We start from the raw sequence: 56,756 nt of genomic DNA on the forward strand, positions 1-56,756 counted from the left end.
CGACACTAGCTGTGCCTGGTCGTCGCCGACCTGAACTCGACCAAGAGCCTGGGCTCGGTGATGGCGACCGGCGTGCTGGTCAGCTTCGCGGTGCTCATCACCCTGTATCCGGCCCTGCTGGTCCTGTGCTGGGCTCACCGCGACCGTCACCGCGCTGGCGGCGATCGCCGGTCCGGCCCGGCGGATCGCGGTGGCCATGGCCGCGTAGCGATCCTCCGCGCGGCGCAGCTCCTCCCGATAGCGGGCTGTGAGCAGCAGGGCGTAATCGGTGCCCGCACCGAAAACCAGGACGGTGAGCAGGAATTCGGTATCGCTGTTCACCGTGAGGCCTGCGTGCGCGGCCAGCACGTATATCAGGGCCTGCGCGACGGTCAGCGCGACGCCCACGCACAGCAGCGGCAGCAGCCACAACACCGGACTGCGGTAGGTGACCAGCAGGATGAGCACGACGATGGCCACCACCCAGAAGGCGATGGCGGCCCAGGCGATTCGGCGCAAGAGCTTCATCGCACAACCTCCGGTTCCGGTACCCGCGCGGCGGTGAAGGCCGCCACCGCGACGGCCGCGGCCACCGCGATCGGCGTCAGCGCGCCGACCACCTGATGCGGCCGCGCCGCCATCAGAAACGCCCCCGCCAGCGTGAAGGCGGGCGCACCCCACTGCACCGCCGCCAATGCCTATATCGCGCGCCCCTGCGGTCGATTTCCATTGCGCAGCAGTCGAAGCGTGACCGCGGCCGACACCGAGATGATGATCACCGAGACCACGCCCGCCGCCACCCACGGGCCACCCTCGAACCCCCGGCGCAGCAGCAGCCCACCCGTCATCCCGACGGCACCGCACATCGGCGGCACCACCGCGATCACCCGCCGCGACACGTGCGGCAACTCGGCGGCCGTCGAAAACCGCCGCAGCCGAGCCAATTCCGCGCATTCCACACCCAGCAGCACCGTCAACCCGAGGGCCAGCGTCACCTGCCCGGCCAGCAAGATGGACCCCACGACTACTCGCCCTCCACCGGCACGGCACGGGTCAGCTGATCGATCTCGGCGATCCGCTCGTCGGCGGCCAGGCGGCCCACCATGCAGATCTCGGTGGCGGTCGGCCCGGTGGAGCGAAGCGTGGCGTACAGCGTGTAGTGCGCCGCTATGGCGTCGCCCGACAGCAGGGCGCGATGCACCTTCACCCGCACCGCCTCGGCATTCTTGCGTGCCGGGCGCGCGTGGGTGACCAGCGCTTCGCGCGTCGAGCTCAGGCCGTCATTGCGGAAAGCGATATCGGGGGTGAACCAGCGGTCCACCACGACACCCGGATCGTCGGCACCGAAGGCCATTTCGTGTGGATAGACGGTCAGATACTCGTACAGGTCGGATTCATTTCGCATGCGGCCCACACTGCGGGCCGGCACTCACACCGGGCTCACATCCCGCTCATACGGACTGCCGCCAGGCACGCCTCGATCGCGGCCACCGCCTCGCTACGGGTGAGAACTCGGCCACGTTCGTGAGCGACAACGGCGTCGTCTCCGATCGCCGCCGCCAATTCCGCTCGCAGCGCCACGATGTCGGGATACCGGGCGTCGGCCGCACCCCGCAGTGCGTGCCCCGCCCCAGCGCCTCCGCCGCCGCGCCGGGCAGCCCGGCCGCCAGACAGGTCCGAGCCACCCCGACACTCACCTCGGCGGCCATCGGCATGTCCCTGATCGCCACCGCGGTCGCCCACGTGTCGGAGCAATGCACCACGGCCGCCCCGACCCGTCCCTCCGTGGCTCGTAACAACCCCATCCGCAGCCCGAACATGGCCCGATACGAACGATCCTCGTTCACTACCCGATTCAGATCGCGCTCCACCGCAGCCAGCACCCGCGCCGATTCGCCCAGCTCTCCCTCGAATCGAGCGATATCCGCTGCCAGCAACCGCGCCAGCACCGCATCCCCGGTCGCCAACTGCTCCCTCGGCAAGGTCTCCAGCTCCGTACGCGCCGCCCCCACCGCACCGGAATGCAGCCGGATCATGACCAGCCAAACCCGCAGCGTGACCGCATTACCCAACTCCTGTGCCGGTACCAGCGCCGCGAACACCGACTCCGAAGCCCCGGCGAAATCCCCGAGCGTGGCCTGGGCGAACGCCAGATAAGTCAACGCCGTAGACCACCCCCACCGCTCCCCGGCCTCCTCGAAACATCCCGCGGCCGCCCGCAAATCCCCGTCCAGCCCGGCCACCCCGGAATCGTTGGCGCGCAGGAACGACCTCACCAGCCAGAACATCCCCCGAGTCCAAGCGTCCCTGTGCCCCAACCGCGGTCGCACCACTTCGAGCCCGGCTTCGACCCGCTCTGCCGCCAATTCCATCAGCGCCCAGGCCAATTCGGCTGCCCCATCCAGGCCCGCCCCAGTAGCGTCAGCCGCGCCCACGCGGCTGGGCTCGCCGCCGCTTTCGCGAGTAGGGAATGCAGGGCGAAGGCGGGTGCCAGGGGCTCCGGCACCCGCCCGAGGAGATCCTCGGCGAACCGCGCCACCCCGTCGACGAGGTGCTCGCAATTGTCGAGGATCAGCAGGGCGGGCGCGGTCGGCAACGCCTCCGCCAGCGACGCCACCGGATCCGCCCCGGACGGCTCATGCGCACGCGACATCGCCACACCGAGCCCGGCGGCCACCGCCTGCGGCAGATCCGAGACGTCGGTCATCGCGGCCAATTCCGCCACCCCCACGCCACCCGGAAACCGCCCACCCAACTCGCCCCCGAGCGTGACGGCCAGCCGCGTCTTCCTGCCCCGCCCGGCCCCACCAGGGTCACCAGCCGAGCCCGCCCCAGCCGACCCGCCACCTCCCCCCGGTCCATCTCCCGCCCGACAAAACTCGTCAACGGAGCCCGCAACCGCCCCCTCGCCCCCACCTCGCCGCCCGTCGAATCTCGCTCCCGTCGCGCCCCCGGCGGCATCCGGCCGCGTTCTGCGTGCGAATCCAGTTGGGCCGCCACCGGATTGCCGTCCCCGCCCGGGTGCGGACGCGCTCCCGGGTGGCTGTCGTGTCCGGCCTGCGGATGCGGTGCAGGCAGAGTCTGCTCGGCGGCACGCTGCTCATTGGGCCGTGCGGGGATCTCGCCGCGGAGGAGTTTGAGGTGCAGGTCGAGGAGTTCGGGGCCGGGGTCGGTGCCGATCTCGGTGGCCAGCAGGGTTCGGTAGTGGTCGAAGGTGGCGAGGGCCGCCGTGGTCCGGCCCGCGTCGTGGAGGCCGCGAAGGTGCAGCAGTCGCAGGGGCTCGCGGAGAGGGGTGGCCGCGATCAGGTCCTCGAGTTCGGCGATCAGTAGGGAATCGCCGGGGCGCGTGGTCAATTCGGTGGTGAGAAGTGCCTCGGTCGCGGTGGTGCGCAGTTCGGTGAGTCGGGTGGTGGTCGCCGCCGCGAACGGCAGTTCGGCCACATCCGCGAGGGCCGGGCCGCGCCACAGGGAAAGTCCCTCGCGCAGTTGCCAGACCGCGCGGGCCGGGTACCGGTGCGCCGGTCGGCGCGCGACCGACGCGATCAATGCGCGGTGGACAGCAGGCGGGCTCGCTGACGGGCCTCGTCTTCCGGGCAGGTGGTGGCCAGCGCCCGGCGGCGATTGGTGCGGACGGCCGCGCTGAAGAGCTGATACTCGGCCGAGGGGACACAGATTTCGCGGTACGGGTGGCGCGGGGCGGCCCGGCGGTGCGGGCCGGGAATGACGACGCCGCGCCGCGCACCGGCCTCCTGCGCGCGCACCCACTTCTGCATGCTGCGGGAATCGATACTGGGCAGGTATTCCACCGCACGATCCCATTCCAGGCCCTCCACCTGCATAGGATCGGCGACCGCGGTCACGACAACGGCATATGCCGTACCGACGGTGTTGTCCGCCATTGGATCTACCCCCTGTCCATGCTCGAGATCTCCGGCGTTGCGCGGGGAATGTTCAGGATACGTCGAAAGATCTTGCACTACTGAGTCTTTCGCTGTACCCGCAGGTAGTTTGCGGGTACTCCGCAGTCCTCTCGGGCCGAACCGGGCAGGTGTGAGCGGAATTCCGGCCCGGGCGCGGGGGTTGTCCAGCGGGCTGGAAGTGGCACGAATCACCCGCTCGCCGGGCCCCGGAATACGCCCGCGACCCCGTATGTTCAGGTGGTTGCCATATCCACCAAAGGTGGAAGCGACCACAGGAGGACCCGTGCAGTTCGGACTATTCAGCGTCGGCGACGTCACCATGGACCCCACCACCGGCCGGACCCCGACCGAGGCCGAACGCATCCAGGCCATGGTCGCCATCGCCCGCAAGGCCGAGGAGGTCGGCCTCGACGTCTTCGCCACCGGTGAGCACCACAATCCGCCGTTCGTGCCGTCCTCGCCGACCACCATGCTCGGCTATATCGCGGCCAAGACCGACCGGCTGGCACTGTCCACCGCGACCACGCTCATCACCACCAACGACCCGGTGAAGATCGCCGAGGACTTCGCCATGCTGCAGCACCTGTCCGGCGGCCGGGTGGACCTCATGATGGGCCGCGGCAATACCGGACCCGTCTATCCGTGGTTCGGCAAGGACATTCGTGACGGCATCCCGCTCGCGGTGGAGAACTACCACCTGCTGCGGCGGCTGTGGCGCGAACGGAATGTGAACTGGGAGGGCAAGTTCCGCACCCCGCTGCAGGGCTACACCTCGACACCCGCACCGCTGGACGGCACCCCGCCGTTCGTGTGGCACGGTTCCATCCGCTCGCCCGAGATCGCCGAGCAGGCCGCCTATTACGGCGACGGGTTCTTCCACAACAATATTTTCTGGAACCCGGAGCACACCAGGCAGATGGTGACCCTGTACCGCCGCCGCTTCGAGCACTACGGGCACGGCGCGGCCGAACAGGCCATCGTCGGACTCGGCGGGCAGGTCTTCATGGCCGGGACCGAGGCCGAGGCCAAGCGAATCTTCCGGCCCTACTTCGACAATGCGCCCGTCTACGGTCACGGCCCGTCGCTGGAGGACTTCAGCGAAATGACCCCGCTCACCGTGGGCACGCCCGAGCAGGTCATCGAACGCACCCTGGGATTCGCCGACAATGTCGGTGACTACCAGCGCCAGCTGTTCCTCATGGACCACGCGGGCCTGCCGCTGGAGCTGGTGCTCGAGCAGGTCGAGATCCTCGGCCGCGAGGTTGTCCCGGTGCTGCGCAAGGAATTCGAGGCCCGCCGCCCCGCCGGGGTGCCCAGTGACCTGCCGACCCACGCGTCGCTGGTCGCCGCCGGTCCCGACGCCCCGCACCACCTGGTCGAGCCCGCCCGCGAGCGCGTGCTCGCCGAAGAGAATTGAGGACGGCCATGAGTCGCAAACTCGTCGTGCTGACCGCCGGGCTCTCGCAGCCCTCGTCCACCCGGCTGCTCGCCGACCAGCTCGCCGCCGCGGTCACCGCGGCGGTGGGCGGGCGCGGGGAGAGCCTCGAGGTCGAGGTGATCGAACTGCGGGAACTGGCAAGCGATCTCGCCACCACCATGACCACCGGGCTGCCCACCCCCGCCGTGGCCGCGGCCCGGCAGCGGGTTTCCGACGCCGACGGCATCATCGCGGTGACACCGGTTTTCACCGCGAGCTACAGCGGCCTGTTCAAGATGTTCGTCGACATCCTGGACACCGATGCGCTCAACGGTATGCCGGTCCTCATCGCCGCGACCGCGGGCACGGCCCGGCATTCCATGGTGCTCGACTTCGCCATGCGCCCGCTGTTCGCCTACCTGCGGGCGGTCGTGGTCCCTACGGGTGTCTTCGCGGCCACCGAGGACTTCGGCTCCACCGGCCTGACCGAGCGCGTGCATCGCGCGGCCGCGGAACTGGCCCAGCTGATGGTCGCCGAAGCCACCGGCGTGCAGGGCTTCCTGCAGGACGAGCCGGTCCGCCACCGCAGTTCCGGCAATGGCGTCGGCGCGGTCCGGCCGTTCAGCGAACTGCTCGCCGGGCACACCGGCGACGGCCGGTAGCCGAACAGCTGTAGCTATTCGGTAGCTGGATAGGATGATCGAATGGCCGAGGAAATTCTGCCCGCCATCCCGCTCGACTCCTGGCGGCCCACCAAGGAAACCCTGCACCGCTACGCCCAGATCATCGGCAAGGTCGCGCTGGCCAAGGGGATCAGGCGCAACCACTGGTGGCACATGACCTATCGGCTCACCGCCCGGGGCTGGACCACGGTCCCCCTGGGCAGTGCCACCGACGGCCCGGTCTTCACCTGCGAATTCGACTTCTTCGACCACGTGCTGCGGATCTCGAACGACCGCGGCACCCAGGAGGAGATACCGCTCGGGCAGTCGGTGGCCGTCTTCTACGTCGAGGTCATGAACGGGCTGCGCAATCTGGGCATCGACGTCGTCCTGGCCCACCCCACCCCCTTCGACCTGCCCGACCACGGTCGCCCCTTCGACGAGGACGAGGAACACCGCACCTACGATCCGGCCGCCGCCCAGCGCGCCTTCCGGGTGCAGAGCCAGGTCGGCCGCATCCTGGAGCAGTTCAGCGCCACCTACTCGGGCAAGACCTCGCCGGTCCAACTCTTCTGGCACACCTTCGATGTCGCGGTCCAGCGCTTCTCCGACCGAAAGATCGACATGCCCGACAGCGTGGATCTCGTGACCCGCGAGGCGTATTCCCGCGAGGTGATCAGCGCCGGGTTCTGGTTCGGCGACGACAAGGTCCCCGCGCCGACCTTCTACTCCTACACCGCGCCCGAACCCGCCGGACTCGCCGATCAACCGCTGCGGCCCGGGTCGGCGAAATGGGCGGTCTCGGGCGCGGGCCACAATGCCTACCTGGCCTATGACGACGTGCGCGCCACCGCCGACCCGGTCGGCACCGCGCTGGATTTCTTCCAATCCCAGTACGAGGCGGGCTCGCGGCTCGCGGGCTGGGACGCTGTCGGTCTGGCCTGCCACAATGGCATTACCGATCCCGTGTTGACCTCACCGCGCCTGGGGTGGCCGGAATAACCGCATGCCCCGAATCGTCTCTCCGGCATAGTGTGTCGTAGAGGAGACATGGGATGATCACCATGGGGAGAGGGCCCGCAAGGCTTTCGCGTGTGGAGAAGAGGGGTCCAGATGCGTGAGGAACGCATACCGAATCCGACGCTGACGGCGTATCGGGAAACCACCTTCACCGCCGGTCCGAACACCCGCGTCGGGCTGATGGGGGCGCTGGTCCTGGGCAGCGTCATCCTGGTGTGGGCGGCCGAACGCGCCTCCCGCGAGGGCGACGACCACGGCTGGTTCGTGGCGGTGTCGGTCGCCGGACTGTTCGTGGCGCGTGGCCTGTACCTGCGCCGGCCCATCACCCTGCCGCACCTGACCTTCGCGGCCATGACCCTGGTGGTCTCCAACTTCTCCTACCGGACCGAGCACCCGGTCGCCGGCTTCGTCTTCCTGGCCGCCAGCGGCGCTATCCTGGTGCTGCCGCAGGGCAGCAAGCCCCAGCCCGAACAGCTACCCCGGGTAGCCGAGCTGGTGCGGCGCAGCCATGGGGATCCCTTGGCCCCCTTCGCACTCCACTCGTCCAAGAGCTACTTCTTCAATGACGACGGCTCCGCGGCCATCGCCTACCGGGCCCGGCTCGGAATCGCCGTCGTCGCGGGCGATCCCATCGGCGACGCGGGGCGCTTCCCCGAATTGCTCACCGATTTCTCGCTTTTCGCGGGCAGCCACGGCTGGAAGATCGCGATCCTGGGCGCGAGCCCCCAGGTCACCCGGACCTGGCAGCGCCGGGCCGTGGATCACCGCGGGCTGCGGGCCATCGCCATCGGCCGCGACGTCGTCATCGACGTGGGCGGATTCGATCTGGTGGGCCGCAAATTCCGCAACCTGCGCCAGGCGGTGAGCCGCACCAAGAACTTCGGCGTGACCACCGAGATCGTGCCCGAGGTCGCGCTCACCGAACCCCAGCGCGAGACCCTGCTGGGCATCGTGGACGAGTGGGGGCAGGGGCGGCAGACCCGCGGCTTCTCCATGATCCTCGACCACCTGCTCGACGGGCGGCATCCCGGCATGCTGGTGGTCATGGCGCGCGACGCCGACGGGCGGGTCGTGGGATTCCAGCGCTACGGCGTCTCCGACAACGGCCGGGAACTGAGCCTGGACGTGCCGTGGCGGCGGCACGACGCGCCCAACGGCCTCGACGAGCGCATGATCGTCGACCTGGTGGATTACTCCCGTGGGCGCGGCATCAAGCGAATCTCACTGGCCTTCGCGGCTTTTCCGGAGATCTTCGCCGACAAGCAGCGGTCGCGGCCGATGCAGCTCGCGTATCGGGCCGTGCGGCTGGGCGATTCGCTGATCCGGCTGGAATCGCTGTATCGATTCCTACGGAAGTTCAACGCCTTCGGCGATCAGCGGTACGTCCTGCTGCGGTGGCGCGAGGTAGTGATCGTGGCGCTCGCACTGCTCACCCTGGAATTCGTCCCGCATCGCAAGCAGTACTGAGTCTTTCACTTCGAGCAGTACTGAGTCTTTCACTTCAAGAAGTCGACCAGGGCGGCTGAGAAGCCGGGTTCGGCGACGGCGGCGAGGTGATCGCCGGGGACCACCACGCACCGCGCATCGGGCAGGGCGGCGGCGAGACGTTCGGGTTCGGCCGCGAACGGGTCGGCGTCGCCGGCTAGCACCAGGGCCGGAATCGTGATGCCGCCGAGGTTTTCGATCGGGGCCTCGCTGATGCCCTGGGCGACGGTGGCGATGGCCTCGCGGTCCGCGCCCAGCGCGTCGGCCAGGATCCGGAACATGCGGGCCTGCGGAACGGCGTCGCTGAGGTTGCCGGTCATGGCGGTCACGATGTCCTCGGCATCGATGACGCGCCAGTCGATTCCGCCGCAGTCCACCACCCCGCACCCGATGCCGCCGATGGCCAGCCGCTCCACCCGCTCGTCGGCCGAGGCGACCAGCAGCGAGATGATCCCGCCCATCGAATAGCCGACCAGCGCAACCCGATCCAGCCCGAGCTCATCGAACAGCGCACGCAGATCGTCGGCCATGAACTGCCACGAATAGCGGCTCCGGTCGTGCGGCTTCTCCGACCGCCCGTGCCCGCGCGCATCCAGCGAGATGACGTGGTGCCCCGCCCGGCGCAGCGCGGCGACCACGCCGACGCTCATCCAATTGGCATTGGTATCGGCCACAATCCCGTGCTGGAGGACCACCGGCACGCCCTCGCCCTCCCAGACGGTGTAGTTGAGCTCCAGCCCGTCCCAGGTGGTGAACTTCGCCATACACCCGACCCTAGCGGCCCGGCCCCCTTCCGGGCCACGATCGCCGGGGAACCCGGCCCCGCCGACTTCGCCGGGCGACGGCAGGTCAGCCCATCCGGGCCATGACGGCGCGGGGGAGCAGCGGCATCACCAGACCCAGTACGCGCCAGGGCCATTCGGGCACCGACGCGCGCACGGCCTCGCGTTCGATGGCGGCCACCATGGAGCCGACGCCCTTGTCCAGCGGCACGACGAGCTTGGCGTCCCCGGCCTTGGCGGCCATATCGGTGGCGATGAAGCCCGGCTGCACCGTGGTCACCTTGATCGGGGTGCCGCGCAGCTCGATGGCCAGCCCCTCGCCCAGCGCCGTCACGCCCGCCTTGCTGGCGGCATAGGCCGTCTTCTTCCCGGGCAGCCCGCGCACGGCGCTCATGGAGGAGATGAGCACCAGGTGTCCCGCCTGCTGCTGCCGGAAGATGCTCATCGCCGCCTCGGCCTGGGCCAGCGCGCTCACGAAATTCGTGGTGGCCGTGGCCAGATTCGCATCCGCCCGCCCGGTGCCGATGCGGGCGCCCTTCCCGATCCCGGCATTGACGATGACCCGGTCCAGGCCGCCGAGCTCGGCGCGCAGTTTCTCGAAGACCTTCGGGACGGCCGCGTGGTCGTCCACGTCCAGGCCGCGGACCGCGATCGTAATTTCCGGGTGCGCGGCGAGCAGTTCGTCGCGCAGTTCCTCGAGGTTCGCCACGCGCCGCGCGCACAGGGCGAGATCGCGGCCGCGCCGGGCGAATTCGCGGGCCATGCCCGCGCCCAAGCCCGAGCTGGCACCGGTGATGAGAATCTTGCGCCTGGTCATGCCGTCACCCTAGCCGCGTCGGCGGAATTCCTTCGCGCGAGCAGGGTTATCCGAATGACCCGGTGTTCGGTCGGGCGGGCGCCAGGTGCCAGGCACCGCAGTTCTGGGTGGAGAACGCCACGTCGGTCGCCTTGATCTCCACGGTGACCGGCTTGGTGCGGACGAAGTCACTGGCGATGATGTAGTAGTTCGGGTCCGGATAGTCGGTGGGGGTCTGGACCTTCCACAGCCGCCGCCAGAAGCAGCCGCCGGTGGCCGGGTCGGGCGTCCCGTCGCCGATATAGGTGCCCGGCTCGATATCCACATTGACCAAGTAGGTGCCGTCGACCGTGATATCGGTGGCCAGTTCGGCGGCCGCGATTCCCGATGCCGTCATTGTCAGCGCGGAAGCGAAGGCTCCCGCGGCCACGAGCGCGCCTGCACGCACAGTTTGCCTCCCTGAGCAGCTCACTTGCGCCGCACGGTTCCCGGCGTGCGGCGTCGGGTGACCCCCGCGTCTCCCGGGGAGGGGTCTATCAGAAAATCCGGTCTGTTTTCGGGAAATCGGCCGGATTCGGGTAATTACACAATCGCGAGCGATGCCCTTGCGGGCTTCCCGACGATATTCAGGACATGGGAAGTCCTTGCCCGGTCATCGTGACCGAATGCGCCGCGCACTGCGCCCGGCTGTGCACCGACGCGGGCCTGGCGGCCGTGCTGGCCGCCGACCGTGGACTGCTGCACTGGCGGGCCATGAGCCGCCTCGGTGATCCGGGCCTGGCCGAGCACGCGGTACAGGAGACCCTGCTGCGCGGCTGGCGCGCCTGCGCCAGCTACGACCCCGGCCGGGGCAGCGTGCGCACCTGGCTGCTCACCATCGAACGCAACGTCCTCACCGACACCGCCCGCTTCCGGGCCGCCCGCCCCGGCGACACCAACTGGGACGAGATCGGGGAACAGGCCGAAAATCACAGTGCCCGCCCCGATTTCGTGGAAGATCTGACCGACGGGCTGTTGGTCGCCGACCTGCTGGCCCAGCTTCCGGCGGCCCAGCGCGACGCGGTCGTGCAGGTCATCCTGCGCGATCGCGCCTACCAGGACGTCGCCGCGGATCTGGGGATACCGGTCGGCACCGTGAAGACCCGCGTGCACTACGCGCTGCGTTCGCTGCGCCGTTTGCCCCTCAGCGCGTGAACCGGCGGAGCTTCCCGCACGTCACACAAGAGTGGCCGGCCCGAGACCGACCGGACGGCCCCCGAGCGAGGAGTTATCGATGACCGAAACCAATCCGGGCCCCGGCGGATTCGCCCTGGACCGCCGCACCGCCCTGGCCGCCACGGCGATTGCCGTCACCGCGATGACGGTGGCGGCCTGCAACGACGGCACGAGCGAGCCCGCCGCGGCCGCGTCCAACACCACCCAGGCCAAGGCCCCGGCCAAGCAGCAGGACGACGACGAACTGGCCTACACGAAGGATGTGCCGGTCGGTGGCGGCATCATCAAGGGCGACACCGTCATCACCCAGCCGGCCGCGGGCACCTACCAGGGCTTCTCGTCGACCTGTACGCATCTGGGCTGCAAGGTGAACGAGGTGACCGACGGGCTGATCAAGTGCCCGTGCCACGGCAGCAGCTACCACTTGGACGGGTCGGTGGCGGGTGGGCCCGCACCGCGCGCGCTGGATGCCAAGGCCATCAAGGTGGAGGGCGACAAGATCGTTTCGGCCTGATCCGGGGTCGAATGATTCGCGGCCGCCGCGCTGCCGTTCTCCTCGGGCGCGTCGGCCGTATTCGCGCGTCCGAGTGCGGGATAGTGACGCGGTGGTCGTTTGCCCATTGCCCTCGGCAACGCCCTGAGCAGTGGTTTTGGACGTCCGACCACGGGTAACGGTTCCATTACGAAGCTTGCCAGCGGGTAGCTGATGTTGCCAGAGTGCTGGTTGTGGTTTGAGTTAAGAGCTGAGTCTGGTGTTACTAGTGGGAAGGGAGGGGCGCTCCGCCCGAGCGCCGTCCGCTTATGAAACCGAGCATCACCAAGGCCGGAATCTGCACCGCCGTCACCGCGGCGGCCATCACCACCGTGGCCGGGATCGTCCCGGTCGCCGCCCTGGCCGCGCCCGCGCTGCCCGAGCTGCCCCAGAAACTCGCCGGGAAGACCGTCTTCCTGGACCCGGGCCATCAGGGCCCCAACCACACCCAAGACGTGAACAAGCAGGTCAGTGATGGCCGCGGCGGCACCAAGGCGTGCCAGACCACCGGCATGACCAGCCTGCACGGCGTCGCCGAACACACCATCAACTGGAATGTCGCGCAATTGGTCCGCACCTCGCTCGAGGGCCTGGGCGCGAAGGTGGTGATGAGCCGTCCCGACGACACCGGCTGGGGCGGCTGCGTCGACGACCGGGCCAAGGCCGCCAGCGCCTCGGGCGCCGATATCGCCCTGAGCATCCACGCCGACAGCGGCCCGGCCACCGGGCACGGCTTCCACTTCATCGTGCCGCAGCTGCCGGTGCCCGACGCCAAGGTCAACGAGGTGCAGTCCGGCGCCGGGCTGGCCGCGACCAAGGCGCTGCGAGATGCCTACGTGCAGAGCGGATATCAGCCCGCCACCTACAACGGTGCGGTCGAGGGATTGCAGACCCGCTCGGATATCGCCGGGCCCGCGCTGACCACGGTGCCCGACGTGTTCCTCGAGATGGGCAATGGCGCCAATGTCGAGGATGCCGTGCAACTGGAGAGCCCGGAAGGCCAGCTCAAGCACGCGGTCACCATTGTCACCGGGATCGCGTCCTACCTGCTGGGCGTGCCCGTGCCCGCCGAGGCCGAGCCGGCGTCCGAGCCAGGTGCGCAACCCGGACAACAGGTTCCGGCACAGCCCGCCCAGGTGCAGGTGCCGGCCGCGGTTCCGGGGCAGACGCCCGCGCAGCCGGGTCAGGCGCAGGCACAGCCCGGACCGGCTGCCGCTCAGGGCGAGGTGCCGCAGGCCGCGGTTCCGGCGCAGGCCCCGCTCGCGCCCCAGGCCCAGCCGCAGGCGCAGGTCCCCGCGCAGCAGGCGCAGACGCCCGCGCAGCCGGGGCAGACTCCGGCGCAACCCGCACAGGCACCCCAGATCCCGACTCCGGCGGAGGTGAATCCCGAACGCGCGGGTGAGTCTCCGGTCGAGGGCGGATTGCAGGTCTTCCAGCAGCTGGCCGATCAGTTCCTGAACTGGGAGCAGGCACAGCAGGGCGTGCCGCAGACCGCGCCGCAGGCCCCGCGCGCGGGGCAGCCCGCACCGCAGGCGCAGCCCGCGCCCGCGGGACAGCCGGGTGCGGCCGCGCAGCCGCAACCTGTTGCGCCGCAGGTCGTTCCGGCGCAGCACGGCAAGGAGCCGGGTGCGCCCGGCGCGGCGGTCAAGCCGATCGCGGATCAGCGGGCGCCGCAGCGCGCACCGGGTGCCCAGCCGCAGTCGCCGGGCGCGCAACCGCAATCACCCGGCACACCGGCCAGCCCGCAGACCCCGTCCCCGGCGAGCCCTGGCGCGCAGGCGAATCCGGGCGCGCAGTCACCGTCGGCCGACAAGGGCGCCAAGTCCGACGGGCTGGATGTCGACACCATGAGCACGCTGGTGCAGACGGCCATCAAGTTCTTCGGCCCGCTGGCCAAGATGCTCATGGGCACTACCGGCGTCGCTCCGGACCTGATCAACCTGGCCTACAGCGTGGTGTCGGTACTCAGCAGCAACATGCTGAAGACGACCACCACCAACTGAGTCGACGCCCCCGCCCCGTCATTCCGGCCGGAAAGCGCGCCGGGATGACGGGGTTTTCCGTATCGGACGACGGGTTTTCGCCGTCACTCGACACATCCGAACCGCACCTGTCACATCCGAACCGTTCGGCACCTTCTGCCCCGTATCCGGCGAACCGACCGAGCCGGGCAAACATTGCGCGACCCGAACATGCGCGGGCCCTTGCACTCTCGCCTGCCTGGACAGCATGGTTCTGGCGGCGGACCGGCGCACGTGCGGACAACCTCGTGTCCGGTGGTTGGCAAGCATCCGGCGCAGGAGTTGCATGAATTCGGGTCGGGTTCAGACGGCCGGCGACAACGCCAGGTCCGATGAGGACTCGTCGATCGAGGTGGATGATGGCGTTCGGTGTGGGTTTGTCAATCGGCACGGTCAATACGGTCTGCTCGACGGCGGCCGATCGATCGGGAAAATATCCCCCCGGCCGCAAGGGCCCCAACAGCCCGCCGGCGACCTGGCGCACCACCCTCACCTTCGACAGTTCCGGTACCGCGCGGGTGGGCCGAATTCCCCGGCACGGGCGGGTGATCACCGAATTCGCCGACCTCACCCAGCGCGGAGCGCCGGTCGCGCGGGTCGGGCACCGGGCGCTCTCGGCCGCGGATCTCGTTGCGACAGTGGCCTTCAGCGTGTCCTCGGAGGTGCTGGGGCAGTCCCCGGCCGGGCCCCTGGGGAACGGGGACGCGGGCATCGCGGTGACCCACCCCGCCGGTTACCCCGCGAATCTGGTCGCCGATCTGCGCACCGCGCTGGACGGGGTCGGGCTCACCGCCGTCACCCTGGTGGCCGAGCCGATCGCCGCGGCCACCTGGCTGGCGGCCGAACGCGGGCCGCTCACACCGGGTTTGGCGCTGGTCTACGACCTCGGCGGGTCCGGGCTGGACATCACGCTGCTGCGGGTGGGCATGGGCGCGCCCAGCAATCCGGTGGTCGGACTGCCGCTGCACTCGGTCGAATACGGCGGGCGCGCCTTCGGTGACATGGTGGCGCGCAAGCTGCGCCGCACGGCCGGATCGCAGGTGGTGCCGCGCGGACTCTCGGACGCGGATTCGGGGGAGTTGCGCAGTGAGCACATTCGCCGGTCGCTGGGTCTGGTCTACAAATGCCTGCGCATCGCGGACGTGACCATGGCCGATGTGGATCGGATCCTGGTCGTCGGCGGCGCGGCCCGCCCGCCCGAGGTGGCACAGGTACTGGCCAAGGAATTGGCCCGCCCGGTGGTGGTCGGCCCGGACCCGGAACGCACCATCGCCGACGGCGCGGCCATCGCGGCCCGCCAGGCCCTGCTGGACCACGATTCCGGCGGCCACCGCCACCATTCCTTCACGGGCCTGTTCCGGCGTGTCACGCGGGTTGCCGCGCTCTGAATCGATCATTTGACCTGTTAACGGTGGGTTTGCCGGGAATCGTGTGTCTATCGGCGCTAGCTCGTGCAAGCATCTTTGCGAGCGGTTGTTGACGGCTCTCCAGTTTGGTGTAACCATGGGGCACAGATAAACGCTCTACTGGAGAGGTGACGACGATGTCTCCCACCACGACGCCCGTCGAAGACCCGGTGGTTGCCGAAGCTCAGGAGTATGCCAACAAGCTGCTGCTGCTTTCGGAAGGGTCGGTCAACAAGAACTTCGACCCATTCGAAGACATCGACTGGGAGAACCCCGACTTCGACTCCAATGCCCGCCCGGAGCGCTGGATCCTGCCGGAGTCCGCGGACCCGCTCGGCCGTCACGAGTGGTACCAGTCCCTGCCCGTCGAGCAGCAGATCGCGCTCGGCAAGTACCGCCAGGCCAATATCGCCAAGGTCGGCCTGCAGTTCGAGTCCATCCTGATCAGCGGCATGGTGAACCACACCTTCGGCCTCGCCAACGGTGACCCGGAATTCCGGTACTGCACCCACGAGATGTCCGAAGAGCTCAACCACACCCTGATGTTCCAGGAGATGGTGAACCGCATCGGCGCGGACGTGCCCGGCATGGGCCCGCTGGTGCGGCAGCTGCGCTTCTTCGGGGTACCCGTCGCGATCATGTTCCCGAACCTGTTCTTCATGGCCGTGCTCGCCGGCGAGGAGCCGATCGACCACATTCAGAAGGACATCCTCCGCTCGGGTGAGGAGGTGCACCCGATCATGCGCGGCGTCATGTCGATCCACGTCGCCGAGGAGGCGCGCCACATCTCCTTCGCGCACGAGTTCCTCAAGCAGCATGTGCCCGAGGGCAATGTCGCCAACCGCTTCGTGCTCTCGATCGCCATGCCGATCGTCATGTTCATCCTGGGCCGCTCCATCGCGACTCCGCCCAAGAAGTTCTTCCGCGAGTTCGACATTCCGGAGTCGGTGCGCAAGGAGCTGTTCTACGGCTCCAAGGAGGCCAAGCAGGTCTTCAGCGACTACTTCATCGACGTGCGCGCGCTGGCCACCGAGATCGGCCTGATGAACCCGATCTCCAAGCAGGTCTGGAAGATCTTCGGCATCGACGGCCGGGCCTCGCGCTACCGCTCGGAGCCGATCCGCTCCAAGGCCGCCCGTTCCGGCAAGGTCGCGTAGGAAGGGGAACGTCCAGTGCCGTACGTTGTCACCCAATCCTGTTGCAGTGACGCCTCTTGCGTCTACGCCTGCCCGGTCAACTGCATCCACCCCACGCCGGACGAGCCGGACTTCCTGACCGCGGAGATGCTCTACGTCGACCCGCAGGCCTGCGTGGACTGCGGGGCCTGCGCCACCGCGTGCCCGGTGGACGCCATCACCTCGACGAAGAAGCTGACGGCAGAACAGCTTCCGTTCATCGAGATCAATGCCGACTTCTACCGGCAGGAGCGGCCGCGGCCGCTGCTGGCCCGGCCGGTGCCCGCGGCGGCGGTCAAGCCGGGGCGGGAACCGTTGCGGGTGGCCGTCATCGGGTCGGGGCCCTCGGCCATGTACGCGGCCGATGAATTGCTCACCCAGCCCGGTGTTTCGGTGACCGTGTTCGACAAGCTGACCCAGCCCTACGGCCTGGCTCGCTTCGGTGTCGCGCCCGATCACGTCAAGACCCGCAAGGTGGCCAACCTCTACGACGTGATCTCCGCGCAGCCGGGATTCGGGTCGTATCTGAATGTGAATGTGGGCCAGCATATTTCGCATGATGAGCTGCTGGCGCACTTCCACGCGGTGATCTACGCGGTGGGCGCCTCCTCGGACCGCAAGCTCGGGATTCCGGGGGAGGGGCTGCCCGGCAGTGTCTCCGCCACCGACTTCGTGGCCTGGTACAACGGGCATCCGGAGCAGGCGGGGCGGCACTTCGACCTGTCGTCGCGGCGCGCGGTGATCGTGGGCAACGGCAATGTGGCGCTGGACGTGGCGCGCATTCTGACCATCGATCCGGAACTACTGGCCGGGACCGAGGTCTCGCAGCGGGCGCTGACGGCACTGCGGCGCAGCAATATCGAGGAAGTCGTGATCCTGGGGCGGCGTGGGCCGGCCGAATCCGCCTTCACCGTGCCGGAATTCGTGGACCTGCTGGGCGCTGATGTCGACATCGTGGTGGAGGGTGAGATTCCCGAACCGGTCGAGGGCATGTCGCAGAAGGTCGAGCACAAGCTGAAGCTGTTGCGCGGCTTGGCACAACGGCCGGTCGGCGGGCGCAAGCGCATCGTGTTGCGGTACCTGTCCGCGCCGGTGGCCATTGCCGGGGTGGATCGGGTGACCGGGGTCGAGGTGGTGCGCAACGAGCTCGTCACCGGCGACAACGGGGCCGTGCACGCGGTGCCGACCGAGGATGTCGAGACTTTCGACGCCGGGCTGGTGCTGACCTCGGTCGGATACCGGGGCGTGGCGCTGCCGGGGCTGCCGTTCGACGAGCGGGCCGGGATCATTCCGAATGCCGACGGCCGGGTGACCGAGGAGTCCGGCGGCGCGGTGGTGTCGGGTGCCTATGTCACCGGATGGATCAAGCGCGGGCCGACCGGATTCATCGGGACCAACAAGTCGTGTGCGCAGCAGACCGTGCGGCAGCTGGTGGATGACTTCAATGCCGGCCGGTTGGCCCAGCCTGCCCGTGGCGCAGGCGATTTCGACCGACTGGTCGGTGAGCGGCAGCCGCACGCCATTCGCGGTGGCGCGGTCAACCGGCCCCGCCGCAGGCTCCCACTGCTGGTGCGTCGCTGATCCAACCCCTTTCGGCGATGTCCACCCGAGGCCGTCGCACGCCGATTCCCGGGCGTGCGACGGCCTTCGCCATTTCCGGGATGACGGGGGCGGCGGGATCGCACTCTTGTGCCGGATCCGCTGACTTTTTGTGCCTGGCAACGTATCCGGCCGGGCTTCGGCTGCGAATCTTCGGGGCCCGGCGTGCGCGCCGTACCGATGATGTTGTGCGAGTTGTAATGCCGCGTTTGCTCGGAGCGACATCACCGGTAGTACAGAAGATTTCATCGCGAATCACGGACGGTGAAGCGGCCCGCGTGGGGTATTCCGGGGTAGCTACCGACCAGTGATCGGTAATTCCCCGCTCCGAACTGACGTTGCGGTTTTGTTTTCCGGACACTATTCGCCTACCGGTTGGTATGTATTTTTCGTTCGCTGAGCTGTAGCCATCGGGAAAGACTGTTCGGTTGTTTTTGTCTGGCAGTCGGATTCGATCTTGCTCGGGCGGTTGCCTGACCAGTAGATTCGCCATCTTCGCTACTGGACGCGAAATCTTTTCTCCCGATTCGATATTCAAGTCCCGCAAACGCCAGCTAACCTGAACGCGCTGTTTGGAAAACGACCGCGACCACATGGTTGGTACGCCTGTGGGGCCGTGGTCTCGGTGCGTTGACGGGATAGCGATGACAGTTGGCTTTGGCATGAGCATCGGTACAGTGAACTCCGTATGGGCGACCTCGGCCGGTGATCGGATCCGGCCCTCGGTGCGCGTTCGCCGCACGGCGGTCACCTTCGACAGCGCCGGCGGGCCACGAATCGGGGGGATTCCCCGGTTTGCGCCGGTCGTCACCGACTTCGCCGATCTCACGACCGAGCCGGACCCCGTGGTCATCGGCGGCCGCATCTGGTCCCCGGCGGACCTGGTGGCGGCCGTGGTGAACGGGCTCATCGAGTCGAACGCCCCCGAGGCTCCCGCCGTAACCACCTACCCCGCTTGCTATTCGGACAAACACGTCACGCGGTTGCGGCGGGCGCTGGACTGGTCCGGGGCGGCCGACGTCACCCTCATGCCCGAGCCGGTCGCCGCGGTGGAATGGCTCGACAATGAATACGGCATCTCCGAGGCCGGACTGACGCTGGTCTACGACCTCGGCGGGAACAGCCTCGACCTCGCGGTGGTGCGCACCGAGGCCGACCGCCAGGAGCGGGGCATCCTCGGCCGCGCCGAACGCTCACACGAATACGGCGGCCGCCCGCTCGGGACCCTGCTGGCGCGCTACGCCCGCAGCATCGCGCCCGGCGCGACGCAACCGGTGTCGGCCGTGGTGCCCGCCGCCGATACGAATCGGTTGCGCAGCTGGCACATTCGCAATTCACTACGGCAGGTGCGCTCCTGCGTGCACCGCGCCGGGCTGCACATGGAGGAGATCGATCGGGTGCTGCTCATCGGCGGCGCGGCGCGGCCCGCCGAGGTCGCGCGGGTGCTGGCCGACCTGGGCCGCCCGGTGATCATGTCGCCCGATCCGGCGCACACCGTGGCCGTGGGCGCGGCCATCGCCGCCTTCCGCAGCATCGACAACGGCTCGGCCATCGCTCGCTACGCGCCCCGTGCGGCCGTGATCTCCGGTGCGGCAGTGGCTTCCGCGCTGGCCATGTCGGCGGCCACCGTGCTCGGCGGGCTGGTCGCCGGACCGCCCAATCTGAAGGCCGCCCCCGAACCGGCCGACCCGCCGGCGGGTGCGACCGCGCTCGGCACCGGCGATGTCATAGTCCTGGAGGACGCGGCCGCGCCGCCCGGCCGGGGATCCCACGCCATCGCCACGGTGGCCGCCGTCCGCGCCTACGCGCCCATCGCCCCCACCGTCACCCAGACCTGGGTCAAGGGCCGCCCCGTCGACACCACCAACGCGGGCACCCACTGCGAAACCCGCGCCTTCACCGACGGGGCCGTCACCTACGCCAACCCGGCCCAGTTCACCAACCCCCTGCCATTCCAGAACCCCGCCCTCAACGGCTGGACCGTCGGCCCCATCACCGGCGGCACCCTCCCGGCCGTCAGCATTCCCGGTAACACCGCCCAGCCGATCTCCGGCACCCTCCCCGGCACGCCCCTGCCCGGGACCTCGCCCGGCACGACCCTGCCCGGAACCTTGCCCGGCACAACACAACCCGGTTCCGGTCTGCCGGGTGCGGGCCAACCCGCCGCAGGACAACCCGGCATGGGTCAGCCCGACGCGGGCCAGCCCGGCGGTGCACAACCGGGGGCGGGTCAGCCCGGCACGGGCACCGGCGACCCGGGCACCGGCCAACCCGGCGCGGCTCAGCCCGGCAGCACCGATCCGGGCGGAACGGCGGGCGGCGGCCAGCCCGGGTCCACCCCGGCCGACGGAACCCCGACAGGTGCCACCCCCGGAATCTCCACCCCGGGCAGCACAACCGGCGGAACCACCACGGGCGGAACGCCTTCGGCAGGCACCCCCGGCACCGGCTCCCCGGCCGGAGGCGCGGGCTCCACCCCCGGCGGCACCACCGGCAACCCGGCCGGATCCAATACCGGCGGCTCCCCAGGCGCTTCCAACCCCGGCGGAGCCAACCCCGGCGGCTCGAACCCGGGTGGATCCAACGTCGGTGGTTCCAGCCCCGGTGGTTCGAACCCCGGCTGGTTCCAGCCCGGCTGGTTCCAGCCCGGCTGGTTCCAGCCCGGGTGGTTCGAACCCGGGTGGTTCCAGCCCGGCTGGTTCCAACCCCGGCGGCTCGAGCCCAGGTGGTTCCAGCCCCGGTGGTTCGAAGCCGGGTGGTTCCAACCCCGGCGGCGGAATCGGTTCCGGCGCAGCCTCTCCCGGCGGCTCGGGCGCAAGCTCCCCGGGCGGCGCGACCGGCGGTACCAACGGTGGCGGCTCCAGGGGCGGCGGCTCCGCACCCGGCGGAATGGGCGGTGGCGGCATGAGCGGCGGCGGAGTGGGCGGCGGCGGCATGAGCGGCGGCGGAATGGGCGGCGGCGGAATGGGCGGTGGCGGTATGGGCGGTGGCGGCGGTGCGGGTGGCGGCGGCAACGGAGGTGGTTCCGGTGGCCACCGCTGATCACCTACGACGCTGCACTTCTCGGCGGCCCTTGCGGTCCCGGAGCGGTCACCTCGGATCGGTGAAATCTCACCCGCCGATCTCGAGCCCTGCTCTGCCCGAAGGCCTTCCAGACTTGGCGGCCACAGCCGATGTGAACGGGTCCGAGTCGGCGGCCGACGGGACGGCGACGGGTGTCGATCTCGTGCGGCACTGCGTATCCCCGCGACCCTCGTGTTCCTCACGCGATCGCTTCGCACCGGCTGATTTCCGCCGATCGCCGGTGCGGTGGCCGGCTCGCGGGGCGGGCGATCCGCGCTCCGCGAGCCTGGCGGCGCTGGTTCTCGGCGGTCGGCTGCATTGTGCTGCGGTTGGGCGGAGGGATTGCGGGGGTCGGCTTTTCGGCTTGACCCGCGGCGGGCGTGATGTCCCACACGCCGGCGCGGGTGGCGGGGGAGACGGGGCGGTGGCGTCCCACCATTCGCCCTCTCCCCACGGCGACGCAGGTGGACGGCGGGACTGACCAACCCGCCCCACCTCGTCCCCGAACTCGAGCGAGGCCGGCAGCGGCCCGCTCCCATGGACCGGCGACAGGACGGCAGGGGACCTGCACCCCCTCGGCTTGTTGTCGAAAGTGACCGGCCCACCCCGCGTTTCCAGTGCCCGGACGCGTGGTGGGCCTGTCGCGAATCCTCGATGGACACAAAGCGATTCAGCGAGGGGTGAAGCCGCCGTCGATGGCCAGCGCCGGAACCTGGTGGCGCAGAACGTAATAGACCGCCGTCAGATTGAGCTCCAGATCGGCGCGCCAGCCGCCCTCGTCGATATCCTGCACCGCACCGAAGGCCCTGACCGCGCCCACGTTGTTGAAAGCCGCGTCCAGACGCCCAATTTCGTTGACATGTCATAGTCAACCTCGCGGGGGAAGTGGTCACTGGCGGGAAACGGCCGTCGCACTTGACGTATCAACGACCTCGGGGATCTCCGGATCAGCTGGGAGCCAGCAGATCCGGGAGCTCGTCGAGACCGTTGATGACGGTGGCGCGGGTGGCGTCGGGTAGTTCCGCGGTGAGGTAGCCCCAGGGGCCGCGGCGGATCAGTGCCGGCATCATGCCCGCCGCCAGGACGGGCAGGACGTCATTGTCGACGCGATCGCCGACGTAGCAGATCTCGGCCGGGGTGACGGCGGCCACCTCGGCGACCTTGGTGAAGAATTCCGGATCCGGCTTCTCCAGATCCCACTCGGCCGAGGTGAAGATGCCGTCCACCGGCAGGGTCATGCGCTCCAGGGCCGATTTCGCCTGTGGCGGTTGATTCCCGGCGATGATCACGGTGATGCCGCGGCGCCGGAGTTCGCCCAGGGCCCGCCGGACATCGGGGTAGAGGTCGTCGGCGTCGAAGTTGACGCGCAGGCTGCCGGGTTCCTCGGCGGCCCAGGCGATCTGCTCGGCCTCGATATCGATGCCCGGCCGCACCAGCTCGAACGCGTCGACGAGGGGGCGTCCGGTGGCCGCCATGCCGCCGATCACGCCCAGGAAGGCGAAGCGCGGGATGCCGAGCCGGTCGGCCCAGCGGCACCAGATGCGCGTCTCGTCGATCAGCGTCTCGCCCACATCGAAAACCGCAGCCTTGATCATTCGCCCAGCGTATCGGGCGCGCGGTCAGCGCCGTGCGGTGAGGAAGGCTCAGGGCTGTGCATTGATGAACCCGATGACGGTCGCGCCCCACCAGCAGATCTGCGACACCAGGCCGGTGGCCGCGCCCCAGGCCAGTAGACGCGGCGTCAGTGCGGTGTCGCCGCAGGCCCGCAGGCGGCGGTTGAGCGCGCCCGCCTGAATGCCGTTGAGGGTCAGCACGAGAACCAGCGCCAGCTTGGTGCGCGTCATGGTCGAGGCCAGATTCGGTTCCAGCACGCAGCCGCTGGCCACCAGCCCGGCCAGTCCGAGCCAGATCGGCACGTGCAGCGTGCTCACCGTGCGCAGTGTCTCGGTCAGCGTGAGACGTCCTGCGGCCCAGCGTAAGACGTAGGAATCGGCCATGAGCACGCCGCCGAATCCGATCACCAGCGAGACGAGGTGGATGAACAGCCCGCCGGTGTGCACGGCCGGACTGGCGGAGACGTGGGCGGCGATCCAGACGGCCGCGGCGAGGGTGCCGGTGGCCAGCAGTGCGCAGGCGGACACGATTCCCCAGGAATGGTGCGGGATTCCCGCTGTCCCGATGCGGTACCGGGCACTGCTGGCCTGAATCATGGCGAGCCTTCTGTTAGGTAAGCAAAGCCTAAATTACTAAGAAGGCGGCCACGGTGGCAAGTCGGCAACGAACTCCTCACGGACGGCATGGATCGGGCTGTGAGCAGCCACGAGGCCCAACGTGCGCAAAGTGTCCCAGACAGGGTACAATTGGTGCGGCACCGACATCGACGTCGCCGAAGGAACACGATGGTCGAACCGTTGACCACCGCCCTGCCCGCCGAGATTCCGGCCCGACCGGACGCCCGCTTCGAAATCGGACCGGTTCGATATCCGAAGTTGTTCGCGCGCAATACGATTCCCATCACGCTGTCGGACGGTGCGATCCTCTCCGCCGATATCCTGCGGCCGGGGGATGTCGGCGGGCCGACCGCCGAACCGCTGCCGGCGATCATCAATTTCACGCCCTACAACAAGATGTTCAACCGCCACGGCATGCGGCTGCACAAGGCGGCGCGCCGGCTCGCGGGGCGGGTCCGCGCCTCGGATCGGACCCGGATGACCGCGCGGGACGTGGTGCGCACCCCCGCGGGCGGGGTGCTCGAGCCGTTCGCGATCAATCGCACCGCGGTGGCACGCGGGTACGTAGGTCTCATGGTCGATGTGCGCGGCACCGGAACATCCACCGGCGCTTGGGATTTCTTCAGCCCACGGGAGCAGCTGGACTATGTCGAGGTGCTGGACTGGGTGCGCGAGCAGCCCTGGTGCAACGGCGACATCGCCGTCATGGGCCTGTCCTACGGCGCGATCTCGGCCTTGCACACCGCGGCGCAGCGGCCGGAGGGCCTCAAGGTCGTCTTCGCCATCGAGGCCGGGGAGAATCCGCCGCGCGAACTCGGCCTGACCGGCGGTGCGCTCACCCCGGGCATGCTGGTGTGGATTCTGGGGGTCAACGGCGCCAAGTGGATTCCGGCGCTGCCCGGCCTGCTGCGGGAGGGCCTGGCCGGAAAGTTCCTGCGCGAGCGCCTCACTCAGCGCTCCGGCTGGACCGCGCACGCCCTGCGCATCGCTCTCGACGCCGATCACCCCGACGGATACCTCAACGCCATGTGGGCGAGCAAACTACCGCGCCTCGAGCAGATCGAGGTGCCCACCTGGATCCACGGGGGCTGGCACGACGTCTACAACCGATCCAATTTCCGCATGTACGACCGGATTCCGGTGCCCGAGGGCGCGAAACAGGTGCTGGTCGACGATTCCTACCATCTGACCCCCGGTTCCGGTTTCGGGGATTCGGGCAGCCCGCAGGCGCTCGACGAACTGCAGACGGCCTTCTTCGATCGCTGGGTCAAGGGCATCGACAACGGCATCGATCGCTACGGTCCGATCACCCTGCGCCGCCAGGGTGACGGCAACTGGCTCAGCCGCGATCGCTACCCGGCTCCCGACGCGCGGGTCCACCGGCTCTATCTGACGGGTGAGCGCACCGGAACCGCGATCCACGCGGGCACCGACGCCGGGCTGTCCGCGGAACCCTCCGAGGTCGACACCCGGCTGCCGCTGCCCGGCGGCCGGGTCAGCGCCGCCTCCGGCAACACCGCGGTCATGACCATGGGCATCAGCGTGTTGTTCGGCCCGGAGCACGGCAACGACGATCGCCGCAACGAGGCCACCGCCGTAACCTTCACCGGCCCACCGTTACCGGCCGACCTGGTGCTGTCCGGGCCGATGAATCTGCACCTGCGGGCGGAGGCGGCCGGTACCGACGCCTTCTGGTCGGTCACGGTCTGCGATGTCCATCCCGACGGCAGGTCGGTGCCGATCACCCGCGGCGCGCTGCTGTCGTCGCTGCGGTACACCGATACCGACGCCAGCGACTACACCGACGGCGAACTGCTGTTCCCGGTGCACCCGCTGACCGCCGGCTCCGCCCGGCCGGTGGTGCCCGGTGAGCCGTTCGACATCGACATCGAGATCAGCCCGACCGAAGCGCTGGTGCGCGCCGGGCACCGGCTGCGAATCGCGGTGAGCCGCACCAGCTTCCCGCGACACCTCATCCCGCCGTGGCGCAGCCGTCGGATCACCGGTCAGACGGTCGTTCTCGATACCGAGTACCCGAGCTATCTCAGCTTCCGGGCGCGCCGGGAGGACTGACCTCGGACGTCCCGGATTCGGGGACCCGCAGTCCGACGGCGGTGAAGGCGAGGTAGCTCGGATGCCAGGGGTCGAGGATGATGTATTGGCCCTTGACCTTCCGGCGTTGCGGCAGGCTCAGTGCGTGCCGGGGAAAGCCGGAGGCCCCGACGGCGATCCGGAGCCGGTGCCCGGCGCGCACCACCGCCTCCGTCGGATTGATCTCGATGTCGACGTCGAAGGGCTCGCCCGGCGTCACCGGGAGCACGGATTCGGCGGTGAGAGGATGCTCGGGAGCCACCAGTTCGCCATCGAAATAACCGCTTTCGGCCTCGTCGATGGCGCGTAACGACGACAGCAGGGCGCCCCGGGTGATGGCCGCCGAGGCGTCGTCGGGTCCGACATCGGTCACCGTGACCGACCAGAAGGCGTCGGTGCCGTCGGCTTCGACCCGCAGGCGCAGGTTCATCGGACCGGACAGAATGACATCCGAGGCGAACGACGCGGTGGTGAAGGTGACGGCGGTCGTTTCGGCGTCGCGGTCATCGGCGCCGTAGCGGGTGCCGAACAGGGTGGAGATGCCCATGGAGATGACGGCGGTGTTATTGGACGCCAGGCTGGGCCGCTGTTGGGGAAGGGGTATCCGCGCCCGCTCGAGGGTTCGTGAAAAGGCCAGTGTGGCATAGGATTTCGCGTTGGTCAGATAGAGCCGGTGTAATTTCGCGGCCGGATGGGGAACCGGTCGCGGCTGACCCACTCGCCGCCGAGCTGGCGCACGGTGATCGGGCCGTAACGGTCGATGCCGTTGTCGATGCCCTTGAGCCAGCGATCGAACCAGGCGCACTGCAACTCGTCGAGACGCTGCGGAGCACCGGCCGCACCGTGCCCGCGGCCGGGCGTGACGTGATAGCTCTCGTCGACCACCACCTGTTTGTGGCCCTCGGGCAGTGAAAGGCGTTCGTACATGCGGAAATTGGATCGGTTGTAGACGTCGTGCCAGCCGCCGTGCAGCCAGGTCGGCACCTGAATCCGTTCCAGGCGCGGCAGTTTCGCCGCATACGTGGGATTGAGGTAACCGTCCGGGTGTTCAGTGAGCGCGATGGTGAGCGCCCGGCCCAGCCAGCTGACCGGTTCGGTGAGCCGATCACGCAGGTACTGCCACAGCGTGCCGCCGGCGAGCAGGCCGCCGACCGCCGGCACCCATTTGAAGCCGTTCACCGCCGCGATCCACGCGGCCATCCCGGGTGACGGCACGCCGCCGGTCAGCCCCAGCTCGCGAATGGGATTCTCGCCCGCCTCCACCGCGAAGACGGCTTCCAGGCCCTCGGGTCGCAGGCCCGCGGCCACCAGTGCGGCGATGGCGTTGTAGGAGATGCCGGTCAATGCGAGTTGTCCATTGCACCAGGGTTGTTCGCGCGCCCAGCGCAGTACTTCGAGGTAGTCGTGCTGCTCGTTCGCGCTGAAGAAGTCCCAGCGGCCCGTCGAGCTGCCGGTCCCGCGGACGTCCACCATCAGGTAGGCGTAGCCGCGTTTGACCAGGGTCCGGTTCGCCGCGAGCACATCGAAGAGGCCGCCCGCCGGGGTGTGCAACAGATCGCGACCGGCGAAGCGGCGGCGCTCCGACGGCCCGACCCAGCGGCCGATGGCCCGGGGCAGCGGGCCGCCGCTGCCCCGAAAGAAGATCTTGTTGTACGGCATGAAGTTGACGACGACCGGGAGCGCTTCCGATTCGGGACCGGTCCGATCACCCGGGCGGGTCAGATCGGCCGAGAGCACGACGCCGTCGCGCATGCGAATCGGGATGTCGGACAACCGATGTGTGTGCCGGTACAGCTCGGGTCCGATATCGAAACGGGCATCGGGTGGCAGGGATTCCAGCGGGGGTATCGGATCGGCCATGGCAACGCATACCTCCGTTTTCGCTGTGTCACTTGATATCTAGGAAGATATGAGCCCCGCCGGGGCGTCGTCCAGGGGTATTTCACTTGAAGTATGAAGGCGCACAAGGAATTACGGTGCGTTGAGACCCCTATTACCCCCTATTTTATATGGACTGCTTCCGATTCACTGACTCGATGTCACCCAATGTCCTTCGATTCCATCCGTCACTCCGGCCCAGTTGCTGTGATCGATCATCTCGGGGCTGTGGGCGATCGATGCGGCCGGTCCGCTCAGGCGACGTTGTTACCGTCTGGAACCACTCGATCCGCTCGACGTCAGGAGGGGTGTTCATGAGTGTCGACATCAGGGATTCCGCAGGGGTGGTGCCGCTTCGCCCGGCAATCCGCATCGAACCGTCGAACGGAGGCCCGGTGCTGCCCGACGCCGACCCGTTCTACCAGCCGCCGCATGACCTGGCCGAGCTCGCCCCCGGCACCATCATCCGGGCCCGCCGCGTCGAGCTCGGGTTGCTCGGCCTGATTCCGCAGCGGGTCTCGGCCTGGCAGTTGCTCTATCGCACCAATGATGTGCACGGCGAGCCCGAAGCGGTGGTGACGACCGTGGTGCAGCCCGCGGATGCCGATCCCTCGGCCCCGAAGCGGCTGGTGTCCTATCAGTGCGCGATCGACGTGGTCGTCGCGCGCGGTCTGCCGTCCTACTGTCTGCGGCAGGGTTCCAACGCGTTCGGCTCGTTCCCGCAGTTCGAGATGGTGATCTTCGCCAATGCGCTGGCCTGCGGCTGGACGCTCTCGATTCCGGACCACGTCGGCAGCGACGGCCATTTCGGCGTGCCCCGCGAACCCGGATACCGCATCCTGGACGGCATCCGGGCCGCCCGGTCCTTCGACCCGCTGCACCTGGGCGCGGAAACGCCGGTCGCCCTGTGGGGTTACTCCGGCGGCGGCCTGGCCACCACCTGGGCCTGTGAGATGGCGGCCGACTATGCCCCCGAACTCGAAATCGTCGGCGCCTCGGCCGGCTCGCCCGTCGGCAACCCGCAGAGCGTCTTCGCGCGCCTGAACGGATCGGTGTACTCGGGGCTGATCCCGCTGGTCCTCTCCGCCCTCTGCCGCGCCTATCCGGACCTCGACAAGGCGGTCCGCGCGAACTTCGACCGACCGTTCCTGGACCTGATGGCGCATGCCGAATCCAGCACCATCTTCCCCATTCTGTTCCGCAGCATCGGCCGCAATGTCGACGACCACAGCGAGGTCGGTGTCGCCGAGCTCCTGCGGGACCCCCAATTCAGCGCGATCTTCGAAGAACTGCGCCCGGTCACCACCGCGCCCACCTTCCCGATGCTGGTCGTCCAGGCCACCAACGACTCGGTGGTGGCGGTCGAGGACATGGACGAACAGGTCTGGCGATACCGACAAGTCGGCACTCCCGTCCAGTACATCCGCGACCGCCTCAGCGGCCACGTCTCCCTGGCCCTCATCGCCACGCCGCTGGTCGTCGACTGGCTGGCCGCCCGCTTCGACGATCGACCCCTCGACCCGGCGGGCCCCAGAACCGTTTGGTCCCTGGCCCTTTCCCCCGACTCCTTCCCGGGTTACCGCCGCCTCCTCGGCGTCGTGGCCCGAGTCCTCACCGGCCGCTCCCTCCGCTAGATCCCCGCCGAAACCGCAGACCCCGGCCAGGTCGTCAGGCCGAGAGTTCCAGCGGGAGCGCGGCGGTGGCGTAGCGGTCCAGTGCCACCTCGGCCAGCAGCGGGTGCGCGCCGAGGGTTTCGGCGTGCGGGACCTGTGGGAGCACGCCGCGCAGGCGGTCGGTGAGCAGGCCCGGGGCCAGGAACCAGGGTGCGACCAGGATGCGCTGCGCGCCGCGGGCGCGCAGGCGGGCGAAGGCCTTGTCGAGGGTGGGATCGGTGGTGGCGAAACAGATTTCGGTGTCCCACCCGGTCAGTGCGGTGAGCAGGCGGGCGACATCCCCGGTGCGGGCATTGGCGGCGGCCGATGAGGAGCCGACGGCCGCCACGGCCACACCCAGCCGGGGCGTGCACGCGGCGGCGTCTCCGATCATCCGGGCGGCAGCGTCTCCCGTCATCCCGGCGTGCCTGTCGCGGGGATCCACAGGCGCAGTGTGGATTCCGGTCGGGCCGGGCGCAAAATCGGCGTGCAGGGCCGCCACGATGCGGTCGCGCAAGGCAATGATCAGGTGCGGGTCCGGGCCGAGGACGTCGGCCTGGGTCACACGGAGGCGGGGGTGACGCGCACGGGCGGCGTCCAGCAGTCCCGGCAGGTCCACCCGGGCGTGGAAGGCGCTGCCCAGCAGGAGCGGAACCACCACCGCGTGCGAATGACCGTCGGCGGCAACGGCATCCACGACCTGATCCACCGAGGGGGTGCTCAGGTCCAGGAAGGCCAGGCGCACATCGAGATCCGGGCGCTGGGCCGCGATCAGCTCGACCACGGCGCGCATGGTGGCGGCCGAGCGCGGATCGCGGCTGCCGTGCGCCACCGCGATGAGCGCGGGCGCGTTCTCGCGGGGGTACCGGCGAGCCGCGGCCGCGCCGCCCGGCAGGACGGCCGGAACTGCGCCGTTGCCGGGCGGATTCACCTCAGACCCCGACTTCGGAGCCGAATTCGGCGTCGGAGCCGACCTCGACCGCGGTGAGGGCGTCGCCCACCAGACCGGCGGCGAGGGTGTTGCCACCCGCGGGGTCGATCAGCAGGAACGAGCCCGTGTGGCGATTGACGCTGTAGTCGTCGGCCACGATCGGGTCGGCGACGCGCACCGAGATGCGGCCGATGTCGTTGAGCGAGAGCGACTCCGGGTTCGGGTCCGCGGACAGGTGCTGCTCGTCGAAGCGCTCGATGAGCGCGCCCACGATGGCCTGGGTGGTGCGGGTGCCGTGCTTGAGCAGCAGGCGCGCGCCCGGGCGCAGCGGCTTGTCGCCGAGCCAGCACACGGTGGCGTCGAACGAGTCGATCGGCTCGGGTGCGCCGGTGGCGGCGGCGATCACGTCACCGCGCGAGACGTCCACGTCGTCGGCGAGGATGAGGGTGACGCTGCGGCCCGGCTGGGCCGAGGCCAGTTCACCGTTCGGGGTGTCGATGCGCTCGACGGTGGTGCGGGTGCCGGAGGGCAGCACCACGACCTCGTCGCCCTTCGAAACCACGCCCGCCGCAACCTGACCCGCGTAACCGCGGTAGTCCGGGTACTCGGCGGTGCGCGGCCGGATCACATACTGAACCGGGAAGCGCAGCCCGACCTCGTGGCGGCCGTGCGCGTCCGCGTCCACCGGCACCGACTCCAGGTGCTCGATGAGCGAGGGCCCGTCGTAGTACGGGGTGTTCTCCGAGCGCGAGGCCACATTGTCGCCGTGCAGCGCGGAGACCGGGATCTCCTGCACATCCTCGCCCGACCAGCCGAGTTTGGTGGTCAGCTCGGCGAATTCGGACTTGATCTTGTCGAAGACGCCCGCCGGATCGTCCACCAGGTCGATCTTGTTGACGGCCAGCACCAGCTTCGGCACACCCAGCAGCGCCATCACCGCGGCGTGGCGGCGGGTCTGCTCGATGACGCCCTTGCGGGCGTCCACCAGCAGGATCACCAGCTGCGCGGTCGACGCGCCGGACACCGTGTTGCGGGTGTACTGCACGTGCCCCGGGGTGTCGGCGAGCACGAAAGACCGCTTGGGCGTGGCGAAGTAGCGGTAGGCCACGTCGATGGTGATGCCCTGCTCGCGCTCGGCGCGCAGGCCGTCCACCAGCAGCGACAGGTCCGGCGTGGACAGACCCTTGTCGACCGACGCGCGCGTGACGGCGTCGATCTGGTCCGCGAGAACCGATTTCGTGTCGTAGAGCAGCCGCCCGACCAGGGTGGACTTGCCGTCGTCGACCGATCCGGCGGTGGCCCGTCTCAGGAGGTCGGACATCAGAAGTAACCCTCTCGCTTGCGGTCTTCCATGGCGGCTTCGGAGACGCGGTCCTCGCTCGCCCAGGATTGGACGCTGTGCGCCACGTTCGGTGCCCTCATCAGAAGTACCCTTCTCGTTTGCGGTCTTCCATCGCCGCTTCCGACACACGGTCGTCGCCGCGGGTCGCGCCACGTTCGGTGAGCCGGGACGCGGCGACCTCGGCGAGGATCGCGTCATTGTCGGCGGCGTCGGAAATGATTGCGCCGGTGGTGGATCCGTCGCCGACGGTGCGGTAGCGCACCGACTTGGTCAGCAGCTCCTCGCCCTCGGCCGGGCCGCCCCAGGTGCCGGGGGTCATCCACATGCCGTCGCGCAGGTAGACCGGGCGCTCGTGGGCGTAGTAGATGCTGGCCAGCTCCACGTCCTCGCGGGCGATGTAGCGCCAGATGTCCAGCTCGGTCCAGTTGGAGATGGGGAACACGCGCACGTGCTCGCCCGGAGCGTGGCGGCCGTTGTAGAGGTTCCACAGCTCCGGACGCTGCCGCTTCGGGTCCCAACGGCCGAACGCGTCACGCAGCGAGAAGATGCGCTCCTTGGCGCGCGAACGCTCCTCGTCGCGGCGGCCGCCACCGAAGACCGCGTCGAAGCGGTTCTCGTTGATGGCGTCCAGCAGCGGCACGGTCTGCAACGGATTGCGGATCCCGTCCGGGCGCTCCTGCAACCGGCCGTCGGCCAGGTAGTCCTCGACGGAGGCGACATGCAGTCGCAGCCCGTACTTCTCGACCACCTTGTCGCGGAACTCGAGAACCTCGGGCAGGTTGTGCCCGGTGTCCACGTGCAGCAGCGCGAACGGCAGCGGCGCGGGCCAGAAGGCCTTGATCGCCAGGTGCAGCAGGACGGTGGAGTCCTTGCCGCCGGAGAAGAGGATCACCGGCCGCTCGAACTCGCCCGCCACCTCGCGGAAGATGTGGATGGACTCCGACTCGAGCGCAGCGAGCGTATCGAAATCAGTGTCGAGAGCCGCGAGAGTGTCGAATTCTGTCTCGAGAGAGGTCATGACGCGTGCAACCCGCATTCGGTCTTGGCGAGCCCGGCCCAGCGGCCGGATCGCGGATCGGATCCCGGTTCCGGCTTCCGCGTGCACGGAGCGCAACCGATGGAGGGGTCGCCCTCTTCCACAAGGGGATTGACGAGAATGCCATTGGCCTCGATGTAGGCGGCCATCTCGTCATCCGACCAGGCGGCGATCGGATTGATCTTCACCAGGCCGAAGCCCTCGTCATAGGAGATGAGGGGTGCGTTGGCGCGAGTCGGCGCCTCCACTCGACGGATGCCGGTCACCCAGGCGTTGTATCCGACGAGGGACTTCTTCAGGGGAACCACCTTGCGCAGGCGGCAGCATTCGGCGGCGTCGCGGGCGAACAGATCCTTGCCCAGCAGCTGATCCTGTTCGGCCACAGAGTTTTCCGGCGTCACATTCACGATGTTCACGCCGTACACCAGCTCGACCGCGTCACGGGTGCCGATGGTCTCGGCGAAGTGGTAGCCGGTGTCGAGGAACAGCACGTCGACGCCGGGCCGGACCTGCGAGGCCAGCTGCACCAGCACCGCGTCCTGCATGTTGGACGCCACAATGTAATTGGAGCCGAAGGTGTCCTCGGTCCACTGCAGCAGTTCCTGCGCGGACGCGTTCGGGCCGAGCTCGGCATTGCCCTTCTCGACCAGGGCGCGCAGCTCGTCTTCCGCGAGTTTCGTTGTAGTCATTGCTGATTCCCCTAACTACCGCAGGTCTGCTTCATCGGCACGAACAGCCCACTGCGCGAAACGCTCACCCTCATCACGGTTCTTGATGAAGTGGCGCACGACGCGCTCGATGTAGTCGCCCAGCTCATCGCTGGTGACCTTGTGCTGACGCAACTTCCGGCCGAAGGCCGAGTCGAGTCCCAGGCTGCCACCGAGGTGAACCTGGAAACCCTCGATCTGATTCCCCTCGCCGTCGTCCACGAGCTGGCCCTTGAAGCCGATGTCGGCGATCTGGGACCGGCCGCAGGAGTTGGGACAGCCGTTGATGTTCACCGTGATCGGCACGTCCAGGTCGGCATTGATGTCCGCGAGCCGCTTCTCCAGCTCGGGCGCGAGCACCTGGGAGCGCGTGCGGGTCTCGGTGAACGACAGCTTGCAGAACTCGATACCACTGCACGCCAGCAGGTTTCGCCGCCAGTGCGACGGACGGCCGTGCAGGCCCAGCGGCTGCATCTGCTCGATCAGCCACTCGACCTTGTCGTCGGGCACGTCGAGCACGATCAGCTTCTGGTACGGCGTGAACCGGATCCGGTCGGAGCCAACGGCTTCCACCAGATCGGCGACCTTGCTCAGGATGGTGCCCGAGACGCGGCCCGCGATGGAGGAGAAGCCGATGGCGTTGAGGCCGTTGCGCAGCTTCTGCACGCCGATGTGGTCGATCGGGCGCGCGGGCTTCTCCGGCGCGGGACCGTCGATCAGCTTGCGCTTCAGGTACTCGGTCTCGAGCACCTCGCGGAACTTCTCGATGCCCCAGTCCTTGACCAGGAACTTGATGCGCGCCTTGGTCCGCAGGCGACGGTAGCCGTAGTCGCGGTAGAGCGAGACGATGGCTTCCCACACGTCCGGCACCTCGTCGAGGGGCACGAACGCGCCCAGGCGCTGCGCCAGCATCGGGTTGGTCGACAGGCCGCCGCCGACCCAGACATCAAGGCCCGGACCGTGTTCCGGATGCTCGACGCCGATGAACGCGACATCGTTGATCTCGTGCACCACGTCCTGCTGGCCCGAGATGGCGGTCTTGAACTTGCGCGGCAGGTTGGAGTATTCCTTCTTGCCGATGTAGCGCTTGACGATCTCCTCGATGGCCGGAGTCGGGTCCAGCACCTCGCCGAAGGACTCACCGGCGAGCGGGGAACCCAGCACCACGCGCGGGCAATCACCGCACGCCTCGGTGGTCTGCAGACCGACCGATTCCAGCCGCCGCCAGATCTCCGGCACGTTCTCGATCTCGATCCAGTGGTACTGGACGTTCTCGCGATCGGACAGATCCGCGGTGTCGCGGCCGAACTCGGTGGAGATCCCGCCCAGGGTGCGCAGCTGGTTCACGTTCAGCGCGCCGGCGTCACACCGCACCCGCATCATGAAGTAGCGGGCCTCGAGGATGTCGATGTTCTCGTCGCCGGTCCAGGTGCCGTCGTAGCCCTGCTCGCGCTGGGTGTAGAGACCCCACCAGCGCATGCGGCCGCGCAGATCGCTCTTGTCGATGGAGTCGAAACCCTGCTTCGAGTAGATGTTCTCGATGCGCGCCCGCACATTGAGCGGGTTGTCGTCCTTCTTGCTCTGCTCGTTCGGGTTGAGCGGCTCGCGGTAGCCGAGCGCCCACTGTCCCTCCGACTTTCGCTTGACCGGCCGGGCCGTGCGCTCGCGCGGCGCGACAGGCGCGTCCGAGCGCGGGCGGTCCGCACGCACGCGTCGCTCCGACGCCGGCCGTTCGGGCCGGGCGGTGACAGCGTTATCGGAACTGGTGGCGTCGGTGCTCGACGTCATGGGGGTCGCTCCTGAAGGTCTTGCGGGCAGGCGGGAGGGGCTGGCTCACGCCTCCGATATCAGAGAACCGGCTTGTACGGCGTCAGATGGACGCCGGTCCCGGGAGAATGGGGCCGATCTACCGGAGGCTCTCCGGCAGACAGCTCGCGCTGCAGACACGCTTGAAATCGACATGGCGACGCGCCACGAGTCGTACTCCAAGTCCAGTCATGTGGCTTATTGTGCCACGTCAGACGGGTCGTTCCGACTGCCGGATCGAATTTTCCGCAGTTTTCCGGGAAATCCCCTGGATATATGTTGCGATTTGTGACAACCGTCATAGATCAACGCCCGGCAGACCTCTGGACGGTTGACCTGATCGGAAAATTATGCGCTGTTGATTCAGCCGAACGCCTTGGCCGGGGTGAGACCAGCCTTGGCCACCTCGATCCGCTGGAGTTCACCGGCCAGCTCGGGGGAGTGCAGCCAGTCCGGACGATCGATGAATCCGGCCGGTAGGTACTCGGATTTGATCGGCGTCCGGTACCCGAGATCCCGCGCCCAGCAGACCAGCGCCAGCAGCGGCAGCGAGAAGACGCCTTCCGGATCGTGGCCCCAGACATCGGTGTCGAAGAAGCCGCGATGCAGGCGCAGCGCGTGCGTCAGCTGCCGATCGAAGCCCTCGGAATCCCCGTCGGCCAGCCGCGCGAAGACCTCGATGGCCGGGCGCACCAGCAGATCGGTGACCTGCTGCGCACCCACCCGGCTGGTGGTGTCCAGCGCCCGGGCCGCCGCGTACGCGCCCTTGGGCCCGTGCCGCCAGGCCGACTGCAACAACCGCGCCCACTCGTAGTGGAACTCGTCGAACGTCCCGTCCCCGAGCTCACGCAGCCGCTCCACCGGATAGTCCACCAACTCGCCCATCGCCTCGAAGTCCCGCGCGATGAGCGCCCACCAGAACCCGGCCCGCCACCCCGCCACCTTGTCGTGCCGATCGAACCCGTACTCGATCCCGCTCGCCCGTAACCGCCGCGTCACCGTCCGCTCGGTAGCCCGCGCGAAATACCAGGTCCGCGACCGCAACCCGCCCGGATCCGCCACCAGCATCCGCGCCAGCAGTATCCCGTCCATCGACCGCGAGAAATTCGGCCCCGCCGCCCGTGCGGGTCGTCGCGACCGCCCGACCACGGCCGCCACCGACCCCGCATCCACTTCCCTGATCGACCTGGCGTCGATCGCATGCCGCGGCACTTCGATCATCGGATCCCCATCCGCTTCCGGAGCCTCCACCCGGCCCACCGAAATCCCTTGGAATGTACCCGGATTCACGCCATCGCGCGGTCCGAGCGCGGGGGCCGCGCATGCGGGTGAGCTGTGACGGGGGCAACCGGTCACACTGGGTAGGTGACCTCGACTGCTCCCGAACGGACCTCCGGCACCGCTGCGGCGGACAGTGCTGACGCGCCCGTGCTGCGCGATTTCGGCGGCGGAGCGTTCGGGATCTACGTCCATGTGCCGTTCTGCGCGACGCGGTGCGGGTACTGCGACTTCAACACCTACACGGCGGGGGAACTGGGCACCTCGTCCTCGCCGCAGTCCTGGTTCGAGGCGCTGCGGGGTGAACTGGCCGCGGCGGCACAGGAATTCGATGCGCTGCCGTCGGCGACGCCCCCGGTGGAGACGATCTTCGTGGGTGGCGGCACGCCCTCGCTGCTCGGCGGGGACGGGCTGGCCCGGGTGCTCGACGCGATCCGCGACAACTTCACGCTGGCACCCGGCGCGGAGGTGACGACCGAGTCGAACCCGGAGTCCACCTCGCCCGAGTTCTTCGAGCGCATTCGCGCGGCGGGGTACACCCGCGTGTCCCTGGGCATGCAGTCGGCCGCTCAGCATGTGCTGAAGATCTTGGATCGCACCCACACTCCGGGGCGGGCGGTCGCCGCCGCGCGGGAGGCGCGGGCGGCGGGGTTCGAGCATGTGAATCTGGATCTGATCTACGGCACGCCGGGGGAGACGGACGCCGACCTGGATGCCAGCCTCGACGCGGTGCTGTCCGCGGGTGTCGACCATGTCTCCGCGTACTCGCTGATTGTCGAGGACGGCACCGCGCTGGCCCGTCGGGTGCGGCGCGGCGAACTGCCCGCGCCCGACGGGGATGTGCTCGCCGACCGCTACGAACGCATCGACTCCCGGCTGCGCGCCGCCGGTCTCGACTGGTACGAGGTCTCCAATTGGGCCGCCTCCGGCGCCGGACTTTGCCGCCACAACCTCGGCTACTGGGACGGCGGCGACTGGCTCGGTGCGGGCCCGGGCGCCCACAGCCACCTCGGCGGCGTCCGCTGGTGGAACGTGAAACACCCTGCCCGCTACGCGGATCGCGTGCTCGCCGGTGGTCTCCCCGCCGCGGGCTGGGAGTCCCTCACCGATGAGGAGCGCTACACCGAACGCGTCATGCTCACCGTCCGCCTCCGCACCGGCCTCCCCCTCGCCGACCTCGACTCCTCGGGCCACCGCGCCGCCGACCGCATCATTGCCGACGGCCTCGCCGAGCGCGCGAACGACCATCTCGTTCTCACCGACCGCGGCCGCCTCCTGGCCGACGCCGTCGTCCGCGACCTCCTGAGCTGACCGGCGCTCGCGCCATGCCCGGCGACACTCCGGGAATCGCGTGGCGCTCCATTCGAAGTCGGTGATGGGGTTCCGAATTCGGCGATCGCCCGCTGATACGGTTACCGGCGGACTAGATTGGCGGGCGGAGATCTCATGCAGCCGGTCTATTACTCGCGGCCCGAGCGTCGGTCGTGAACCCGCGCGCCAGCGCACCGAATATCCCTCGGCCAGAGGACGTCTCATGTCGAATCCGCTCACGCCATCTCGTAAGTTGTCGGACCGCCTGCGCGGCGGTGCAGGTCGCGACCTGGTCCGGGCCGCCGGGGGCGCGGTCGCGCTGATGCTGGCCGCCACTCCGCTGGTGGCCGCACCGGCCGGTGCCGCGCCATTGCCGACAATCGTGCTGGTGCACGGTGCCTTCGCCGATTCCGGCAGCTGGGACGGGGTGGCGGCGCGGCTGCGCGACGACGGGTATCGCGTTGTGACACCGGAGAATCCGCTGCGGGGGCCCGCCAATGACGCGGCGGCGATCCAGCGCACGATCGACACGATCTCCGGCCCGATCGTGCTGGTCGGACATTCCTACGGCGGCACCGTGATCAGCAATGTGCACGACGCGAAGGTCGAATCCCTGGTCTACATCGCGGCTTTCGCGCCGGTCCGGGGCGAAATCGCACTGGCGGAACTGAATCCCATCCAGTACCCGGGCTCCCAGCTGACCTTGGCCTTGCGTCCCAAGCTCGTCGACGACCCGCACGGCATCGTCGGCAGGAACCTCGACGCCTACGTCGACCCCGCCAGCTTCCACGACGTCTTCGCTCAGGACGTAGACCCGGATACCGCCACCGCCATGGCCGCCCGCCAGCACTCCCTGGCACTCACCGCCAATCTCGAACCCTCCGGCGCGCCCTCCTGGGCGGGCACCCCCAGCGGGTACCTGGTCTCGACCGCGGACCGCGTGATTCCGCCTGCCGCGCAATGGGATATGGCCAAGCGCATGGGCGCGCAGACCTCCTCGATCGACGCCTCCCACGCCGGACTGGTCTCCCATCCCGCCGATGTCGCCGCTGTGGTGGAGGCGGCCGCCGGTCGGTGACAATGGGGTATGGCGCTCGAATCGTTCATGGTGCCGATCGGCACGCCCGCACCCGAGTTCACGCTGCCCGCCGTGGACGGCTCCGAGGTTTCGCTGGACAGTTTCGCCAAGGAGCCCGCATTGCTGGTGGTGTTCCTGTCGAATCACTGTCCCTACGTGCGCAGAATCGAGAGCGGCCTGGGGGCCGTGGCCGCCGAGCTGGCCGAGCGGGGGCTGGCCACCGTCGCGATCTGTAGCAACGACACCGCCAACTTTCCCGACGACGACGCCGCGCATTTGCGAGATCAAGTGCGGCGGGCCGGGTTTCGCTTCCCGTACCTGATCGACGAGTCGCAGCAGGTGGCGCGGGCCTATCGGGCGGCGTGCACACCGGACCTGTTCCTGTACGACGCCGAGCGGCGGCTGGCCTATCGGGGCCGGTTCGACGCGGCCACGCCCGGCAATCGGGAGCCGGTCGATGGCTCGTCGCTGCGGGCCGCGGTCGAGCTGGTGCTTGCCGGGCAATCGGTGCCCGAGCCGCACACTCCGAGCGTCGGATGCGGCATCAAGTGGAAGCAGGCCGGAACCCCGGGCGGCTGGGTGCATCCGCGCGGCTGACGGGCGGTCGCACAGCAACTTGCCAAGGGGCAACTAAACTGGGGTGGATAATCCGGGAAATCCGCGTGGCCCGTGCCGAGTGATCGGTGTCGCCGCGGGGAACCCGTTGTGCATCCGAGGGCGGTTGCGCACCCGAAGGCGAGCGAGGAGGTGGGGCCATGTCGAGCACCGAGCAGCGACGGCTCGAGGTCCTGCGGGCCATCGTCGCGGACTACATCGCGACCAAGGAGCCGATCGGGTCGAAGACCCTGGTGGAGCGGCACAACCTGGGTGTCTCCAGCGCGACGGTCCGCAATGACATGGCGGTGCTGGAGGCCGAGGGCTATATCGCCCAGCCGCACACCTCGTCCGGGCGCATCCCCACCGACAAGGGCTACCGGCAGTTCGTCGACCACATCTCCGAGGTCAAGCCACTGTCCAACGCGGAACGCCGGGCGATCATGGAATTCCTGGAGAGCGGCGTCGATCTCGACGATGTGCTGCGCCGCGGCGTGCGGCTGCTGGCCCAGCTGACCCGGCAGGTCGCCATGGTCCAGTACCCGACGGTGTCGGCGTCGACCGTGCGCCACATCGAGGTCGTCGCGTTGAATCCGGCTCGCCTGCTGCTGGTCGTGATCACCGACACCGGTCGCGTCGATCAGCGCCTGGTCGATCTGGGCAATCTGATCAGCGAGGACGATCTGGCCGCGCTGCGCGGCATGCTCGGCAAGGCCATGGAGGGCAAGCGCCTGGCCGCCGCCTCCGCCTCGGTCGCCGAGCTACCCGAGCACTCCCCGAACCGGCTGCGCGACGTGCTGATTCGGGTCTCCACCGTGATGGTGGAGACCCTGGTCGAGCATCCCGAGGAACGGCTGGTCCTCGGCGGCACCGCCAACCTCACCCGCAATGCCTCCGATTTCGCCGGGAACGGTTTCCCCGGTTCCCTGCGTTCTGTTCTCGAGGCCCTCGAGGAGCAGGTGATCGTCTTGAAGTTGCTGGCCGCGGCACAGGTCCCGGGTACGGTGACGGTGCAGATCGGTGGGGAGACCAAGGTCGAGCAGATGCGCGGGACGGCCGTGGTGTCCACCGGATACGGGATGCCCGGTACGGTGCTCGGAGGCATGGGGGTACTGGGGCCGACCCGCATGGACTACCCGGGGACCATTGCCTCGGTGGCGGCAGTCGCCCGATACATCGGTGAGGTGCTCGCCGAACGGTGAGCAAGCAGACGAAACAGGACTAGAGAGCACACGTGGCACGGGACTATTACGCACTGCTCGGCGTCGCACGCAACGCGACCGACCAGGAGATCAAGCGCGCCTACCGCAAGCTGGCGCGCGAACTGCATCCCGACGTGAATCCGGAGCCGGAGGCCCAGGAGAAGTTCCGCGAGGTCTCCAGCGCCTACGAGGTGCTGTCGGATCCGGAGAAGCGACGCATCGTCGACCTCGGCGGTGACCCGCTGGAGTCCGGCGGCGGCATGGGCGGCGGCTTCTCCGGCGCGGGCTTCGGCGGCCTGGGCGATGTGTTCGAGGCGTTCTTCGGCGGCATGAACGCCTCCGGCGGCGGCGCGCGCAAGCCGCGCGGACGGGTGCAGCCGGGCGCGGATTCGCTGCTGCGCACCCGACTCTCGTTGCAGGAGTGCGCGGTCGGGGTCACCAAGCATCTGACCGTCGACACCGCCATCCTCTGCGACCTGTGCCAGGGCTCGGGCACCAACGGCAACTCCAAGCCGGTGCGCTGCGAAACCTGTGGCGGCGCGGGCGAAGTGCAGACCGTGCAGCGGTCCTTCCTCGGCCAGGTCATGACGTCGCGGCCCTGCCCCACCTGCCGGGGCGCGGGCGAGACCATTCCCGACCCCTGCCGCAAGTGCGGCGGCGACGGCCGCGTGCGCTCGCGCCGCGAGATCGCCGCGCCCATCCCCGCCGGTGTCGCCAACGGCATGCGGGTGCGGCTGGCCGCGCAGGGTGAGGTCGGCCCCGGCGGCGGTCCCGCCGGTGACCTGTACGTCGAGATCGTCGAGCAGCCCCACGACACCTTCGTGCGCGACGGCGACGACCTGCACTGCACGATTCGCGTCCCCATGGTCGACGCGGCGCTGGGCACCACCGTCGTCATCGACACGATTCTCGACGGCCCGGTGGAACTGACGATCCCTGCGGGCACCCAGCCCGGCGAGGCGTCGGTGCTGCGCGGCCACGGCATGCCCAAACTGCGCGCCAACTCCCGCGGCGACCTGATCGCGCACCTCGACATCGTGGTGCCGACCAAGCTCGACGCCAAGCAGTCCGACCTGCTGCGCAAGTACAAGGGCATGCGCCTCAACGAGCACACCGAGGTCATGACCGCCCAGTCCGAGCACAACTCGGGCCTGTTCGCGCGCCTGCGCGCCTCCTTCAGCGGACGCTGACCCCTTGGCCGCCACCGTCTTCTACCTCGACGACATCCCCGAGCCCGGGGCGACCGCGGTCCTGGACGGCCCCGAGGGCCGCCACGCCGCCACGGTCCGCCGCATCCGAGTGGGTGAACCCATCACCCTCTCCGACGGGCACGGAACCCTCGCCGACTCGGAAGTGGTCGCGGCCGCCAAGGACCGCCTCGAACTGAAGGTCCTGTCCAAGCGAGTGGCCGAGCCCTGGACCCCGCAGGTGACGGTGGTCCAGGCGCTCCCGAAGTCCGATCGCTCCGAGCTCGCGGTCGAACTCATGACGGAGGCAGGTGCCGACGCCATCGTCCCTTGGCAGGCGTTGCGCTGCGTCTCCAACTGGGACTCCAAGGCCCGCAAGGGCGTCGAGAAGTGGCGCGCCGCAGCCAAGCAGGCCGCCCGCCAATCCCGCCGCGCCTACATCCCCGACGTCGCCGACCTGCACAGCACCAAAGAGCTGCTCGAATTGGTCCGCACCGCCAAGTCTTCCGGTGCGATCGTCGCCGCCCTTCACGAGTCCGGCGAATCCCGTTTGACCGAACTGTCTTTCGACGGCGTCCCCGAGGTGATCCTCATCGTCGGCCCCGAAGGCGGCCTGGACGACTCGGAACTGAAGTCCCTCACCGAAGCCGGAGCCGACGCAGTCCTGCTGGGCCCCACCGTCCTCCGCACCTCGACGGCCGCCGCCGTCGCCCTCGGCGCTCTGGGCGCGCTCACACCTCGCTGGTAGACCCGCTGTGCCAGCGGTCGGTCGCGCCCGAGAGAACCAGCACGGGGCCGAGAACCAGCAGCAGTAATCCCGGCTGTATCTCGGCTGGTCCCGGCGACAGGATGACACTTCGCAGGGCTGTGGAGGAGGACCTGAGCGGGTTGTAGATGTTCACCACTACGGCGAACCCGATCGAAATATCGAGCACCACCGCGATGGTCTCCGCCAGCGCCAGCGCGAGCAGTGAATGCCCGAACAGCTTGGGGCGGGCGCGGCCCTTTTCGAGCAGCAGGTTCGGTATGGCCCGGTCCGGGGCGATCCCCAGGACCGCCAGGACGACGGCCCCGGCGAACAGTACCGGAACCAGGGGAGCTCCCAATCGGCCCAGGTCGAACAGGTTGAACGTGTCGCGGTCGCGATCATCGATCGTGAACAGCGGCGCGAACATGCCGATCATGAGGAGAACCGCGCCTACGGCGACCCGAACGCACCCCGCCGGTCGCCCGCGGCCGACCAACGGTATCCACCATTCGGACATGAGCGGGAGTCTAGGGTCGGACCGATCGTGAATCCGGTTGCGACGCGGGCCCTCCGATATCGCCCGGGTTCGCCACGGAATGGATTCGGGGGTGCGGCCGTTGCGTGACGTCGGGGTGTTGTGCCTGCTGGTAGCGGCTTATTCACTGGGCGGTGTCGGTGGGCGGCGGTAAACTTCTGTCAACGAAAACGGCATCGAGACCGGGAAGCAGGCCATAGCCACTTTTGAGAACTCCAGGCGAAATCGGCGATCAGAGCACACCCATTGCCGGCATCGGGGCCGGCGTCAACGGGTCCGGACCGGCGGGGCGGACCGTTCGTTCCAGCATCGAATTGGCACCGGAGTCGGTGTTCGGGTTCCTGGGTTCGGCTGATGAGAACCTGCGTGAGCTCGAGCGGCTGCTCGATGCCGATATCCATGTCCGCGGGAATTCGGTGACCTTGACCGGCAAGCCCGGCGATGTCGCGCTCGCGGAACGAGTGGTCGCTCAACTGGTCGCGCTCACCGCGCGCAATCGGGTGGTCACGCCCGAGGCGGTGCGGCACACCTACTCCATGCTCACCGAGGGTTCCTCGGATTCCCCGGCGGAAGTGCTGAGCCTGGACATCCTGTCCCGGCGCGGTAGGACCATCCGGCCCAAGACCCTCAACCAGAAGCGCTATGTCGACGCCATCGACAAGCACACCATCGTGTTCGGCGTCGGCCCGGCCGGTACCGGCAAGACGTATCTGGCCATGGCCAAGGCCGTGCAGGCGTTACAGACCAAGCAGGTCAACCGGATCATCCTGACCCGGCCCGCGGTCGAGGCGGGCGAGCGGCTGGGCTTCCTGCCGGGCACGCTCAACGAGAAGATCGACCCGTACCTACGCCCGCTCTACGACGCCCTGCACGACATGATGGATCCCGAGGCGATCCCGAAGCTCATGCAGGCCGGTGTCATCGAGGTCGCGCCCTTGGCGTACATGCGTGGTAGAACCCTGAATGATTCGTTCATCATTCTCGACGAGGCGCAGAACACCACGGCCGAGCAGATGAAGATGTTCCTCACGCGGTTGGGGTTCGGGTCGAAGATCGTGGTGACCGGTGACATCACCCAGGTCGATCTGCCGAACAACGCGCGGTCGGGGCTGCGGGCTGCCACGGAGATCCTGCACGGGATCGATGACATCCATATCGCCGAGCTCACCAGTGCGGATGTGGTGCGGCATCGGCTGGTCGGGGCGATTGTCGACGCCTATGACCGGTACGAGTCGGAGTCGCGGCCGCCGGCGGCGGTGCACTATCCGGGGAATCGGGCGCAGCGGCGTGCCGCGAGCCGGGGAGAGCGACACTGACCTCGCCATCTAGGCTGTTCGGGTGAGCATCGAGATCGCCAACGAATCGGGTATCGAGGTATCCGAAGAAGAACTGGTCAGCGTCGCGCGCTTTGTCATCGGTCAGATGGACGTGCATCCGGCGGCGGAGCTGTCGATGGTGCTGGTCGATCTCGACACCATGGCGGACCTGCACATGCGGTGGATGGACCTGCCGGGTCCCACCGACGTCATGAGCTTCCCCATGGACGAGCTGGAGCCGGGCGGGCGGCCCGACGCCGCCGAGCCCGGCCCTTCCATGCTCGGCGATATCGTGCTCTGCCCGGAATTCGCGGCCCAGCAGGCCGAGAAGGCCGGGCACTCCATGGATCACGAGCTGGCGCTGCTGACCGTGCACGGCGTCCTGCACCTCCTCGGCTACGACCACGCCGAGCCGGAGGAGGAGAAGGAGATGTTCGCGCTGCAGGCCTCCCTGCTGGAGGGCTGGTACGAGCATGTCCGCCAGGAGATGCGCCGCGCCGAACTGGCCGACCGCGATCAGCAGCTGCTGGGCAAGACCGGATTCACCGATGCCACCGGTGATCCGCTGGGCCCGGCGTGAATTCATTCGTTCTGCTCCTGCTGGCGATCGTCCTGGTCCCGGCGGGCGGTGTGTTCGCGGCGCTGGATTCGGCGCTCAACACCATTTCGCCGGCGCGCGTGGAGGATCTGGTGCGCGCCGAGCGCACCGGGGCCGCGCGGCTGGCGCGCATCATCGCCGACCGGCCCCGCTATGTGAATCTCATGGTGCTGCTGCGTCTCACCTGCGAGATCACCGCCACGGTGCTGCTGGCGGCGGTGCTCATGGACTGGCTGCAGGAAGCCCCGGCGCTGCTGATCACCGCCGCGGTCATGGTGCTGATCGACTACCTGGTGATCGGTGTCGGGCCGCGCACCCTGGGCCGCCAGCACGCGTATTCGCTGGCGCTGGGCGCGTCGCTGCCCTTGCAGGCCATCGGCTCGCTGCTGGGCCCGATCAGCCGCCTGCTGATCCTGGTCGGCAACGCCATCACGCCCGGTAAGGGATTCCGCAACGGCCCCTTCGCTTCCGAGATCGAGCTGCGCGAGGTGGTGGATCTGGCCGGGGAGCGCGGCGTCGTGGACGCCGACGAGCGGCGCATGATCCAGTCGGTGTTCGAACTCGACACCACCCCCGCGCGCGAGGTAATGGTCCCGCGCACCGAGATGGTCTGGATCGAGGCGGAAAAGACCGCCGCGCAAGCCATGTCGCTGGCCGTGCGGTCCGGGCACTCGCGAATTCCGGTGGTCGGCGAGAACGTCGACGACATTCTCGGCGTGGTCTATCTGAAAGACCTGGTGCCGTACGCGGATCGGAGTCGCAAGGTGAAGGTGCGGCAGGTCATGCGCCCGGCCGTGTTCATGCCCGACTCCAAGCCGCTGGACGCCCTGCTCGACGAGATGCAGCGCCGTCGCAACCACATGGCGCTGCTGGTCGACGAATACGGCGGCATCGCCGGACTGGTCACCATCGAGGACATTCTCGAGGAGATCGTGGGCGAGATCGCCGACGAGTACGACAAGGACGAGATCGCCCCGATCGAGAAGATCGGCAGCGGCCGCTACCGGGTCTCGGCCCGGCTGCCGGTGGACGACCTGGGCGAGCTGTTCGCCATGGAGATCGAGGAGGAGGACGTCGACACCGTGGGCGGCCTGCTCGCGCACGCGCTCGGCCGCGTCCCGCTGCCCGGCTCCAAGGCCGTCGTGCACGGCCTGCAACTGAAGGGGGAGGGCGGGGCCGACGCCCGGGGGCGCATGCGCATCCACACGGTGGTGGTGCGCAAGGCCACCGAGAAGACGAAAACCGAACCCGCGGAACACGAGCCGGTCGGCGGCGCGCACGAGGATGGAGAGGCCGATGATTGAACTGGATGCCGAGGACAGCAAGCTGGCGGTCCTGGCCCGTGGCGCCATGGGACGCACCGGCGGCACCGGCGGCGCGGCCGTGCGCGATACCCACGGGCGCACCTACGCGGCCGGAACGGTGGAGCTGTCGGCGCTGCGGCTGACCGCCCTGCAGGCGGCGGTGGCGGCCGCGATCTCCAGTGGCGCAGAGGGTTTCGAGGCGGCTGTGGTGGTCGCGGGCAAGCTCTCGGATTACGGCATCGCGGCGGTGCGGGAGGTATCGCCTTCCGCGCGAATCATTTTCAGCGACGTGAAGGGCGCGGTATTCGACGTGCTCGACCCCGGCGGGGATTACGGCGTCGAGAACCCCATCTCGGCGCAGGGCCCCGCGGCGGGCGACGCGGCCGGGGAGCGCGCCGTCCCCGCGGCGCTGGACATCGAGACGGAATCGGAGGTTTTCGAATGAGCGGCCAGGGCAACAGCGGTGGTGCGAGCGAGGACGAATTCCGTTCCGGCTTCGTCTGTTTCGTGGGCCGTCCGAACACCGGCAAGTCCACGCTGACCAATGCCATGGTGGGGCAGAAGATCGCCATCACCTCCTCGCGCCCGCAGACCACCCGCCACACCATTCGCGGCATCGTGCACCGCGACCACGCCCAGCTCATCCTGGTCGACACCCCCGGTCTGCACCGCCCGCGCACCCTGCTCGGCCAGCGCCTCAACGACCTGGTGCGCGACACGTATTCCGAGGTCGACGTGATCGCCGTCTGCATCCCCGCCGACGAGAAGATCGGCCCCGGCGACCGCTGGATCGTCGAGCAGATCAAGACCATGGCCCCCAAGACCACCCTGCTCGGCGTGGTCACCAAGATCGACAAGGTGAGCCGCGACCAGGTCGCCCACCAGCTCATGGCCGTCTCCGCGCTGCTCGGCCCCGAAGCCGAGGTCGTCCCCGTCTCCGCGGTCAAGGGCGAACAGGTCGAGGTCCTCATCGACGTCATCGCCTCCCAGATGCCCGAGGGCCCCGCCTTCTACCCCGACGGCGAACTCACCGACGAGCCCGAAGAAGTCCTGATGGCCGAGCTCATCCGCGAGGCGGCCCTGGAAGGCGTCCGCGACGAGCTCCCGCACTCCCTGGCCGTCGTCATCGAAGAAGTCCTCGAACGCGAGGAGAACGACGCCACCGAATCCGACGGTAGCCGCACCCACGAGGGCATGCTGGACGTCCACGCCCTGCTCTACGTCGAACGGCCGAGCCAGAAGGCCATCATCATCGGCAAGGGCGGCTCGCGCCTGAAAGAGGTGGGCACCAACGCCCGCAAGCAAATCGAGCACATCCTGGGCACCCGCATCTACCTCCACCTCCACGTCAAGGTAGCCAAGGACTGGCAACGCGATCCCAAGCAACTGGGCAAACTGGGCTTCTGAGCCCGCACGGTTCATCGAGTGGCACATCAGCGAGGGTTTTCCCCTTGCCGGTGTGCCACTCGGCGTTTCAGGGCTGCGACCAGTAGGGGGTGGGGCGGGAGTTGTGCCAGGCGAGTTCGGATTCCAGTTGGGTGGCGACGGAGACCAGGAGGGGTTCGGAGTTGGCGGGGCCCATGAGTTGGGAGCCGACGGGGAGGCCGGAATCGGTGAAGCCGGAGGGGATGTTGACGGCGGGCCAGCCCAGGACGTTCCAGGGCCAGGTGTAAGGGCAAGCGGCGGTGATCAGTTCGTCGGTGGCCCAGTTGCCGATGTTGTCGATTTCGTGGACGCCGGGCGGTGGGGTGGCGGTGGTGGGGGCCAGGACCAGGTCGAAATCGTTGAAGATGCGGCCGATTCGCAGGCGCAGCAACGGTTCTGCCCGGCGGGCGGCGAACAGCAGGGGGGAGAGCAGGCGGCCGACGGTGGCGTTGTGGGTGGTCCGAGGGTCCACCTGTGCGCCCGGAAGACGTCGCAGGGCCTGGTTGACGCCGGTCAGGGACCTGGGGAGGAAGGTCGCGCCGGCCAGGACGCCGTAGTGGATGTCGGCGATGACGACCTCGTGGCCGAGGCCGCGGAGGGCGGCGGCGGTGGCGTGGACGCGGGCCTCGACCTCGCGGTCGAGTTCGGTTCTGGTGGCGGTGAACGGGATTCGCAGGGAGAGGGCGATGCGCAGGCGGCCGGGATCGCGGCCGACGGCGTCGGAGACGCGCAGGGCGGGCGGGGTGTGGCGGTCGCCGGGGTGGGGGCCGGCGGCGGCGTCGAGGAGGAGGGCGGCGTCGGCGACCGTGCGGGCCAGCGGGCCGTTGACGGTCAAGCCGTGGAACGCTTCCGGCAGGGGCCAGGTGGAGATGCGACCGCGCTGGGGCTTGATGCCGACCAGGTTGTTCCAGGCGGCGGGGATGCGCACCGAGCCCGCGCCGTCGGAACCCAGTGCGGCGGGCACCAATCCGGCCGCGACGGCCGCACCCGAGCCGCCCGAGGAGCCGCCGGGGGTGTGGTCGGCGCTCCACGGATTCCTGGTGTGGCCGAAGGCGTCTCCGCTGGTGAACGGGAGCTGACCGAGCTCGCAGGTATTGGTCTTGCCGACGATCACGGCACCGGCTGTGCGCAGTCGCCGGACCGCTTCCGCGTCCTCGGTTTTCGCGGGGAAGTCGCCGCCGCAGCCGAAAGCCGTAGGGGTACCGGCCAGATCGGTGTCGTCCTTGATGGCCAGGGGCACTCCGAGCAGTGGGGCGCGTTCTCCGGCGGCGAGTTTCGCGTCGGCCGCGGCCGCCTCGGCGAGGGCCTCGGTGCGGCGCACGATTCGGAAGGCATTGAGCGCGTCCTGGCTCGCCTCGATCCGATCCAGCACGGCCGTGGTCGCTTCGACCGAGGTGAGTGTGCCGTTCGCCAGTGCCGCGGCGAGTTCCGCCAGGCCGAGCTCGCCAATCGACGCCATCGTCATGTGAATCCCGTCTCTTCCGTACCCGCGAGTAACGTAGCGCGAGTCTGGTCACAGGTCCAACGTTCGTCGTATGGATCACCGTCGTGAGGTCCGGAGCCCGGCCCACCCCTCCCGGGCCGGACGCCGGGCCGCACGACGCTCTACCCGGCGCGCCGGGCCCGGCACGCCGGGATCGGGCTCGCGTGGAGAAAGGCTGACGGATCGGCTGAGCCGGACGGGACTGTCGCGCAAGGACTGCCGAGTCGGCGGGCGATCCGGGCGGAGCGGGGACCGGACGATGCGGCCGCCCAGCGTGAACCGGCGGCGGGCGTCTGGCGGCTCATGGGTCCTCCTCCGAGGCGGTTGGTCCGGGTCCGCCGAGTCGTGCCCGGCCTTCCCGATTCGCCGCCAGCATGGAATTCGCGGCCAACCGCACGCCAACGAACCACTAATCGGCACACGCCCGGCGACTCGTCACCGCCCGGTCGGTCCCGCATGCGAGACTGTTGCGGTGCGGTTGTATCGGGATCATGCGGTGGTGCTGCGCCAGCACAAGCTGGGCGAGGCGGACCGCATCGTCACGCTGCTGACCCGCCAGCACGGGCTGGTTCGCGCGGTCGCCAAGGGGGTGCGGCGGACCCGGTCCAAATTCGGCGCTCGGCTCGAACCTTTCGCGTATGTGGATGTGCAGCTGCATCCGGGGCGCAATCTCGACACCGTCACCCAGGTGCACACCGTGGAGACCTTCGCCGCCGATATCGTCGCCGACTACGGCCGCTACACCACCGCCTGCGCGGTGCTCGAGACCGCCGAGCGGCTGGCGGGCGAGGAGGGCGCACCGGCCGCCCGGCTGCACACCCTCACCGCGGGCGCGCTGCGCGCCATCGCGCTGGGCCGCCGCCCCCACGAACTGATCCTCGACGCGTTCCTGTTGCGCGCCATGGGTTTCGCGGGCTGGGCCCCGGCCCTCGACGACTGCGCCCGCTGCGCCACCCCCGGCCCGCACCGCGCCTTCCACGTCGCCGCGGGCGGCGCGGTCTGCGTCCACTGCCGCCCACCCGGTGCGGCCACCCCCATGCTCGGCGTCCTCGACCACCTCAGCGCCCTCAACCGCGGCGACTGGACCGGCGTCGACGCCATCCCCGACACCATGCGCCGCCAGGCCAGCGGCCTCATCGCCGCCCACCTGCAATGGCACCTCGAACGCCAATTGCGCACCCTCCCACTCATCGAACGCACCCGCCCGCACGAGGCCATCGAGCGCGCTGAAGCCGCGATCGGCTGACCCGGGCCGCCACCGAATCGCGCGCCGGTCGGTCGCTCCGTAGCGGAAATGTGGGGGTTCCGGGGGAATGGTGTGGGTGTCGTCCGGGCATTCGGCGCGTCGGGCAGGATGGTGGGCGTGATCGGTAACCGGAAGTCATCGACTGAGCAACTCGGGTCTTCGACTGGGCAGCGTGTTGTGCGGCCGCCGTCGCCGCATCCGTCGGGGGCCGTGCCGCCCGCGATTCCGGCGGAGTTCGTGCCCCGGCACGTGGCGCTGGTGATGGATGGCAACGGGCGGTGGGCGCAGGAGCGCGGGCTGCCGCGCACGGCGGGGCACGAGCGTGGCGAGGCGGTGCTCATGGATACCGTCGAGGGCTGCATCGAGATGGGCGTGAAATGGCTGTCGGCCTATGCCTTCTCCACCGAGAACTGGAAGCGCAGCCCGGACGAGGTGCGCTTCCTGATGGGCTTCAACCGCGATGTGATCCGCCGCCGCCGTGACGAGATGCACGAGATGGGGGTGCGGGTGCGCTGGGCGGGGCGGCGACCGCGCCTGTGGCGCAGCGTGATCAAGGAATTGGAGATCGCCGAGGAGCTGACGCAGGACAATACGGTGATGACCCTCACCATGTGCGTCAACTACGGTGGCCGCGCCGAGATCGCCGATGCCGCACGGGAAATCGGACGCCGGGTGGCCGCCGGGGAACTCGACCCGGAGAAGATCACCGAGGCGACCGTCGCCCGCTACCTCGACGAACCCGACATGCCGGACGTGGACCTGTTCCTACGTCCCTCCGGCGAACTGCGCAGCTCCAACTTCCTGATCTGGCAGGCCGCGTACGCCGAATTCGTCTTCCAGGAAACCCTTTTCCCCGATTTCGATCGCCGCAACCTCTGGGACGCCTGCCTGGAGTACGCCAAGCGCGATCGCCGCTTCGGAGGTGTGAAGAAGTGACCGACCAGCTCACCCCCGCCGAGGAGCTCCAGCTCCGCGCCAAGACCCTGCTCAAGCGCTACGGCGTCGACGTCCGCGAGGAGGAGGGTGCACTCGGCTTCGAATACGAGGGCGCGCTGTGCTCGCTGCGCGGCGTCAACCTGTCGCCCGGCCTGGACGTCCTGGCCCTCATGTGCATCCTGGCCTGGGACCGCCCGATCAAACCCCAACTCCACAAGCGCGTCGCCGAGCGCAACGCCGCCCTGCAGTTCGGCACCCTCACCGTCATCTCTCGCGAGAAGCAGGCCGACGTCATCCTCCGCTACACCTTCCCCGCCGCGGGCCTCGAGGACGAACCTCTGGCCACCATCCTGCTGCTCACCCTCTCCGGTGCGAGCCGAGCGCGACAAGGCTTGCTGCCCTAGGTGATTGGACCCGGGTCTCACCCGCAATCCCGGCGTGTTCTCGGCCGGGATCCGGCCACGAGGGCGGATTCCGGCCACGAGCATGCCGGGGAATGACGAGGGGCCGTGGCCGGTGTCCCGGGGCACTGCGTTCGCCGAATTGTGTTCAGGCGCGGGTGGATTCGGTGGTGGCGGCGCGGCGGTAGTCGGGGAGGATCTGGGTGATGCCGCGGGCGAAGGTTTCGGGGTCGGCGTCGCCGAGGATGAGGTGCTGGAGGATGAAGCCGGGGAGTAGGCCGAGGAAGATCTTGGCCACGGCGTCGGTGTCGGCGTCCGGGGGGAGCCAGCCGGCGTCGCGCATGCGGTTGGCGTAGTCGAACCAGAGGCGGCGGATGCCGAGGATATTGGTGCGGACGTAGTCGGCGATATTGGCGTCGGTGAGGGCCAGGGCCCACGCCTGCGGGATGATGCGGACCGGGCCGCCGGGGGCGCTGAGGCGCATGATGGCCTCGCTCATGATGCGGACCAGGTCCGGGGGAGTGGGCAGCGGGTCACTGTAGACGGCCTCGCTGAGGGTGGCGCGCAGGTCGACGGTGGCCTCGGTGGTGAGGGCCGCGATGATGTCGTTCTTGGACTTGAAATACCGGTAGACCGCGCCCGCCGAGAGGCCGGATTCGGCGAAGACGTCCTGCATGGTGGTGGCGTGCAGGCCCTTGCGGGCGAAGCAGGTCTGGGCGGCGTCGAGGATCTGCTGCCTGCGGCGTTCCAGGTGTTCCTCGCTGACTCTGGGCATGCGCCCAAAGTAAAACGAATATCCGTTCTTGACAAGGTGACAGCCGGATGTCAGCCTTGTCCCAACAAAAAAGAACGAACCTTCGCTTTCTTTGGAAGAGTGCTATGAACGCCACGCTTGCCCCCTCCGGCACTACTCGTCCCGTCACCGGCCCCCAAATCCCCAAGGCCTTCCGGATCGCCCTCGCGATAGGGTTCGCCGCGGCGGCCATCCAGGCCCTCATGCTCATCGCCTTCGCGTGGCCCGCCACCCGCATCGCGCCCCGTGATCTCCCCATCGCGATTACCGGCCCGCAGGCCACCGCGGTCGCCCAGCAGTTGAACGCCCGGGAGCCCGGCGGCTTCGACATCCGCACCGTCGCAGACGAATCCGCCGCCCGTGACGCCATCGCGCACCGGGATGTATACGGGGCCATACTCACCGAGGGAAGTCCCCGCGTGCTGATCGCCTCGGCCGCGAGTCCGATTGTGGCCCAGCAGCTCACGGGTTTCGCGCAACAGTTGAACGGCGCGCAGGACGCACCCGTGCAGGACGTGATCGCCGCCGATCCGCACGATCCGCGCGGAACCGGTTTCGGCGCAATGGTTCTCCCGCTGGTCATGTCCGGTCTGGCCGGGGGAGTGCTGCTGACACTACTGGTCCCGTCGCTGCGGGCACGCGCCCTCGGCCTGGCCACCTTCGCGATCGCCGGTGGGCTGCTGAGCATGTCGATCGTGCAGGGCTGGCTGCACCTGCTGCCCGGCGGGTACCTGACGATGGCCTCGATCAGCGGCCTGGTCTCTTTCGCGGTCGCTGGGACCGTGGCCGGGTTGGCGGCCGCCATCGGCCAGCCGGGCATCGGGATCGCCGCCCTCACCATGCTGCTGGTCGGAAACCCCTTCTCTGGAGCCACTTCCGCCCCGCAACTGCTGCCCAAGCCGTGGGGCACGATCGGGCAGCTGCTCCCGCCCGGTGCGGCCGCGACCCTGCTGCGCTCGGTCGCCTTCTTCGGTGACGCCTCGATCGCCGGTCCGCTGGCGGTCCTGCTGGGCTGGGCCGCGGTCGCTGTCATCCTGCTCGGCATCGGCATCGCGCGCACCTCGGGCGCGACCGTCGCCGAACCGATCGTCGAGCCGGTTCCCGCCGTCTGACGGCTCGCCGAAAAGCCGCGTGCCCCGGTGAATTTCACCGGGGCACGCGGTCGTCGTGCTCAGCTCTTGGCTTCGGAGCAGCTCTGGCAGGTGCCGAAGATCTCCATGGTGTGGCTGATGTCGGTGAATCCGTGCTCGGTGGCGATCGAATCCGCCCAGGCCTCCACCGTCGGCCCCTCCACCTCGACGGTGCGGCCGCAGCGGCGGCAGACCAGGTGGTGGTGATGGCCGCTGGAGCACTGGCGGTACACCGATTCGCCGGTGTCGGTGCGCAATACGTCGACCAGCCCGGCGTCGGCGAGGGATTGCAGGGTGCGGTAGACGGTGGTCAGGCCGATGCCCTCACCGCGCTTGCGCAGTTCGTCGTGCAGCTCCTGCGCGGAGCGGAATTCGTCGATGTCGGCCAGCAGGGCGGCGATGGCGCTGCGCTGGCGGGTGCTGCGGACCCCGACGGTCTTCTCTGTGGTTCCCACGGTTCACCCCTCCTCGGCGTGCGCGACGGCGTCGATGACGATGTGCGCGAGATGCTCGTCGACCAGCTCGTAGATGACCTCGCGCCCGGTGCGCTCGCCGCGCACCACGCCCGCGGACTTGAGGATCCGCAGGTGCTGGCTGATCAGCGGCTGGGTCACCCCGAGCGTGTCGACCAGTTCGTGCACGCAGCGCGGCGATTCGCGCAGCTGCAGCACGATGGCGATGCGCACGGGGGCGGCCAGGGCGCGCAATAGTTCTCCGGCCGAGTCCAGAACGGTGCGTGCGGGAACCGCCGGTGGCTGGGGCGACCGGTAGGGGTACGGGTCGTGCGGGATCGCGGCCGGGGTCTCGGTCGCGACATGCGAGCGCCGGATGGGCGCGCCGCTGTCCGTGGTCATCGAACCAACTCCTTATTGGAAACCGATGCCATTCTTATATGCAGGGTTGCGCATGTCAAACGCGACACGGTGTTAAAGCACTGGCACCCGGCAGATAGTCTGGACCTAATCCTTTGCAATCTTCCGGACACGGATGGAGAACTGTTCAGTGGCACCCAAGTCGAAGGTGGACACCGTCGCCAATCTCGCCAAGCGTCGGGGTCTCGTGTACCCGAGCGGTGAGATTTACGGCGGAACGAGGTCGGCCTGGGATTACGGTCCGCTGGGCGTCGAGCTCAAGGAGAACATCAAGCGGCAGTGGTGGCGGTCCATGGTGACCAGCCGCGACGACGTGGTCGGCCTGGACTCGTCGATCATTCTGCCGCGCCAGGTGTGGGTGGCCTCGGGCCACGTCGCGGTGTTCAACGACCCGCTGGTGGAATGCCTCAACTGCCACAAGCGGCACCGGCAGGACCACCTGCAGGAGGCCTACGCCGAGAAGAACAAGATCGACGACCCGGACTCGGTCCCGATGGACAAGATCGTGTGCCCGGACTGCGGCACGGTCGGCCAGTGGACCGAGCCCAAGGACTTCAACATGATGCTGAAGACCTACCTGGGCCCGGTCGAGTCCGAAGAGGGCATGCACTACCTGCGCCCGGAGACCGCGCAGGGCATCTTCGTCAACTACGACAATGTCGCCACCACCGCGCGCAAGAAGCCGCCGTTCGGTATCGCGCAGATCGGCAAGTCGTTCCGCAACGAGATCACCCCGGGCAACTTCATCTTCCGCACCCGCGAGTTCGAGCAGATGGAGATGGAGTTCTTCGTCAAGCCGGGCGAGGACGAGCAGTGGCACCAGTACTGGATCGACACCCGCATGGCCTGGTACACCGACCTGGGCATCGATCCGGAGAACCTGCGCCTGTACGAGCACCCGAAGGAGAAGCTCTCGCACTACTCCACCCGCACGGTGGACATCGAGTACCGCTTCCGCTTCGCGGGCAGCGAGTGGGGTGAGCTCGAAGGCGTGGCCAACCGCACCGACTTCGACCTCAAGACGCACTCCGAGCACTCGGGCAAGGACCTGATCTACTTCGATCAGCAGACGGGCGAGCGCTACACCCCGTACGTGATCGAGCCGGCGGCCGGTCTGACCCGTTCGCTCATGGCCTTCCTGGTGGACGCGTACCACGAGGAGGAGGCGCCGACGGCCAAGGGCACCATGGAGACTCGCACCACGCTGCGCCTGGATCCGCGGCTGGCGCCCGTCAAGGCGGCTGTCCTGCCGTTGTCGCGCAATGCGGACCTTTCGCCCAAGGCCAAGGACCTGGCCGCGACCCTGCGCCGGAACTGGAACGTGGACTTCGACGACGCCGGCGCGATCGGCCGTCGCTACCGTCGCCAGGACGAGATCGGCACCCCGTTCTGCATCACGGTCGACTTCGACACGCTGGAGGACCAGGCCGTTACCGTGCGCGAACGGGACTCGATGGCGCAGCAGCGGGTGGCGCTGGATCAGGTGGAGGGCTACCTGGCGGCGCGCCTCATCGGCGCCTGATTCGTCGCTCACTGGAAAGACCGGTCAATGCCTGACCGGTCTTTTCTTTATTTGATTGCCCCCGAAATTCGGGGCGCTGTACCGGAATTGGGTAGTGCACTACCCGTGTTAACAGCCCATGACCGAGGCACTATTTAGGGTGTACGGATATCGGCGCCTTCTACTGCCGTATCTCGATCATCCGAGGTGAGTCATGAGCGAGCGTGTTATCGGCCCCCGCTCGGGGCTGCAATGGGTCTCATTGGGGGACACCGGATCATCGTGTCCTGCCGCCCGATCCACGGTGGCGGCATTTCGATCTTGGGCGGATTCCTTTTTGACCCGACCCAATGACGAACTGGGGCGGGACGGGCCGGTCTGTCCGTATGTCCGGCCGTCCATGCGGCGGGATCTGCTCTGGTTGGCGCAGGTGCCGGCGGTGGAACCGCGGCCGATGTGGGTACGTGCGATCATCTCCGACGCATTGGAGGTTTATCCCGAACTACCCACGGGGAACGGCAGTTCCACCTCCGTGTTGCGTTCGTTGATCACCGTATTTCCCAATTTGAAGGATTATACGCTGATCGATGAAATACACTCCGAATTCAAGAGCAAATTCGTCGAACGCGGGATCATGCTCGGGCAGTTTTATCCGGGCTGTGACCAACCGGGCCTGTGGAACAAGGATTTTCGGCCATTGGACGCGCCGCTGCCGATGCTGGTGGTCCGGCCGATGATGACCACGGATTTCGCCTTCCTGGTGGACCGGCCGGAGTGGGCCGACGCGTACGTGCGCAAGTTCGCGCCGATGCTGCCGGCGCACGTGCGGGCGGTCATGGTGGGGCGGTTGACTTCTCGGTCGGCTGCCCTGGTGCCCGCCTACGAGGAGCGGCCGGAGGACGAGTCCTGCTCGACCGGCAGCTAGGTGTGTCGCGGTCGCGACGGTGATCAGGGTCGGGGTGTCCCATCACCGGCAGGGCCGGAACACACCGCATCGTCGGTTTGGGAAGCAATCGGATAACGAAAACCGTGAGGATCCGCAACTAATGGGAATCGCGGGTACAGAATCGGA

57 protein-coding genes and 1 pseudogene are annotated in these 56,756 nt (G+C 68.7%); 30 read left to right on the forward strand and 28 right to left on the reverse strand.

The window, feature by feature from the left end:
• Window positions 1-144: 144 nt before the first annotated feature.
• From NS2_RS37155 to NS2_RS35820, 8 genes and pseudogenes are all read right to left on the reverse strand, one after another.
• A pseudogene (locus tag NS2_RS37155) lies at window positions 145-507 on the reverse strand (MMPL family transporter); the annotation flags it as partial.
• Window positions 504-674: a hypothetical protein gene (locus tag NS2_RS37160; RefSeq protein WP_155241101.1), complete on the reverse strand. Its 171-nt coding sequence runs from the start codon at window positions 672-674 to the stop codon at window positions 504-506. The pseudogene NS2_RS37155 and the gene NS2_RS37160, both read right to left, overlap by 4 nt.
• Window positions 675-677: 3 nt before the next feature.
• Window positions 678-1,001 carry a hypothetical protein gene (locus tag NS2_RS37165; protein WP_033086172.1) on the reverse strand — a complete coding sequence of 108 codons (324 nt, stop codon included), beginning with the start codon at window positions 999-1,001 and terminating at the stop codon, window positions 678-680.
• Between the two features lie 2 nt (window positions 1,002-1,003).
• A complete protein-coding gene (locus NS2_RS05080; RefSeq protein ID WP_033086227.1) occupies window positions 1,004-1,384 on the reverse strand; it encodes a nuclear transport factor 2 family protein in 381 nt (126 codons plus the stop codon).
• Window positions 1,385-1,430: 46 nt separating this feature from the next.
• Entirely contained in the window at window positions 1,431-2,267 is an 837-nt protein-coding gene (locus NS2_RS05085; protein ID WP_143161406.1) for a hypothetical protein, read from the reverse strand.
• An 83-nt stretch (window positions 2,268-2,350) separates the two neighbouring features.
• The gene (locus tag NS2_RS05090) at window positions 2,351-2,686 is read right to left on the reverse strand and encodes a hypothetical protein (protein ID WP_147207090.1); all 336 of its coding nucleotides are present in this window, start codon (window positions 2,684-2,686) and stop codon (window positions 2,351-2,353) included.
• Window positions 2,683-3,525, reverse strand: coding sequence for a BTAD domain-containing putative transcriptional regulator (locus tag NS2_RS05095; protein ID WP_033086175.1), 843 nt, complete (start codon window positions 3,523-3,525; stop codon window positions 2,683-2,685). Before NS2_RS05095 ends, NS2_RS05090 begins: the two co-directional genes overlap by 4 nt.
• The gene (locus NS2_RS35820) at window positions 3,522-3,878 is read right to left on the reverse strand and encodes a hypothetical protein (protein ID WP_033086176.1); all 357 of its coding nucleotides are present in this window, start codon (window positions 3,876-3,878) and stop codon (window positions 3,522-3,524) included. Before NS2_RS35820 ends, NS2_RS05095 begins: the two co-directional genes overlap by 4 nt.
• Window positions 3,879-4,182: 304 nt before the next feature.
• On the opposite strand from NS2_RS35820, the gene NS2_RS05100 reads away from it, so the two are divergent.
• From NS2_RS05100 to NS2_RS05115, 4 genes are all read left to right on the forward strand, one after another.
• Complete coding sequence (locus NS2_RS05100) at window positions 4,183-5,316, forward strand: LLM class flavin-dependent oxidoreductase (RefSeq protein WP_033086177.1); 1,134 nt, start codon at window positions 4,183-4,185, stop codon at window positions 5,314-5,316.
• Window positions 5,317-5,324: 8 nt separating this feature from the next.
• Complete coding sequence (locus NS2_RS05105) at window positions 5,325-5,978, forward strand: FMN reductase (RefSeq protein WP_033086178.1); 654 nt, start codon at window positions 5,325-5,327, stop codon at window positions 5,976-5,978.
• A gap of 42 nt (window positions 5,979-6,020) precedes the next feature.
• A complete protein-coding gene (locus NS2_RS05110; RefSeq protein ID WP_033086179.1) occupies window positions 6,021-6,980 on the forward strand; it encodes a DUF5996 family protein in 960 nt (319 codons plus the stop codon).
• A 111-nt stretch (window positions 6,981-7,091) separates the two neighbouring features.
• Window positions 7,092-8,465, forward strand: coding sequence for a bifunctional lysylphosphatidylglycerol flippase/synthetase MprF (locus NS2_RS05115; RefSeq protein ID WP_033086180.1), 1,374 nt, complete (start codon window positions 7,092-7,094; stop codon window positions 8,463-8,465).
• 29 nt (window positions 8,466-8,494) lie between these two features.
• Here the strand turns inward: NS2_RS05115 and NS2_RS05120 are convergent, their stop codons facing one another.
• The 3 genes from NS2_RS05120 to NS2_RS05130 all read right to left on the reverse strand — a co-directional run bounded on the left by NS2_RS05120 (window position 8,495) and on the right by NS2_RS05130 (window position 10,509).
• Window positions 8,495-9,247, reverse strand: a complete 753-nt coding sequence (locus tag NS2_RS05120) for an alpha/beta fold hydrolase (RefSeq protein ID WP_033086181.1) — start codon at window positions 9,245-9,247, stop codon at window positions 8,495-8,497.
• Window positions 9,248-9,332: 85 nt separating this feature from the next.
• Window positions 9,333-10,082 (reverse strand): SDR family oxidoreductase, encoded by a 750-nt coding sequence (locus NS2_RS05125; protein ID WP_033086182.1) that lies wholly within the window; start codon window positions 10,080-10,082, stop codon window positions 9,333-9,335.
• A gap of 46 nt (window positions 10,083-10,128) precedes the next feature.
• A complete protein-coding gene (locus NS2_RS05130; protein ID WP_033086183.1) occupies window positions 10,129-10,509 on the reverse strand; it encodes an Rv1352/Rv1906c domain-containing protein in 381 nt (126 codons plus the stop codon).
• A 185-nt stretch (window positions 10,510-10,694) separates the two neighbouring features.
• On the opposite strand from NS2_RS05130, the gene NS2_RS05135 reads away from it, so the two are divergent.
• The 7 genes from NS2_RS05135 (at window position 10,695) to NS2_RS05165 (ending at window position 21,116) form a co-directional block, all read left to right on the forward strand.
• The gene (locus NS2_RS05135) at window positions 10,695-11,255 is read left to right on the forward strand and encodes a sigma-70 family RNA polymerase sigma factor (protein WP_052086056.1); all 561 of its coding nucleotides are present in this window, start codon (window positions 10,695-10,697) and stop codon (window positions 11,253-11,255) included.
• A 79-nt stretch (window positions 11,256-11,334) separates the two neighbouring features.
• The gene (locus NS2_RS05140; protein ID WP_045436519.1) at window positions 11,335-11,790 is read left to right on the forward strand and encodes a QcrA and Rieske domain-containing protein; all 456 of its coding nucleotides are present in this window, start codon (window positions 11,335-11,337) and stop codon (window positions 11,788-11,790) included.
• 287 nt (window positions 11,791-12,077) lie between these two features.
• Window positions 12,078-13,811, forward strand: coding sequence for an N-acetylmuramoyl-L-alanine amidase (locus NS2_RS38175; protein WP_045436522.1), 1,734 nt, complete (start codon window positions 12,078-12,080; stop codon window positions 13,809-13,811).
• A gap of 389 nt (window positions 13,812-14,200) precedes the next feature.
• Window positions 14,201-15,217, forward strand: coding sequence for an Hsp70 family protein (locus tag NS2_RS05150; protein WP_228102685.1), 1,017 nt, complete (start codon window positions 14,201-14,203; stop codon window positions 15,215-15,217).
• A 155-nt stretch (window positions 15,218-15,372) separates the two neighbouring features.
• Complete coding sequence (locus NS2_RS05155) at window positions 15,373-16,392, forward strand: AurF N-oxygenase family protein (RefSeq protein WP_033086184.1); 1,020 nt, start codon at window positions 15,373-15,375, stop codon at window positions 16,390-16,392.
• 15 nt (window positions 16,393-16,407) lie between these two features.
• Window positions 16,408-17,991: an FAD-dependent oxidoreductase gene (locus tag NS2_RS05160; protein ID WP_033086185.1), complete on the forward strand. Its 1,584-nt coding sequence runs from the start codon at window positions 16,408-16,410 to the stop codon at window positions 17,989-17,991.
• Between the two features lie 680 nt (window positions 17,992-18,671).
• Complete coding sequence (locus NS2_RS05165) at window positions 18,672-21,116, forward strand: Hsp70 family protein (RefSeq protein ID WP_158660772.1); 2,445 nt, start codon at window positions 18,672-18,674, stop codon at window positions 21,114-21,116.
• Between the two features lie 626 nt (window positions 21,117-21,742).
• On the opposite strand, the gene NS2_RS05170 is transcribed toward NS2_RS05165, so the two are convergent.
• From NS2_RS05170 to NS2_RS05180, 3 genes are all read right to left on the reverse strand, one after another.
• Window positions 21,743-21,892: a hypothetical protein gene (locus NS2_RS05170; RefSeq protein WP_177327171.1), complete on the reverse strand. Its 150-nt coding sequence runs from the start codon at window positions 21,890-21,892 to the stop codon at window positions 21,743-21,745.
• A gap of 127 nt (window positions 21,893-22,019) precedes the next feature.
• Window positions 22,020-22,667 (reverse strand): HAD family hydrolase, encoded by a 648-nt coding sequence (locus tag NS2_RS05175; RefSeq protein WP_036546707.1) that lies wholly within the window; start codon window positions 22,665-22,667, stop codon window positions 22,020-22,022.
• A 48-nt stretch (window positions 22,668-22,715) separates the two neighbouring features.
• Entirely contained in the window at window positions 22,716-23,213 is a 498-nt protein-coding gene (locus NS2_RS05180) for a hypothetical protein (RefSeq protein WP_228102686.1), read from the reverse strand.
• Between the two features lie 258 nt (window positions 23,214-23,471).
• Between NS2_RS05180 and NS2_RS05185 the strand changes: the two genes are divergently transcribed.
• On the forward strand, window positions 23,472-25,376 hold the full coding sequence (locus NS2_RS05185; protein ID WP_052086059.1) for a CocE/NonD family hydrolase: 1,905 nt from the start codon (window positions 23,472-23,474) through the stop codon (window positions 25,374-25,376).
• Here NS2_RS05185 and NS2_RS05190 read toward each other — a convergent pair.
• Both NS2_RS05190 and NS2_RS05195 read right to left on the reverse strand, forming a co-directional pair.
• Entirely contained in the window at window positions 25,348-26,112 is a 765-nt protein-coding gene (locus tag NS2_RS05190; RefSeq protein ID WP_081985694.1) for a CocE/NonD family hydrolase C-terminal non-catalytic domain-containing protein, read from the reverse strand. The two genes, NS2_RS05185 and NS2_RS05190, sit on opposite strands and share 29 nt — an antisense overlap.
• On the reverse strand, window positions 26,055-27,254 hold the full coding sequence (locus NS2_RS05195; protein ID WP_052086060.1) for a CocE/NonD family hydrolase: 1,200 nt from the start codon (window positions 27,252-27,254) through the stop codon (window positions 26,055-26,057). The genes NS2_RS05190 and NS2_RS05195 overlap by 58 nt, the downstream gene beginning before the upstream one ends.
• Window positions 27,255-27,586: 332 nt before the next feature.
• Between NS2_RS05195 and NS2_RS05200 the strand changes: the two genes are divergently transcribed.
• On the forward strand, window positions 27,587-28,906 hold the full coding sequence (locus NS2_RS05200; RefSeq protein WP_052086066.1) for a lipase family protein: 1,320 nt from the start codon (window positions 27,587-27,589) through the stop codon (window positions 28,904-28,906).
• A gap of 34 nt (window positions 28,907-28,940) precedes the next feature.
• On the opposite strand, the gene NS2_RS05205 is transcribed toward NS2_RS05200, so the two are convergent.
• From NS2_RS05205 to NS2_RS05230, 7 genes are all read right to left on the reverse strand, one after another.
• Window positions 28,941-29,819 carry a sirohydrochlorin chelatase gene (locus NS2_RS05205; RefSeq protein ID WP_045436565.1) on the reverse strand — a complete coding sequence of 293 codons (879 nt, stop codon included), beginning with the start codon at window positions 29,817-29,819 and terminating at the stop codon, window positions 28,941-28,943.
• Between the two features lie 37 nt (window positions 29,820-29,856).
• Complete coding sequence (locus NS2_RS05210) at window positions 29,857-31,176, reverse strand: sulfate adenylyltransferase subunit 1 (RefSeq protein WP_033086188.1); 1,320 nt, start codon at window positions 31,174-31,176, stop codon at window positions 29,857-29,859.
• Between the two features lie 100 nt (window positions 31,177-31,276).
• Entirely contained in the window at window positions 31,277-32,215 is a 939-nt protein-coding gene (cysD, locus tag NS2_RS05215; protein ID WP_033086189.1) for a sulfate adenylyltransferase subunit CysD, read from the reverse strand.
• Window positions 32,212-32,922 (reverse strand): phosphoadenylyl-sulfate reductase, encoded by a 711-nt coding sequence (locus tag NS2_RS05220; RefSeq protein ID WP_033086190.1) that lies wholly within the window; start codon window positions 32,920-32,922, stop codon window positions 32,212-32,214. Before NS2_RS05220 ends, cysD begins: the two co-directional genes overlap by 4 nt.
• A gap of 15 nt (window positions 32,923-32,937) precedes the next feature.
• The gene (locus NS2_RS05225; protein WP_147207091.1) at window positions 32,938-34,728 is read right to left on the reverse strand and encodes a nitrite/sulfite reductase; all 1,791 of its coding nucleotides are present in this window, start codon (window positions 34,726-34,728) and stop codon (window positions 32,938-32,940) included.
• A 118-nt stretch (window positions 34,729-34,846) separates the two neighbouring features.
• Complete coding sequence (locus tag NS2_RS38330; RefSeq protein WP_353526446.1) at window positions 34,847-34,939, reverse strand: Ms4527A family Cys-rich leader peptide; 93 nt, start codon at window positions 34,937-34,939, stop codon at window positions 34,847-34,849.
• A 170-nt stretch (window positions 34,940-35,109) separates the two neighbouring features.
• Complete coding sequence (locus tag NS2_RS05230; RefSeq protein WP_186817581.1) at window positions 35,110-35,967, reverse strand: immunity 49 family protein; 858 nt, start codon at window positions 35,965-35,967, stop codon at window positions 35,110-35,112.
• A gap of 207 nt (window positions 35,968-36,174) precedes the next feature.
• On the opposite strand from NS2_RS05230, the gene hemW reads away from it, so the two are divergent.
• The 6 genes from hemW (at window position 36,175) to NS2_RS05260 (ending at window position 42,144) form a co-directional block, all read left to right on the forward strand.
• Window positions 36,175-37,335 (forward strand): radical SAM family heme chaperone HemW, encoded by a 1,161-nt coding sequence (gene hemW, locus NS2_RS05235; protein ID WP_033086193.1) that lies wholly within the window; start codon window positions 36,175-36,177, stop codon window positions 37,333-37,335.
• Between the two features lie 322 nt (window positions 37,336-37,657).
• Complete coding sequence (locus NS2_RS05240; protein WP_052086067.1) at window positions 37,658-38,413, forward strand: alpha/beta fold hydrolase; 756 nt, start codon at window positions 37,658-37,660, stop codon at window positions 38,411-38,413.
• A 9-nt stretch (window positions 38,414-38,422) separates the two neighbouring features.
• Entirely contained in the window at window positions 38,423-39,010 is a 588-nt protein-coding gene (locus NS2_RS05245) for a thioredoxin family protein (protein ID WP_033086194.1), read from the forward strand.
• Window positions 39,011-39,168: 158 nt separating this feature from the next.
• The gene (gene hrcA, locus NS2_RS05250; RefSeq protein WP_036548305.1) at window positions 39,169-40,209 is read left to right on the forward strand and encodes a heat-inducible transcriptional repressor HrcA; all 1,041 of its coding nucleotides are present in this window, start codon (window positions 39,169-39,171) and stop codon (window positions 40,207-40,209) included.
• A 32-nt stretch (window positions 40,210-40,241) separates the two neighbouring features.
• A complete protein-coding gene (gene dnaJ / locus NS2_RS05255; protein WP_033086196.1) occupies window positions 40,242-41,399 on the forward strand; it encodes a molecular chaperone DnaJ in 1,158 nt (385 codons plus the stop codon).
• A gap of 4 nt (window positions 41,400-41,403) precedes the next feature.
• Complete coding sequence (locus NS2_RS05260; RefSeq protein ID WP_033086197.1) at window positions 41,404-42,144, forward strand: 16S rRNA (uracil(1498)-N(3))-methyltransferase; 741 nt, start codon at window positions 41,404-41,406, stop codon at window positions 42,142-42,144.
• Here NS2_RS05260 and NS2_RS05265 read toward each other — a convergent pair.
• Complete coding sequence (locus NS2_RS05265; RefSeq protein WP_143161403.1) at window positions 42,128-42,661, reverse strand: hypothetical protein; 534 nt, start codon at window positions 42,659-42,661, stop codon at window positions 42,128-42,130. The genes NS2_RS05260 and NS2_RS05265 overlap by 17 nt on opposite strands.
• A gap of 263 nt (window positions 42,662-42,924) precedes the next feature.
• Here NS2_RS05265 and NS2_RS05270 point away from each other — a divergent pair, with 263 nt between their 5' ends.
• From NS2_RS05270 to era, 5 genes are read left to right on the forward strand one after another with little or no spacing between them, the layout of a single operon-like run.
• Entirely contained in the window at window positions 42,925-43,995 is a 1,071-nt protein-coding gene (locus tag NS2_RS05270) for a PhoH family protein (RefSeq protein WP_045436571.1), read from the forward strand.
• A gap of 22 nt (window positions 43,996-44,017) precedes the next feature.
• Complete coding sequence (ybeY, locus tag NS2_RS05275; RefSeq protein ID WP_033086199.1) at window positions 44,018-44,575, forward strand: rRNA maturation RNase YbeY; 558 nt, start codon at window positions 44,018-44,020, stop codon at window positions 44,573-44,575.
• Window positions 44,572-45,897 carry a hemolysin family protein gene (locus NS2_RS05280; RefSeq protein WP_045436526.1) on the forward strand — a complete coding sequence of 442 codons (1,326 nt, stop codon included), beginning with the start codon at window positions 44,572-44,574 and terminating at the stop codon, window positions 45,895-45,897. Before ybeY ends, NS2_RS05280 begins: the two co-directional genes overlap by 4 nt.
• Complete coding sequence (locus NS2_RS05285) at window positions 45,890-46,342, forward strand: cytidine deaminase-like protein (protein ID WP_228102688.1); 453 nt, start codon at window positions 45,890-45,892, stop codon at window positions 46,340-46,342. Before NS2_RS05280 ends, NS2_RS05285 begins: the two co-directional genes overlap by 8 nt.
• Window positions 46,339-47,304: a GTPase Era gene (gene era, locus NS2_RS05290; RefSeq protein ID WP_036548308.1), complete on the forward strand. Its 966-nt coding sequence runs from the start codon at window positions 46,339-46,341 to the stop codon at window positions 47,302-47,304. Before NS2_RS05285 ends, era begins: the two co-directional genes overlap by 4 nt.
• 67 nt (window positions 47,305-47,371) lie before the next feature.
• Here the strand turns inward: era and NS2_RS05295 are convergent, their stop codons facing one another.
• Window positions 47,372-48,781: an amidase gene (locus NS2_RS05295; protein ID WP_228102689.1), complete on the reverse strand. Its 1,410-nt coding sequence runs from the start codon at window positions 48,779-48,781 to the stop codon at window positions 47,372-47,374.
• 496 nt (window positions 48,782-49,277) lie between these two features.
• On the opposite strand from NS2_RS05295, the gene recO reads away from it, so the two are divergent.
• From recO to NS2_RS05310, 3 genes are all read left to right on the forward strand, one after another.
• Complete coding sequence (gene recO / locus NS2_RS05300) at window positions 49,278-50,051, forward strand: DNA repair protein RecO (protein WP_033086202.1); 774 nt, start codon at window positions 49,278-49,280, stop codon at window positions 50,049-50,051.
• Window positions 50,052-50,159: 108 nt separating this feature from the next.
• On the forward strand, window positions 50,160-50,987 hold the full coding sequence (locus tag NS2_RS05305; protein ID WP_045436529.1) for an isoprenyl transferase: 828 nt from the start codon (window positions 50,160-50,162) through the stop codon (window positions 50,985-50,987).
• On the forward strand, window positions 50,984-51,391 hold the full coding sequence (locus NS2_RS05310; RefSeq protein WP_033086204.1) for a hypothetical protein: 408 nt from the start codon (window positions 50,984-50,986) through the stop codon (window positions 51,389-51,391). Before NS2_RS05305 ends, NS2_RS05310 begins: the two co-directional genes overlap by 4 nt.
• Window positions 51,392-51,536: 145 nt before the next feature.
• Here NS2_RS05310 and NS2_RS05315 read toward each other — a convergent pair whose 3' ends face one another.
• Window positions 51,537-52,163 carry a TetR/AcrR family transcriptional regulator gene (locus tag NS2_RS05315; protein WP_045436532.1) on the reverse strand — a complete coding sequence of 209 codons (627 nt, stop codon included), beginning with the start codon at window positions 52,161-52,163 and terminating at the stop codon, window positions 51,537-51,539.
• Window positions 52,164-52,267: 104 nt separating this feature from the next.
• Here NS2_RS05315 and NS2_RS05320 point away from each other — a divergent pair, with 104 nt between their 5' ends.
• Window positions 52,268-53,293: an ABC transporter permease gene (locus tag NS2_RS05320; protein ID WP_228102690.1), complete on the forward strand. Its 1,026-nt coding sequence runs from the start codon at window positions 52,268-52,270 to the stop codon at window positions 53,291-53,293.
• Between the two features lie 59 nt (window positions 53,294-53,352).
• Here the strand turns inward: NS2_RS05320 and NS2_RS05325 are convergent, their stop codons facing one another.
• Window positions 53,353-53,766 carry a Fur family transcriptional regulator gene (locus tag NS2_RS05325; RefSeq protein ID WP_033086205.1) on the reverse strand — a complete coding sequence of 138 codons (414 nt, stop codon included), beginning with the start codon at window positions 53,764-53,766 and terminating at the stop codon, window positions 53,353-53,355.
• 3 nt (window positions 53,767-53,769) lie between these two features.
• The gene (locus tag NS2_RS05330) at window positions 53,770-54,165 is read right to left on the reverse strand and encodes an ArsR/SmtB family transcription factor (protein ID WP_147207093.1); all 396 of its coding nucleotides are present in this window, start codon (window positions 54,163-54,165) and stop codon (window positions 53,770-53,772) included.
• A 148-nt stretch (window positions 54,166-54,313) separates the two neighbouring features.
• On the opposite strand from NS2_RS05330, the gene NS2_RS05335 reads away from it, so the two are divergent.
• Together NS2_RS05335 and NS2_RS05340 are read left to right on the forward strand one after the other, a co-directional pair.
• On the forward strand, window positions 54,314-55,705 hold the full coding sequence (locus NS2_RS05335; RefSeq protein WP_033086207.1) for a glycine--tRNA ligase: 1,392 nt from the start codon (window positions 54,314-54,316) through the stop codon (window positions 55,703-55,705).
• Window positions 55,706-55,898: 193 nt separating this feature from the next.
• Complete coding sequence (locus NS2_RS05340) at window positions 55,899-56,609, forward strand: DUF6875 domain-containing protein (protein ID WP_033086208.1); 711 nt, start codon at window positions 55,899-55,901, stop codon at window positions 56,607-56,609.
• The last annotated feature ends 147 nt before the right edge of the window (window positions 56,610-56,756 follow it).

This window comes from Nocardia seriolae NBRC 15557 (assembly GCF_007990715.1).
In the GTDB taxonomy this organism is placed as follows: Bacteria; Actinomycetota; Actinomycetes; order Mycobacteriales; family Mycobacteriaceae; genus Nocardia; species Nocardia seriolae.

Coding starts and splice junctions, on each gene's coding strand:
- NS2_RS05080 (WP_033086227.1), bottom strand. CDS start 1,384: ATGCGAAATGAATCCGACCTGTACGAGTATCTGACCGTCTATCCACAC.
- NS2_RS05085 (WP_143161406.1), bottom strand. CDS start 2,267: ATGTTCTGGCTGGTGAGGTCGTTCCTGCGCGCCAACGATTCCGGGGTG.
- NS2_RS05090 (WP_147207090.1), bottom strand. CDS start 2,686: ATGACCGACGTCTCGGATCTGCCGCAGGCGGTGGCCGCCGGGCTCGGT.
- NS2_RS35820 (WP_033086176.1), bottom strand. CDS start 3,878: ATGGCGGACAACACCGTCGGTACGGCATATGCCGTTGTCGTGACCGCG.
- NS2_RS05105 (WP_033086178.1), top strand. CDS start 5,325: ATGAGTCGCAAACTCGTCGTGCTGACCGCCGGGCTCTCGCAGCCCTCG.
- NS2_RS05110 (WP_033086179.1), top strand. CDS start 6,021: ATGGCCGAGGAAATTCTGCCCGCCATCCCGCTCGACTCCTGGCGGCCC.
- NS2_RS05115 (WP_033086180.1), top strand. CDS start 7,092: ATGCGTGAGGAACGCATACCGAATCCGACGCTGACGGCGTATCGGGAA.
- NS2_RS05120 (WP_033086181.1), bottom strand. CDS start 9,247: ATGGCGAAGTTCACCACCTGGGACGGGCTGGAGCTCAACTACACCGTC.
- NS2_RS05125 (WP_033086182.1), bottom strand. CDS start 10,082: ATGACCAGGCGCAAGATTCTCATCACCGGTGCCAGCTCGGGCTTGGGC.
- NS2_RS05135 (WP_052086056.1), top strand. CDS start 10,695: ATGGGAAGTCCTTGCCCGGTCATCGTGACCGAATGCGCCGCGCACTGC.
- NS2_RS05140 (WP_045436519.1), top strand. CDS start 11,335: ATGACCGAAACCAATCCGGGCCCCGGCGGATTCGCCCTGGACCGCCGC.
- NS2_RS38175 (WP_045436522.1), top strand. CDS start 12,078: ATGAAACCGAGCATCACCAAGGCCGGAATCTGCACCGCCGTCACCGCG.
- NS2_RS05155 (WP_033086184.1), top strand. CDS start 15,373: ATGTCTCCCACCACGACGCCCGTCGAAGACCCGGTGGTTGCCGAAGCT.
- NS2_RS05165 (WP_158660772.1), top strand. CDS start 18,672: ATGAGCATCGGTACAGTGAACTCCGTATGGGCGACCTCGGCCGGTGAT.
- NS2_RS05175 (WP_036546707.1), bottom strand. CDS start 22,667: ATGATCAAGGCTGCGGTTTTCGATGTGGGCGAGACGCTGATCGACGAG.
- NS2_RS05185 (WP_052086059.1), top strand. CDS start 23,472: ATGGTCGAACCGTTGACCACCGCCCTGCCCGCCGAGATTCCGGCCCGA.
- NS2_RS05195 (WP_052086060.1), bottom strand. CDS start 27,254: ATGGCCGATCCGATACCCCCGCTGGAATCCCTGCCACCCGATGCCCGT.
- NS2_RS05200 (WP_052086066.1), top strand. CDS start 27,587: ATGAGTGTCGACATCAGGGATTCCGCAGGGGTGGTGCCGCTTCGCCCG.
- NS2_RS05210 (WP_033086188.1), bottom strand. CDS start 31,176: ATGTCCGACCTCCTGAGACGGGCCACCGCCGGATCGGTCGACGACGGC.
- cysD (WP_033086189.1), bottom strand. CDS start 32,215: ATGACCTCTCTCGAGACAGAATTCGACACTCTCGCGGCTCTCGACACT.
- NS2_RS05220 (WP_033086190.1), bottom strand. CDS start 32,922: ATGACTACAACGAAACTCGCGGAAGACGAGCTGCGCGCCCTGGTCGAG.
- NS2_RS05225 (WP_147207091.1), bottom strand. CDS start 34,728: ATGACGTCGAGCACCGACGCCACCAGTTCCGATAACGCTGTCACCGCC.
- NS2_RS38330 (WP_353526446.1), bottom strand. CDS start 34,939: ATGACTGGACTTGGAGTACGACTCGTGGCGCGTCGCCATGTCGATTTC.
- NS2_RS05230 (WP_186817581.1), bottom strand. CDS start 35,967: ATGATCGAAGTGCCGCGGCATGCGATCGACGCCAGGTCGATCAGGGAA.
- NS2_RS05240 (WP_052086067.1), top strand. CDS start 37,658: ATGCTGGCCGCCACTCCGCTGGTGGCCGCACCGGCCGGTGCCGCGCCA.
- NS2_RS05245 (WP_033086194.1), top strand. CDS start 38,423: ATGGCGCTCGAATCGTTCATGGTGCCGATCGGCACGCCCGCACCCGAG.
- hrcA (WP_036548305.1), top strand. CDS start 39,169: ATGTCGAGCACCGAGCAGCGACGGCTCGAGGTCCTGCGGGCCATCGTC.
- NS2_RS05265 (WP_143161403.1), bottom strand. CDS start 42,661: ATGTCCGAATGGTGGATACCGTTGGTCGGCCGCGGGCGACCGGCGGGG.
- NS2_RS05285 (WP_228102688.1), top strand. CDS start 45,890: ATGATTGAACTGGATGCCGAGGACAGCAAGCTGGCGGTCCTGGCCCGT.
- era (WP_036548308.1), top strand. CDS start 46,339: ATGAGCGGCCAGGGCAACAGCGGTGGTGCGAGCGAGGACGAATTCCGT.
- NS2_RS05295 (WP_228102689.1), bottom strand. CDS start 48,781: ATGGCGTCGATTGGCGAGCTCGGCCTGGCGGAACTCGCCGCGGCACTG.
- NS2_RS05305 (WP_045436529.1), top strand. CDS start 50,160: ATGGTGGGCGTGATCGGTAACCGGAAGTCATCGACTGAGCAACTCGGG.
- NS2_RS05315 (WP_045436532.1), bottom strand. CDS start 52,163: ATGCCCAGAGTCAGCGAGGAACACCTGGAACGCCGCAGGCAGCAGATC.
- NS2_RS05320 (WP_228102690.1), top strand. CDS start 52,268: ATGAACGCCACGCTTGCCCCCTCCGGCACTACTCGTCCCGTCACCGGC.
- NS2_RS05330 (WP_147207093.1), bottom strand. CDS start 54,165: ATGACCACGGACAGCGGCGCGCCCATCCGGCGCTCGCATGTCGCGACC.
- NS2_RS05340 (WP_033086208.1), top strand. CDS start 55,899: ATGAGCGAGCGTGTTATCGGCCCCCGCTCGGGGCTGCAATGGGTCTCA.